This is a genomic window from Moritella viscosa (assembly GCF_900120065.1).
Lineage (GTDB): Bacteria > Pseudomonadota > Gammaproteobacteria > Enterobacterales > Moritellaceae > Moritella > Moritella viscosa.
Genome location: NZ_FPLG01000039.1, coordinates 115,343 through 173,013, shown reverse-complemented (window position 1 = coordinate 173,013; position 57,671 = coordinate 115,343). Strand labels below are relative to the sequence as shown.

The 57,671-nt window shown below is 40.0% G+C and carries 57 protein-coding genes (2 of these 57 running past the window's edge); 24 read left to right on the top strand and 33 right to left on the bottom strand.

Going from position 1 to position 57,671, the window contains the following annotated elements; genetic code table 11:
- The 5 genes in view from BT797_RS06910 to BT797_RS06890 are tightly spaced (at most 54 nt apart) and all read right to left on the bottom strand, a layout consistent with a single transcriptional unit that may run on beyond the window.
- On the bottom strand, positions 1–463 hold the 5' portion of the coding sequence (locus tag BT797_RS06910; protein WP_075471429.1) for a methylmalonyl-CoA mutase family protein. 3,056 nt of this gene lie to the left of the window's left edge; only the first 463 of its 3,519 coding nucleotides appear in the window; the start codon lies at positions 461–463; its stop codon lies off the left edge, out of view.
- Positions 464–517: 54 nt separating this feature from the next.
- Positions 518–1,672 (bottom strand): dihydrolipoamide acetyltransferase family protein, encoded by a 1,155-nt coding sequence (locus tag BT797_RS06905; RefSeq protein ID WP_075471427.1) that lies wholly within the window; start codon positions 1,670–1,672, stop codon positions 518–520.
- Positions 1,672–2,649 carry an alpha-ketoacid dehydrogenase subunit beta gene (locus BT797_RS06900; RefSeq protein ID WP_075471425.1) on the bottom strand — a complete coding sequence of 326 codons (978 nt, stop codon included), beginning with the start codon at positions 2,647–2,649 and terminating at the stop codon, positions 1,672–1,674. Before BT797_RS06900 ends, BT797_RS06905 begins: the two co-directional genes overlap by 1 nt.
- The gene (gene pdhA / locus BT797_RS06895) at positions 2,646–3,752 is read right to left on the bottom strand and encodes a pyruvate dehydrogenase (acetyl-transferring) E1 component subunit alpha (protein ID WP_075471423.1); all 1,107 of its coding nucleotides are present in this window, start codon (positions 3,750–3,752) and stop codon (positions 2,646–2,648) included. Before pdhA ends, BT797_RS06900 begins: the two co-directional genes overlap by 4 nt.
- Positions 3,745–4,818 carry a Leu/Phe/Val dehydrogenase gene (locus BT797_RS06890; RefSeq protein ID WP_075471421.1) on the bottom strand — a complete coding sequence of 358 codons (1,074 nt, stop codon included), beginning with the start codon at positions 4,816–4,818 and terminating at the stop codon, positions 3,745–3,747. Before BT797_RS06890 ends, pdhA begins: the two co-directional genes overlap by 8 nt.
- A 718-nt stretch (positions 4,819–5,536) precedes the next feature.
- On the opposite strand from BT797_RS06890, the gene BT797_RS06885 reads away from it, so the two are divergent.
- The 4 genes from BT797_RS06885 to BT797_RS06870 all read left to right on the top strand — a co-directional run bounded on the left by BT797_RS06885 (position 5,537) and on the right by BT797_RS06870 (position 8,153).
- Complete coding sequence (locus BT797_RS06885; protein ID WP_045110054.1) at positions 5,537–5,887, top strand: hypothetical protein; 351 nt, start codon at positions 5,537–5,539, stop codon at positions 5,885–5,887.
- Between the two features lie 161 nt (positions 5,888–6,048).
- On the top strand, positions 6,049–6,297 hold the full coding sequence (locus BT797_RS06880) for a hypothetical protein (protein WP_045110053.1): 249 nt from the start codon (positions 6,049–6,051) through the stop codon (positions 6,295–6,297).
- Between the two features lie 1,006 nt (positions 6,298–7,303).
- Entirely contained in the window at positions 7,304–7,861 is a 558-nt protein-coding gene (locus tag BT797_RS06875; protein WP_052678296.1) for a hypothetical protein, read from the top strand.
- A gap of 43 nt (positions 7,862–7,904) precedes the next feature.
- Entirely contained in the window at positions 7,905–8,153 is a 249-nt protein-coding gene (locus BT797_RS06870) for a hypothetical protein (RefSeq protein WP_075471419.1), read from the top strand.
- 156 nt (positions 8,154–8,309) lie between these two features.
- On the opposite strand, the gene BT797_RS24540 is transcribed toward BT797_RS06870, so the two are convergent.
- Positions 8,310–10,373 carry a leukocidin family pore-forming toxin gene (locus BT797_RS24540; RefSeq protein ID WP_075471417.1) on the bottom strand — a complete coding sequence of 688 codons (2,064 nt, stop codon included), beginning with the start codon at positions 10,371–10,373 and terminating at the stop codon, positions 8,310–8,312.
- Between the two features lie 249 nt (positions 10,374–10,622).
- The gene (locus BT797_RS06860; protein ID WP_339391039.1) at positions 10,623–10,982 is read right to left on the bottom strand and encodes a helix-turn-helix domain-containing protein; all 360 of its coding nucleotides are present in this window, start codon (positions 10,980–10,982) and stop codon (positions 10,623–10,625) included.
- A gap of 560 nt (positions 10,983–11,542) precedes the next feature.
- Here BT797_RS06860 and BT797_RS06855 point away from each other — a divergent pair.
- The 5 genes from BT797_RS06855 (at position 11,543) to BT797_RS06845 (ending at position 15,670) form a co-directional block, all read left to right on the top strand.
- Complete coding sequence (locus BT797_RS06855) at positions 11,543–12,118, top strand: HAD family hydrolase (protein ID WP_211705586.1); 576 nt, start codon at positions 11,543–11,545, stop codon at positions 12,116–12,118.
- On the top strand, positions 12,078–12,242 hold the full coding sequence (locus tag BT797_RS24085) for a hypothetical protein (RefSeq protein ID WP_211705588.1): 165 nt from the start codon (positions 12,078–12,080) through the stop codon (positions 12,240–12,242). The genes BT797_RS06855 and BT797_RS24085 overlap by 41 nt, the downstream gene beginning before the upstream one ends.
- Positions 12,243–12,898: 656 nt before the next feature.
- The gene (locus BT797_RS06850; protein ID WP_052678294.1) at positions 12,899–13,480 is read left to right on the top strand and encodes a hypothetical protein; all 582 of its coding nucleotides are present in this window, start codon (positions 12,899–12,901) and stop codon (positions 13,478–13,480) included.
- A gap of 150 nt (positions 13,481–13,630) precedes the next feature.
- Positions 13,631–13,831, top strand: coding sequence for a CPBP family glutamic-type intramembrane protease (locus BT797_RS23585; protein WP_217653253.1), 201 nt, complete (start codon positions 13,631–13,633; stop codon positions 13,829–13,831).
- A 504-nt stretch (positions 13,832–14,335) separates the two neighbouring features.
- Positions 14,336–15,670: a sodium-dependent transporter gene (locus tag BT797_RS06845; RefSeq protein WP_045110049.1), complete on the top strand. Its 1,335-nt coding sequence runs from the start codon at positions 14,336–14,338 to the stop codon at positions 15,668–15,670.
- A gap of 116 nt (positions 15,671–15,786) precedes the next feature.
- On the opposite strand, the gene BT797_RS06840 is transcribed toward BT797_RS06845, so the two are convergent.
- The 10 genes from BT797_RS06840 to BT797_RS06795 form a co-directional block, all read right to left on the bottom strand.
- Entirely contained in the window at positions 15,787–16,176 is a 390-nt protein-coding gene (locus BT797_RS06840; protein WP_045110048.1) for a CBS domain-containing protein, read from the bottom strand.
- Positions 16,173–16,523 carry a P-II family nitrogen regulator gene (locus BT797_RS06835; RefSeq protein ID WP_045110047.1) on the bottom strand — a complete coding sequence of 117 codons (351 nt, stop codon included), beginning with the start codon at positions 16,521–16,523 and terminating at the stop codon, positions 16,173–16,175. The genes BT797_RS06840 and BT797_RS06835 overlap by 4 nt, the downstream gene beginning before the upstream one ends.
- A gap of 56 nt (positions 16,524–16,579) precedes the next feature.
- Entirely contained in the window at positions 16,580–17,389 is an 810-nt protein-coding gene (locus BT797_RS06830) for a DUF1538 domain-containing protein (protein ID WP_045110046.1), read from the bottom strand.
- The gene (locus BT797_RS06825) at positions 17,386–18,126 is read right to left on the bottom strand and encodes a DUF1538 domain-containing protein (RefSeq protein ID WP_045110045.1); all 741 of its coding nucleotides are present in this window, start codon (positions 18,124–18,126) and stop codon (positions 17,386–17,388) included. The genes BT797_RS06830 and BT797_RS06825 overlap by 4 nt, the downstream gene beginning before the upstream one ends.
- A 170-nt stretch (positions 18,127–18,296) precedes the next feature.
- The gene (locus tag BT797_RS06820; RefSeq protein WP_045110044.1) at positions 18,297–19,970 is read right to left on the bottom strand and encodes an AMP-binding protein; all 1,674 of its coding nucleotides are present in this window, start codon (positions 19,968–19,970) and stop codon (positions 18,297–18,299) included.
- Between the two features lie 68 nt (positions 19,971–20,038).
- Positions 20,039–21,025: an acyltransferase family protein gene (locus BT797_RS06815; RefSeq protein WP_075471413.1), complete on the bottom strand. Its 987-nt coding sequence runs from the start codon at positions 21,023–21,025 to the stop codon at positions 20,039–20,041.
- A gap of 89 nt (positions 21,026–21,114) precedes the next feature.
- Positions 21,115–21,759 carry a LysE family translocator gene (locus BT797_RS06810; protein WP_045110042.1) on the bottom strand — a complete coding sequence of 215 codons (645 nt, stop codon included), beginning with the start codon at positions 21,757–21,759 and terminating at the stop codon, positions 21,115–21,117.
- A gap of 51 nt (positions 21,760–21,810) precedes the next feature.
- Positions 21,811–22,215 carry a DUF3568 domain-containing protein gene (locus BT797_RS06805; protein ID WP_075471411.1) on the bottom strand — a complete coding sequence of 135 codons (405 nt, stop codon included), beginning with the start codon at positions 22,213–22,215 and terminating at the stop codon, positions 21,811–21,813.
- Positions 22,216–22,368: 153 nt separating this feature from the next.
- On the bottom strand, positions 22,369–23,307 hold the full coding sequence (locus BT797_RS06800; protein ID WP_075471409.1) for a porin: 939 nt from the start codon (positions 23,305–23,307) through the stop codon (positions 22,369–22,371).
- A gap of 472 nt (positions 23,308–23,779) precedes the next feature.
- Positions 23,780–24,988, bottom strand: a complete 1,209-nt coding sequence (locus BT797_RS06795; protein ID WP_075471407.1) for a NupC/NupG family nucleoside CNT transporter — start codon at positions 24,986–24,988, stop codon at positions 23,780–23,782.
- 602 nt (positions 24,989–25,590) lie between these two features.
- Between BT797_RS06795 and BT797_RS06790 the strand changes: the two genes are divergently transcribed.
- The 6 genes from BT797_RS06790 to BT797_RS06765 all read left to right on the top strand — a co-directional run bounded on the left by BT797_RS06790 (position 25,591) and on the right by BT797_RS06765 (position 34,411).
- The gene (locus tag BT797_RS06790; protein ID WP_075471405.1) at positions 25,591–26,763 is read left to right on the top strand and encodes an isovaleryl-CoA dehydrogenase; all 1,173 of its coding nucleotides are present in this window, start codon (positions 25,591–25,593) and stop codon (positions 26,761–26,763) included.
- A gap of 4 nt (positions 26,764–26,767) precedes the next feature.
- Positions 26,768–28,375: a carboxyl transferase domain-containing protein gene (locus tag BT797_RS06785; RefSeq protein ID WP_075471403.1), complete on the top strand. Its 1,608-nt coding sequence runs from the start codon at positions 26,768–26,770 to the stop codon at positions 28,373–28,375.
- A gap of 61 nt (positions 28,376–28,436) precedes the next feature.
- A complete protein-coding gene (locus BT797_RS06780) occupies positions 28,437–29,252 on the top strand; it encodes an enoyl-CoA hydratase-related protein (protein WP_075471402.1) in 816 nt (271 codons plus the stop codon).
- Positions 29,253–29,257: 5 nt separating this feature from the next.
- Positions 29,258–31,357 carry an acetyl/propionyl/methylcrotonyl-CoA carboxylase subunit alpha gene (locus tag BT797_RS06775; RefSeq protein ID WP_075471401.1) on the top strand — a complete coding sequence of 700 codons (2,100 nt, stop codon included), beginning with the start codon at positions 29,258–29,260 and terminating at the stop codon, positions 31,355–31,357.
- Positions 31,357–32,325 (top strand): hydroxymethylglutaryl-CoA lyase, encoded by a 969-nt coding sequence (locus BT797_RS06770; RefSeq protein ID WP_075471400.1) that lies wholly within the window; start codon positions 31,357–31,359, stop codon positions 32,323–32,325. Before BT797_RS06775 ends, BT797_RS06770 begins: the two co-directional genes overlap by 1 nt.
- Before the next feature lie 7 nt (positions 32,326–32,332).
- Positions 32,333–34,411 (top strand): acetoacetate--CoA ligase, encoded by a 2,079-nt coding sequence (locus BT797_RS06765; RefSeq protein WP_075471399.1) that lies wholly within the window; start codon positions 32,333–32,335, stop codon positions 34,409–34,411.
- Positions 34,412–34,469: 58 nt separating this feature from the next.
- Here the strand turns inward: BT797_RS06765 and katE2 are convergent, their stop codons facing one another.
- On the bottom strand, positions 34,470–35,921 hold the full coding sequence (katE2, locus tag BT797_RS06760) for a catalase KatE2 (RefSeq protein ID WP_075471398.1): 1,452 nt from the start codon (positions 35,919–35,921) through the stop codon (positions 34,470–34,472).
- Between the two features lie 444 nt (positions 35,922–36,365).
- Here katE2 and glgC point away from each other — a divergent pair, with 444 nt between their 5' ends.
- On the top strand, positions 36,366–37,583 hold the full coding sequence (gene glgC, locus BT797_RS06755) for a glucose-1-phosphate adenylyltransferase (RefSeq protein ID WP_075471397.1): 1,218 nt from the start codon (positions 36,366–36,368) through the stop codon (positions 37,581–37,583).
- A 108-nt stretch (positions 37,584–37,691) separates the two neighbouring features.
- On the opposite strand, the gene BT797_RS06750 is transcribed toward glgC, so the two are convergent.
- On the bottom strand, positions 37,692–38,726 hold the full coding sequence (locus BT797_RS06750) for an electron transfer flavoprotein subunit alpha/FixB family protein (RefSeq protein ID WP_045110030.1): 1,035 nt from the start codon (positions 38,724–38,726) through the stop codon (positions 37,692–37,694).
- The gene (locus BT797_RS06745) at positions 38,727–39,479 is read right to left on the bottom strand and encodes an electron transfer flavoprotein subunit beta/FixA family protein (protein WP_045110029.1); all 753 of its coding nucleotides are present in this window, start codon (positions 39,477–39,479) and stop codon (positions 38,727–38,729) included.
- Between the two features lie 243 nt (positions 39,480–39,722).
- Here BT797_RS06745 and BT797_RS06740 point away from each other — a divergent pair, with 243 nt between their 5' ends.
- Positions 39,723–39,971, top strand: coding sequence for a hypothetical protein (locus tag BT797_RS06740; protein WP_045110028.1), 249 nt, complete (start codon positions 39,723–39,725; stop codon positions 39,969–39,971).
- A gap of 143 nt (positions 39,972–40,114) precedes the next feature.
- Here the strand turns inward: BT797_RS06740 and BT797_RS06735 are convergent, their stop codons facing one another.
- The 6 genes from BT797_RS06735 to BT797_RS06710 form a co-directional block, all read right to left on the bottom strand.
- Complete coding sequence (locus BT797_RS06735; RefSeq protein ID WP_045110027.1) at positions 40,115–40,684, bottom strand: NnrU family protein; 570 nt, start codon at positions 40,682–40,684, stop codon at positions 40,115–40,117.
- 346 nt (positions 40,685–41,030) lie between these two features.
- A complete protein-coding gene (locus tag BT797_RS06730; RefSeq protein WP_075471396.1) occupies positions 41,031–41,525 on the bottom strand; it encodes an anthrone oxygenase family protein in 495 nt (164 codons plus the stop codon).
- Positions 41,526–41,641: 116 nt separating this feature from the next.
- Positions 41,642–41,860: a hypothetical protein gene (locus BT797_RS06725; RefSeq protein ID WP_045110025.1), complete on the bottom strand. Its 219-nt coding sequence runs from the start codon at positions 41,858–41,860 to the stop codon at positions 41,642–41,644.
- A 294-nt stretch (positions 41,861–42,154) separates the two neighbouring features.
- Positions 42,155–45,268, bottom strand: a complete 3,114-nt coding sequence (locus tag BT797_RS06720) for a fibronectin type III domain-containing protein (RefSeq protein WP_139291744.1) — start codon at positions 45,266–45,268, stop codon at positions 42,155–42,157.
- A 534-nt stretch (positions 45,269–45,802) separates the two neighbouring features.
- Positions 45,803–46,243, bottom strand: a complete 441-nt coding sequence (locus BT797_RS06715; RefSeq protein ID WP_045110023.1) for a RidA family protein — start codon at positions 46,241–46,243, stop codon at positions 45,803–45,805.
- Positions 46,243–47,280: a quinone oxidoreductase family protein gene (locus tag BT797_RS06710; RefSeq protein WP_170860818.1), complete on the bottom strand. Its 1,038-nt coding sequence runs from the start codon at positions 47,278–47,280 to the stop codon at positions 46,243–46,245. The genes BT797_RS06715 and BT797_RS06710 overlap by 1 nt, the downstream gene beginning before the upstream one ends.
- Before the next feature lie 129 nt (positions 47,281–47,409).
- Here BT797_RS06710 and BT797_RS06705 point away from each other — a divergent pair, with 129 nt between their 5' ends.
- Positions 47,410–48,324: a LysR substrate-binding domain-containing protein gene (locus tag BT797_RS06705; protein ID WP_045110021.1), complete on the top strand. Its 915-nt coding sequence runs from the start codon at positions 47,410–47,412 to the stop codon at positions 48,322–48,324.
- A 10-nt stretch (positions 48,325–48,334) separates the two neighbouring features.
- Here BT797_RS06705 and BT797_RS06700 read toward each other — a convergent pair whose 3' ends face one another.
- From BT797_RS06700 to BT797_RS06690, 3 genes are all read right to left on the bottom strand, one after another.
- Entirely contained in the window at positions 48,335–49,363 is a 1,029-nt protein-coding gene (locus BT797_RS06700; protein WP_045110020.1) for a S66 family peptidase, read from the bottom strand.
- 261 nt (positions 49,364–49,624) lie between these two features.
- Positions 49,625–50,305 (bottom strand): DUF4336 domain-containing protein, encoded by a 681-nt coding sequence (locus BT797_RS06695; RefSeq protein WP_045110019.1) that lies wholly within the window; start codon positions 50,303–50,305, stop codon positions 49,625–49,627.
- A 140-nt stretch (positions 50,306–50,445) separates the two neighbouring features.
- Complete coding sequence (locus BT797_RS06690; protein ID WP_045110018.1) at positions 50,446–50,886, bottom strand: pseudoazurin; 441 nt, start codon at positions 50,884–50,886, stop codon at positions 50,446–50,448.
- A 245-nt stretch (positions 50,887–51,131) separates the two neighbouring features.
- On the opposite strand from BT797_RS06690, the gene BT797_RS06685 reads away from it, so the two are divergent.
- Complete coding sequence (locus BT797_RS06685; protein ID WP_045110017.1) at positions 51,132–51,644, top strand: methylated-DNA--[protein]-cysteine S-methyltransferase; 513 nt, start codon at positions 51,132–51,134, stop codon at positions 51,642–51,644.
- Positions 51,645–51,652: 8 nt separating this feature from the next.
- On the opposite strand, the gene BT797_RS06680 is transcribed toward BT797_RS06685, so the two are convergent.
- A complete protein-coding gene (locus BT797_RS06680; protein ID WP_075471394.1) occupies positions 51,653–52,255 on the bottom strand; it encodes a uracil-DNA glycosylase family protein in 603 nt (200 codons plus the stop codon).
- A 267-nt stretch (positions 52,256–52,522) separates the two neighbouring features.
- Between BT797_RS06680 and BT797_RS06675 the strand changes: the two genes are divergently transcribed.
- The 5 genes from BT797_RS06675 to BT797_RS06655 all read left to right on the top strand — a co-directional run bounded on the left by BT797_RS06675 (position 52,523) and on the right by BT797_RS06655 (position 55,153).
- Complete coding sequence (locus BT797_RS06675; protein ID WP_075471393.1) at positions 52,523–53,212, top strand: hypothetical protein; 690 nt, start codon at positions 52,523–52,525, stop codon at positions 53,210–53,212.
- 26 nt (positions 53,213–53,238) lie between these two features.
- Positions 53,239–53,703, top strand: a complete 465-nt coding sequence (locus tag BT797_RS06670) for a hypothetical protein (protein WP_075471392.1) — start codon at positions 53,239–53,241, stop codon at positions 53,701–53,703.
- A 77-nt stretch (positions 53,704–53,780) separates the two neighbouring features.
- Complete coding sequence (locus tag BT797_RS06665; RefSeq protein ID WP_045110014.1) at positions 53,781–54,074, top strand: immunity 53 family protein; 294 nt, start codon at positions 53,781–53,783, stop codon at positions 54,072–54,074.
- A gap of 137 nt (positions 54,075–54,211) precedes the next feature.
- Positions 54,212–54,679, top strand: a complete 468-nt coding sequence (locus BT797_RS06660) for a thioredoxin family protein (RefSeq protein ID WP_075471391.1) — start codon at positions 54,212–54,214, stop codon at positions 54,677–54,679.
- A gap of 141 nt (positions 54,680–54,820) precedes the next feature.
- Positions 54,821–55,153, top strand: a complete 333-nt coding sequence (locus BT797_RS06655; protein WP_045110013.1) for a YnfA family protein — start codon at positions 54,821–54,823, stop codon at positions 55,151–55,153.
- Here the strand turns inward: BT797_RS06655 and BT797_RS06650 are convergent.
- The 3 genes in view from BT797_RS06650 to BT797_RS06640 are tightly spaced (at most 56 nt apart) and all read right to left on the bottom strand, a layout consistent with a single transcriptional unit that may run on beyond the window.
- Positions 55,128–55,859: a glutamine amidotransferase-related protein gene (locus BT797_RS06650; protein WP_045110012.1), complete on the bottom strand. Its 732-nt coding sequence runs from the start codon at positions 55,857–55,859 to the stop codon at positions 55,128–55,130. The two genes, BT797_RS06655 and BT797_RS06650, sit on opposite strands and share 26 nt — an antisense overlap.
- A gap of 25 nt (positions 55,860–55,884) precedes the next feature.
- Complete coding sequence (locus BT797_RS06645) at positions 55,885–57,054, bottom strand: iron-containing alcohol dehydrogenase (protein WP_045110011.1); 1,170 nt, start codon at positions 57,052–57,054, stop codon at positions 55,885–55,887.
- A 56-nt stretch (positions 57,055–57,110) separates the two neighbouring features.
- Positions 57,111–57,671: the 3' portion of an aldehyde dehydrogenase family protein gene (locus BT797_RS06640; protein WP_045110010.1), read on the bottom strand. It continues 840 nt past the right edge of the window; 561 of the gene's 1,401 nt are visible here — the last part of the coding sequence; its start codon lies beyond the right edge, outside the window; its stop codon occupies positions 57,111–57,113.

The window sequence follows — 57,671 nt, the reverse complement described above, 5'->3', positions numbered from 1 at the left end:
CATCTAATTTTTTTACATTAAATTTTACTTGTTTTTTGGGTTCAACCGCGACTAAGTGTTGTAATAAATCGCTGATCATTTCGTCTAAACAAAGTACATCCGCACTGGTATAAACACGCGTAACGCCTTGTTCTTCTAATACCCTTGCTTCATCAGCTGTGATAGTCGCGCCACCACCAACAAATATAGCGGGCTTAGCCCCAGCGTCAGCAAGACTCGATAATAAGTAACTAAAATAAGCATTATGCCCCCCCTGATAAGAGCTCATTGCGATAGCATCAACATCTTCTTGTAATGCCGCGGTGACAACATCATGAACTGAGCGGTTTATGCCTAAGTGTATGACTTCAACTCCCCGCGCTTGCAGTAACCGCCGCACAATATTAATCGCAGCATCGTGGCCGTCAAATAAACAGGTCGCAGTTAAAATACGCAAAGGAAACTTGGTTGAAATCGTTTTCATTACTCTCCACTCCATTAAATACTGTCATAAAGGTGGCGTTACCTAGTTGCTGTATTAACTATCCAAGGCTAAATCAGTCATTAACACCGCTAAAAACCGCGCTGCTTCACCACCCGTAATAGAGCGATGATCAAAGGTTAAAGACAAAGGTAATAAGGTACGCTCAACAACTTGACGCTTCCCATCACCCACTTTCATATAGGCCAGCTGTTGAAATAATCGCCCGGTGCCTAAGATTGCAACAGTAGGAGGCATAACGATAGGATTGGCATATTTACCCGCCATACTGCCAAAGTTAGACAAGGTAATGGTATTGCCACGTAAATCATCGGCCGCAATTTTACGTTGTGATACCAATTCTTTGATGGTATTAATTTTGTCGCGCATCGCCTCAGCGCTATAGTTTTGTGCATCTCTGATCACTGGCACAAATAAACCATCTTGAGTATCAACAGCCAAACCTAGGTGCATCGATTTAATAATACGACGACCAATCGAATGACTGTCATACCAAGCATTCAATGTTGGTTCAGCTTCGCAGGCGAGCGCCATTGCACGAATCAGTCGGACTGTGATATCACCTTGAGTAAACCAAGTCGTAATATTTGCATCATCATGTATTGTCACTGGCACCACTTCAGCATGTGCTTGCGTCATCGCTTTTGCCATACTGCGACGCACACCTTTCAATGGCACTAACTCACCTACGTCCGCAAATATTTTGACTACACGCTCTACATCTGCGGCTGTAATAGTACAGTGTGCTCCAGACGGGGTCACAATCGCTAAATCAATATGATATCTATGCGCTAATGCCCGTACCGCAGGGGTTGCTTTTACCCCAATACTACTCCCCGATACCGATTGCGCTGTCTCTTTTAACTTAGTCTCAGATGTATGCAACTCTCCCACCACAGATGTCGACACTTTAGCCTGTTCGATTTTGTCTTCTGCTTTACTCGCTAATGTCACGCCCTTTTCTGAGAACTCAACAAGCGGATCACCTGTATGAATAATATCACCGCTTTGCCCATACAGTTTCACTACAGTAGCGGACTCTGGACACGGGATCTCAACAATTGCCTTTGCTGTTTCCATCGATACCATTAACTGGTCTGCCGCTACCACATCACCGGGTTTTATAAACCATTCAACAATTTCAGCTTCGGGTAGCCCTTCCCCTAAATCAGGTAATTTGAATATATGCATCAGAACTCCATGACTTTATTAACGGTGGAAATAACTCTCTCAACGCTCGGCATATAATATTTTTCCATTTTAGCCAGAGGCATAATGGTGTCATAACCACTTACTCTCATGACGGGTGCCAATAACGTCATCAACCCTTCCTCTGCAATAATGGCCGCAATCTCTGATGCGACACCACCACTGCGCGCTGCTTCTGATATGATCACACAGCGACCCGTTTTTTCAATTGAACTTAATATTGTGCTTTTATCAATCGGTTTAATCGTAGCAAGATCGATAACTTCAGCAGATATATTGCGTTCTGCTAACTGATCCGCAGCCTGCAATGTTTCATATAACATCGCCCCCCAACTAATTAAAGTCACGTCTGAGCCTTCACGCAGAGTAAAACACACATCTAACGGTAGTGCTTTACCATTATTTTCGACGGATTCAGTTTGTAATCGATAAATACGCTTTGGCTCTAAAAACACCACAGGGTCGGGATCGCGGATAGCTGCAAGCAATAAACCATAAGCACGTGCAGGAGAAGATGGGATTACTACACGTATACCAGGAAGATGCGCAAAGATAGCTTCAGTACTTTCACTGTGATGCTCTGGCGCATGGATCCCACCGCCATAAGGCGCACGCAATACCATAGGACAAGTTAAGCGACCACGCGTACGATTGCGCATTCGCCCTGCATGACATAAAAACTGATCGAACGCGGCATAAATAAAGCCCATAAATTGAATTTCAACCACGGGTTTCATGCCTTGTACCGCTAAACCGATTGCCATACCGCTAATGAGTGATTCCGCTAACGGGGTATCAATAACGCGTTCACGACCAAACTCAGACTGTAGTCCTTCCGTCGCGCGAAACACACCGCCATTAGCACCGATATCCTCACCCAATAAGATGACATTTTTATCTTCTGCCATTGCATCAAACAAGGCGTTATTGACAGCATCAATGAGAGTCATGTCTTTCATTCTTCACCTCCCTGCGAACTTGAGTTTCTGACTTGTTCTAATTGGTCTAAATAATGGTCGGGCAAGGTTTCATACAAGTATTCAAACATCGCAATTGGCGACGCGGGCGGGATGGCAAGATAACGCGCCACAGCAGCACCAATTTCGTCACTGCACTCTTTTTCTAGCTGCTCTATGCCTGTGTGATCAATAATAAATTCATCTAATAGTAAACTGCGTAGCCGTGTCATGGGTTCTTTCAGCCAAGCCTCCCCGACGTTATCCTCATCACGATATCGAGACGCATCATCAGCGGTAGTATGGTCGGATAAGCGATAAGAAATAGTTTCAATCAAGTAAGGGCCTTTGCCTTTCCTCGCTCTGTCGATAGCCTCCTTAATTTTGATATAACAAGCAATAACATCATTACCATCAACTTGCTCGCAACTGATACCGCCTGCAATGGCTTTTTGCGCTAGCGTTTCACAACTCGATTGTTCATCCCGCGGCAGAGAGATGGCCCATTGATTATTGTTGATAATAAAGACAACGGGGAGCTGCCACACGCCTGCTGCATTAATCGATTCATAAAAATCACCTTTGGATGTTGCTCCGTCACCACAAACAACGACAGCAACACGCGGCTCTTTCCGTAACTTCATCGCATAGCTGATACCAATGGCATGACAACATTGACTCGCAATCGGTATGGTACAAGGCATATCCTCTCGTGGTCCCTGAAAATCCATACCGCGTTCATCCCCTCCCCAATACATCAAAATTTCTTCCGGTTTTACGCCACGGATAAGTACCGCGGCCGTTTCTCGGTATGCTTGAATAAACACATCTTCTTCACGCATCGCTTTACCAATTGCGGCGCCGACCGCTTCTTGACCAAGGCATGAGGCATAAGTACCAAGGCGCCCAGTACGTTGCAGCGCAATTGCTTTGCAATCAAAAGTACGGGTAAATAACATCCAACGGTAAAACTCAACAAGCAGTTCACTGCTTACTCCCGTGATAGAAAGCTGCTGCAATGAGTCTGATAACCAGCCTGTTTCATCAAGGTATTGGGTATAACCGACGCGGAATGTATTTTCAGCTTGAACAGTATTTTTATTCATAATTAGCTCCTGCGAATGGTTCCGTTAGTATCTTTTCAGCTAAACCATTAGCCACATCAACCGTCGAGCTATTTTGTTGCTCTGCTTGGGTAAATATATCCAGTAATGTGCCATATAACGCCGCTAATTTACGCTGTAACACATCGGGGTTATTTAAGTAGGATATCTGTAATACCCCTCCAGAATTAATGACATAATCAGGGGCATATAAGATCCCTTTTGCAGTCAACGCATCAATCATGCTGCGACTTTGTAATTGATTGTTTGCAGAACCGGCAATGATAGAGGCATTTAATCTAGCGATAGAATTAGTGTTAATTACTTGACCTAATGCGCACGGTGAAAAGACATCGCAATGAACAGCATAAAGTTCATCACCAGCCACAACATCTACGTCAAACTCATTAATAAGCCGCTGCGTTGCCTCTTTATTTGGATCAGCTACTGTTAATCTAGCCCCGTCATTATGCAGTAGCTTAGCGAGGGCATATCCCACATTGCCCACCCCTTGAATCGCAATATGAAGGCCAACAAGCGATTCCAGTTGTAACTTAAACTTCACAGCCGCTTTGATGCCGTAATAAACGCCTTTCGCCGTATGTGGAGATGGGTCGCCCGAAGCTAATCCAGCGGTAGTAGTACACATCACATGCTTGGTTTGGCTGGCGATAATATCCATATCATCTATTGTCGTACCACTGTCCATCGCCGTAATATAACGACCATTTAGACTTTCGACAAAGCGACCAAACGACGTAAATAACGCCTTACGATCCGTTAAATGTGCAGGTTTTATAATAACCGCTTTCCCCCCACCAAAAGGCAGTCGATTGATTGCTGTTTTATAGCTCATACCCGCCGCTAAGCAGCATACATCTTTAACTGCAGCTTGCGTTGAAGGGTAATTAACCATTCGACAGCCACCAATAGCAGGGCCTAATTGAATACTATGAATGGCGATGATTGCTTGTAATTGTGTTTCAGGGTCTCGCCAGAAGTGCACATCGCTGAATGGATATTGTTCAGCCATGTCAAATAGATCTGTCGACTCTATAAAGCTTGTCATGAACGATTCTCCAACCTTGGGTTATAGATACCCTGAAGACGCACAGTTATTACATTTAAGTCATTGGGTATGCAGGAGGTTACTCTATGGATAACTATAGACACGATACGCAACACTGCCCATTCACAAACCTGTTATCGTGACTAACACCACGTCAGCAGTGAGAGTCTGAAAAATGAGCTAAGGACATCTCAAGCAGCTAACGTGAGAAGTAGCGAGCATTGTTGAATAACTAAGATTTCACTGTGTTTTAGTTGAGCGTAAATTTAGCAGCGGAAGGTTTATCTATTTTGTAACTCACTTATGCCCCAAAGTGTGTTAGAACTTTTACTCTCTCACAATATGTTCATATCGATTTGCCATACATTTTATCATGCAAAATTTACCAACTAAGTTAATCCTACTTATGTGTAATGAAAAAGACTAGATAGGCTGATTTTATACAGTGTTATTGGTATTTCGGTGAACGCAGTCTCAATTTGTCAAAAGGCAGTCAGGTTTATCTTGTAGCCTAGAATTAATGTCAATATACTCAATTACATAGCTAGCCTCGTATATAACTTACTAAGACTAAATAAATAATTTACAGGATGGCTCGTTTTCCCATAAACATGTAATTAATAAATTTGAAGTATAATCTTATTCTTCAATTGATTAATCTACTTTATTGAGGTGAATGAATTTGGGAAATCGAGAGTCCTGTTAAGGAAGGAAACCTATGCTAAATTTGTTTAAAGTGGTTGTTATTACTAATCTATTAGTAGCTTTAACTGTGTTTGTTCTTTCTCAATACATTACGATTTTCAACTCAACAAGTTTGATGGATTTCCTATTTTTCATCGTAATTATTATATGGGGAGTTGCTAGGTTAACTTGGGAGGGTAGTAGCCAAAGTCGTAATTGGTCACAAGATCTTGCTGCGAATAAAACCAATAAAATGGTTTCAGGTCATGATTTTGAGTCTGACTTTCATGAACAAAAAAGACAGAACTATCAATTTGGTTTAGTTATGTTTATATCAGGAATACCTGCATTTCTAGGTAGTATTTTATTATTAGTTACTTCCTAGTTTTGAGGACAGTTTTAGTTCGGGTATAAAAGCAATCAACACGATACTTATTACACTCATCGTTTTTGGTTTAAAGTATAATTGGTTTGGTCATTAAGGCGATCGCACGTGTTATTGCGGCGTTAGCTTAAATCCGTAAAATTGATTCTGGAGCGAATAACATGGAACCTGAAAAACGTTTTTGCAAAGAATGTAATGAAGAGGTCGATCATATTGGGGTTATAGTAAAGCCTCAGAATAATTCCAATATGGGAAGAAAGGCAAAGGTCAAAGAGTTTATATCTGCACTTGTTGCTGGCTGGGGTGCTGGAGGCACTGCTGGGTTTATGGAACTAAGAGATTTGCATTTAATATGTACAAACTGTGGTCATAAAATAACTGAAAGATACCGTGGTGATCTAGATTATTAAATATTAAGCTAACAAGCTGTTAAACAAGGATAAAAAACAGTTGACCTTGCTCCTTCGTCGCTAATTTTAACCAACTATTTTTCCTGTTAACAGGGCGTTAACCTCAAGTTAGCGATACTTTTCCTAATGCTAATAAGCGTTGTTGGAGTTATCGCTATAACAAGGTTTTGTCCACGAACGAGTTAGCTAGCCTAGTTAACTCAAAATTGCCCCTAAATGCCTTAAGTAACTGCTCACCCAAAATATATTCATATCGTTATTCCATACATTAAATCATGAAAAATTGATCGGCTGAGTTGATTATATTTATGTATTTATGGATAAAGAAAATTGTTAGATAGGATTATTTTATACAGTGTTATTGGCATTTTGGTAAACTGAGTCTCGATTTGTCAAAAGGCAGTCAGGTTCATCTTGAATCATGAAACTAATGTCAATATAATCAATTGCATAGATAGTTTTATATATAGCTTACAAGACTAAATAAATAATTTACAGGACGACTCGTTTTCCCATAAACATGTAATTAATAAATTTGAAGTATAATCTTACTTTTCAATTAATCACCTTTTATTGAGGAATGTATGAATCGGCTTATTCTCAACTGCTGGTGAAGGCTCAATACCTTGCCTAGTTATTGAAAGTTATGCGGAACATGACGATATTTCGGAGCGACTCGACTCCCCAAATTGGGGATGCTCAGAAGTTTGGTCTGATTATGCCCAACTTGGGTTTTATGTGTTTGACTGGAATTTACATGGTGGCCCCTATAAAAGGGAACGTGAACCTACGAGTAATATGGACACTGAGTTAAAGAGAAAATTAATGGCAATGGCTAGTATTCCTTCGTTACCAGTAAAGTTCACGGAACTAAAGGAAATGGCAAATGTGTAGCTCAGCATGTAACAAGTCAAAGCACTCTGACTTGGTAATGCTGTCCCCTTTTTATTCCAAAAAGCCGCCAACTTCACCAAACCGGTGTTTGGGCGTTGGTACCTAGGAAAGTATGAAGCAAATATTCAACGGAATTGATGTAACTTTGATAAACGAGCCTCATTATTCGGTCAATTCGACAGATAATATTCGTTCATATGAAGTTGAACTCTGTAGAAATAAAAAATACCGACATTCTTCAGCACATGGTTTATTCGTTGGTGATATCAATAGCCCTGAATCATCAGTTATATTTTTAGGTGTTGGCGGTGCGACAGGAGTGCACGAATACTCTTTCACCATTAACGACGATATTTGTTATGTTGCTTCAGGTGACTCTGTCTATTCTCTTAAGCTTCCCACACTAGAACTTATTTGGGTTAAAAAAGTTGATTTTGGTACTTGCTTTGGTATTTTTTGGGTAAGTGAGTACGATTGTTTAATTTCTTGGGGTGAATTAGATATACGCCGATTAAAATCCAATGGAGACAAAATCTGGACGGTATCAGGCCCAGAAATTTTCACAGAGGGTTTTGAGTTTGCTGACGACAGCGTATTAGTTACGGATTTCGACGGTATTGCTCATAGAATATCTATTGAAACAGGTCTGTCGGTGCAAGTCGGAACATAACAAGAATTTAAAGTGAGAGTGCTAACAGTTTGCTTGGAGAGTAATGAGTAAGGAAGTTAAAGTTAAAGTTGAAATTGCAATATATAAGTTTACTGCAGCAGACCATAGATACTCAGTTCAGAGTAAACTTGGTATGCCTGATGGTATCAGAGGTTGTTTTGGCAAAAGGAAACTATTTTTGATATCCCAATATGGCCAAGTAGAGTTTCACTTCTCTCCTCAAGGCGCCCTTTTACTCATTTATAGTGAAAATGAGTTGGGTGAATTGGTGTTGAGTGAAAAGTTTGAATAGCGAGCTTAAGCATTTAACAAACCAGTCCATCGGACTCGGTAAACGCAGAGAGTCGCAGCCAGCACTGAAATTCCAGTGCTAGAAAGGACTCTCTGCGAATGGCAAAACCTTCAACCAGTGAACTGACTGGTAAGGCAGCCTATTAATGAGTTCGGATTAGATTTCTATTATCTGATCACAGCTACTATTACCAATATATTCCCAGTCCTGACTGCTGCTTTGATCTGTTGGGAAGTACCCATACTTTTCTTTATTCAGGCGGAAGTAGTCATTGGTTTTCGTGTAAGGGTTGCGATAATAATAGACATCGCCAACATTGCCACTCTGGGAGTCACCATCCCACGAGTGGATATTACAGAACCCTGCTGCCTTGCCTGTATCATAGATGTTAGTGCTGAACGTGAACGTACGATTTTTACCTCCCCTCTCTGACGAATTTGAAGACAAGAACAACGTATTGCTCTTGGTCTTGGCTGATAATACCCGATCGTCGTACTCATTCTTCAACAGGTCATCGTTCCAATCCCACTGCTGCGTCAGAGATGGCGTACATTGGCTAACCCTGCTCAGGTCGTCGCCGTCCAGACACTGCGAAATATCATCGACTGACACATAGCGTCCCAGTTCATCGTAGATAAAGGACTGTTTAGTATCCTTACGATCACAGCCTACAAGCGCAATAGTGCCGTTATTACTGTGATCAACAGAGATACATTTATTTTTAAACGCACCCATTTGCAAATTCACCGGATTGCCACCTAGGAAGATTGCATGATCCCAATTCACTTTAAAGGTGCGCTCTACATTCACACGCTTCGGGGTAAAATCACTTCCCTGAAAAGTTCTCCAAGCACCAATACCAATGAAATGTCGATAAATACCCATACGGATTGGGCTAAAGTTGACTGACGTATCGATGGTGAAACTGGTTTTGCCTGTCTCATCAGAGTTAGCTGCATAGAACACCTCCATCTGAGGGGTGAAATTGCTGTAGCCAATTGGCTTGATCAGAGACTTGTTAATGATGTCACTAGGAACATTGGAGGTCAACTCCTGGGTGTGTTGGGTTCGAAGGTCGTTTGCTGATTTATATTCTTCTCTCTGCCATGTGGTGACAAATGTGCGATCATTGGGGGTGGATAATTTAATGGCGTAATCCGTTGTTTTATACGAGAACCATTTTTGTGAAGAGTAAGAAGCATTAGCTTCCAATTTGGCTTTCGGTCCATCTTTACTCACTTCAACACCAGTAGTTCCACCAATGGTGAAGCCTTCAACCTCTCGGTGTTCATAATTACTCTGAACATTGTCCGTTGGGTATTTATAAATAACCCTTGCCTTACCGTTCGACGAAGAGACACCGACCTTATAGTCAAGGGCAATAGCATCATAGGTGTACTGTCCTACCCAGCCATCAAAAGTACTACCGTTGCCAGGTTTAAACCGTAACGTTCGGTCAATGCTGTCATTCAGATGTATACCACTCCCCCGGGATTCCCCAGCCAGCGTCACACGTACCAGTTTTTTATCAGGCGCAGTCTGACTGCCGAATTTGACAGGGAGTGAACGCAAGAGATCCACTTTATAAATTAGAGATATGTTGGGAGTATCGCAATAAACCGATTTTTCTGATGAACCCCATAATTGCCCCGAACTAAAACTGCACTCCCCATCAGATATAGGACGGTTAGCTGACACATAGAAAGAAAGCGCCGGTGAGCCTTGTGACTTTTGAATGGCCTGCGGTGAGCCTTGTCGCTTTTGAATGGTCAGCGGTGCAGGTAAGGTTGTGATATTTGCTGTTTCCAGGGCACTGACATTAGGGTCTTCTGGGCTGCTGACTGGAGTATAGAGGAGTGAACCTTTGAATGCGGAAATAACAAGGAAGTCTTGCTCAAAGGAAATACCAGTAATTTTACTGACTTTATCGAGCGCACGTTGTTTCTGTTCAGGGCTGGTTAACGATGAAAAATCTAACAGGTACTTATTTTTATTACCGACAACCTCCTGTTCAATCTCCTGTAAGGTCAGTTTTTGTAACTCACCGCCTTCCTTTAAAAGCGAAGCTGCATTGAAATATACAACATTCTGGCTGTTAGTTAACTGTTTAACAATATTGACTGCACCATCCGTCATATTGTTTGTGACTTCAAAGGGTTGGCTTAATACAGCCGAAGATGCCAGCAGCAGTGTACTGAGCATAAATATGTTTTTTTTCATTTTATTTTTTCCTACTTATTGACCTAATATCAGATAATTAACAACCCTTGCAGATCAAATACTGGATGATTACAGCATTTATCAAGCAAATATCGGATGATTAACAACCAAGGGTATATATCCTGCAGAGCTTTCACCCTAAATACAAGTGATTATCATTATCGTTACACTTAGATACAAATAGTTGAAAGATATTACAAGTCGGACTGACCTTACCCGATTTTCGTAAATCAACGGCCTACTTCATACCTAATGTCCGACGAACTTTGGGCAAAGAGCGAGGTTGATATACCTGATGTTTGCGTTTGGCATGTGATCGCCACAGTCCATCCATTGACGTAGTGTTTCAATGCCCACAGAAATAACATGTAGCTCTGTGAGTTTTTCGTGTGCGAGAGTTGGACCAAAATCGAGATAATGGATTTGCACTAGCTCTAGAACGTGTTGCTTGAATTTATAAGAATGGTGATGGTTACTGAGCTTGCCACGTCTATGTGAAATCAAACCTTCAGTACCATGTTTTAAATATTGCTTCGTCAGTCGATATACTTGTCGTGGACTGAAGTTAAGAAGCGCGGCAGCATCGACGCCAGAGATACGTTTATCAATAACATTTTTGATGGTGTTAATTCAGTATATTTCAATATCAGCCATAGTGAGTAACATGGCACAACTCGATACTTGGATTAGTAACGACCAAGTATACCAAAATGTGACATTACTATATTGCACTTACAATTTAAAAACCGATCACTCCGTATAACACACGTTAAGGTTAATTGGTTATAGTATCAGTTAGATACCATCACTTACCCTACAAAAGCTAATGACTATCGGCTAGTAAAATAACTCTGACGCAGTTATGCCCACAAACAGGCCGGCTCACCTAGCTAACTCAAAATTGCCCCAAAGTGAGTTAGTGCAACTACTCATGGATATTTTATTATGCATCAGTTTTGTGAATGAATTGAAAACAAGTCCTGTGTTAGTTAGCCAAACTAAGGCTTTAATCGACTGGTTCGTATGTTTGTCCTTACGTTAAAACAGGGTTTGTATACAGGAGTAATACAATGTAGTTTTTTAACATGGGTAATAAACTGTTATGCATATGCACTACTTGTTACAAGGTGTATGATTTAACCCAGTTTGTTTGATAACGAGATAATGAAATGAAATTAGATGCAATACTGTGGGATTATGACGGAACTCTAGTTAATTCAGTACCCAAGAATATGGATATCACAAAAGCTATTCTATCTATCGTTGTTCCACATTTAACGGGTGACAATTTACCGAAGTATTTGCTGAGCGAAGATCTTTACCATGAAGCTAATCACGGTGCTAAAAACTGGCAAGATCTCTATGTAGATTACTATGGTTTATCTCATGATGAAATGATTCGAGCTGGGAGTATGTGGGCAGAGCATCAAGATAAAAATCAAACTGAGGTTACGCTTTTTGATGGTATTAAAGATGTTGTAGAGCGGTTTTCACAACTTCATCATGGTATTTGCTCTCAGAATTCACAAAATAATATTCGTCGTGTACTTAGACATAATGGAATAGATACTCCATTTAAAGCGATTGTTGGTTACGGTGACGTATCAAATGGTAAGCAAAAGCCTCATCCATTTGGAGGCATAAAATGCGTTGAATCAATTTTTGGTAATACAAATAGCCAATTGTTGATGTACAATGGTGACCATGAAGCAGACACTAAATTTGCAGTCAGCGCTTGGAGATAATGCCAAGGTAATTTCTATAGCTGCGGCATATAGTCGTTCAGAGCCTGAACGTTGGGAAGTTAAGCCTGATTACATTGCAAACAATGTTGAAGACCTCCTTTCTATCATCGGAAAATATGCATAGTATTTAAATAAAATACATCGAAACGATTTTTACACTCGGTATTTTCAGCTTTCCTTGCCGAGTGTTTATTATTCTAAGCGTTCAAATTCAGGCATGGTCTGCATAGTAACAAATGTTATCTGAGTACTAATTGCAACTTAACCTGACTTTTCTGTAATGCGAACAGTATGCTTTGAAGCTTAAGCCCTAAGCCATTTTTGTCCACGAACGAGTTAGCTAGCCTAGCTAACTCAAAAATTGCCCCTTTTTGGCTCAGAGTAACTGCTCACCCACAATATACTCATATCGACTTTCTATACATTTTATCATGCAAAATTTACCAACTGAGTTGATCATATTTATGCATAGTGAAAACGGTTAGATTGGATGATTTTATACAGTGTTATTGGCATTTTTCTGAAAGCAGTCTCGAATTGCCAAAAGGCCGTCAAGTTTATCTTGCAGCCTAAAATTAATATTAATATACTCAATTACATAGCAATTTTTGTATATAACTTATAAGACTAAATAATTTACAGGTTGACTCGTTTTCCAATAAAAATGTAATTAATAAAATTGAAATATAATCTAATTTTTCAATTGATTAATCTACTTTCATTGAGGTGAATTAATTTGGTAAGTCGAGGATCCAGTTATACAAACACCAAGAGGAAATTGTGCATAAATCGACGAAAATCACGCTAGTCTTATTGACTTTGACTGTTCCAAGCATGGCATATGCTAATGCAGGTGTGCCAATGTTATTTTTAGCAATGCCAGCATTTTTGCTTTCGCTAGTACCAATCATCACTATTGAATCATTGTATATATCAAAGAGTTTGGAGCTGTCGATTGGTCAATCTTTGAAAACGGTAAGCATCTCTAATTTGGCTTCAACCATTATAGGTATTCCTATTACTTGGTTACTACTCGTCATAGTCCAAATGGTGACAGGCGGTGGTAGTGCCTACGGCATTGATTCAGTCATGGGTAAAGTGTTAGCCGTTACTTGGCAAGCACCTTGGCTGATACCATACGAGAAAGACTTAAGTTGGATGATACCTGTCGCGGGATTAGTATTGTTGCTTCCCTTCTTCTTTGTTTCATGGTGGTCAGAGTATTTTGTGTCAAAGAGCATCAATAAATCGCTACCTCCTCTCAGTATTAAGAATAAAGTACGTAACGCAAACCTAATTACTTATTCTTTGCTCGCAGCTTGGCCCATAGGCTTCTGGGTACTCGGCAATGCAGCGAAATAGGCATTTAACAAACGCGCTAATTAGGACGCCGCACCAATTACGCGAGCATTATGCAACGGTCGACCAAATATAGAATTCTAACTATAACACTTCCTCTTTTACTTTCTCTCTTACCTATTGCTGCATACTTTGGGGCGATTAAGACTGAGTTTGATTTGTCGTTTTGAATGGCGAATTGGCTTAGCTCATTTTTCTGGGGGTACATTATTGGTGATATTCGCCACTTTAGCCGATTTAGGTTATGCCTTGGTATTTCACTTTACTAACCGCTTATGGTGCGCAGTACTTGCTCATTTACTCTTTAATTTCGTGCATCTTATCTTCTTTACTTATCCTGTTTTAGCAAGATAATTAGGCGCATATCTATATATCATCTATAAAAATACGATTTTTTAAATCGTATGGAACTGTACATACAAGGGCTGTAATGCAAATAAACAAGAAGCGAGTATTGAAACTATTAATCCCTTTTTGTGATCGGAAAAATGGAGCGTTTTACTATTAAGTTTGGAGAAAATCATAGGTTATCAAATTCAGCTGGTTAGAGAATGAGAGTAAGATCTAGGATAATACCAGGGCATGCCGCTGAAGTTTTATATATTAAATAAAAAGATTCAGATGAGTCAGATAAGCTTAATATTAATGAATTGATTAAATTATAAACTGATTAAGCACGAATAAATGAAACATACGCCCTTCGGGCTTTTAATGATACGATAAAACTGTTCTACTTGTCACCAATCTAATTAAAATCTAATTTTGACAATGTGTACACAAAGGTTTACATTACGATAAACCATGCGTACGACTCGCAAAATTAACCACTAACTCGGCAAGAAATACGTTGGAATAAAAATGGCAACAGGTTCAAGAGCACAATTTTCGTCTCGATTCGGCTTCATCATGGCAGCAGCAGGTTCTGCAGTCGGTGTCGGTAATATTTGGGGTTTCCCTACACAAGCTGCGAGTAACGGCGGGGCTGTATTTTTACTTGTTTACTTATTGATGGTGTTTATTCTAGCTTACCCATTACTAGTGGCCGAACTAACAATCGGTCGTCACGGTCAAGCGAATCCAATTAAATCAATTCAATCTATTTGGCCAAAACAAAAAATGGCTGCTGCAGGTTTAGGTATTGCAGGTATGGTTGCCGTATCGATGATTTTAAGCTTTTACGCAATTGTTGCGGGTTGGTTATTAGGTTCGTTATTGTCTCCACTGTTTACACTTATCGGTCTTGATGCAGCAGCTGAATGGGTAGATTCGTTTGGTACAGAACGTAACTTGGTGATGATGGTTATCTTTATGCTCATGACGATCAATGTTGTTAAAAGCGGCGTTACTGATGGTATCGAACGCTGGTCTTCACGTTTAATGCCATTACTCTTCATCTTATTTGGTTTGCTGACGGCTTATATCTTAACACTCGATGGCGCGAGTGAAGGTCTTGAAATGTACCTTGTTCCTGACTTCTCACACCTAAGTTCAGACTTAGTGATCAGTGCGATGGGTCAAGCGTTCTTCTCATTATCGTTAGGCGTATGTGCAATGATGGTATATGGCTCATATTTAAGTAAAGATACCAATATTCCAAAAACAGCCGTGCAAGTCGCACTACTCGATACTGGTGTTGCATTTGGTGCGGGTCTACTGATTTTACCAGCAATGTTCGTGGCACAGAAAAATGGCGTTGAAATTTATGACGCTGCTGGCGCCTTACTTAGCTCAGATACGTTAGTGTTTAATGTATTACCTGCTATGTTTGATACCATGGGCACCATGGGTATTGTCATCAGCATTTTGTTCTTTGTATTAATGCTTATTGCCGCCCTAACTTCATCTATCGCAATGTTAGAAGTACCAGTATCTTGTGCTACCGAAGAATTAAATAAAGAACGCTCTACAGTTGTTTGGTGGATTGGCGGTATTATTACGTTGATTTCAACAGTGATCATCTTTAACTTTGGCGATTTGTTTGGCTTAGTTATCACAGCAACAACCGTTTATGCGCAACCTATTCTTTCGCTAATTTTCGCATTATTAGTGGGTTGGATATGGCGTCGTGATCAATTACTTACCGAAATTAAACAAGGTAATACAGAGATCGAAGATGGTTTATTTTGGAAAATATGGCCTTGGTACGTACGTGTAGTTTGCCCTGCACTCATCGTTCTCGTACTAGCGTCTTAATCATTATTAACTTCTGACTTAATACGTAAAAAGACACTAAAAAGGCGGCGACTTCCTATTGTAATAATAGTGACATGGCCGCCTTTTTTATATCATTTATTGACTCGATTAACACATTATAGCTCGTGTAGAACCAACTCTTTATAACCAATCAAACCTAGAATATCTTCATTTTCAATCACAGGTACGTGAGATAAACCAAAACGCTCAAATAACCGAGCACAGTAACGAATATCCATTTGCGGCGGTACAGATACGATCGGTTTTGCCATCACTTCATAAATATTAACACGATCGGGTGAACGGTCTTTGGCTAATACTTGCTTGGCTATGTCTGATAATACCAAGATACCGTAAGCATCATGTTGGTCACGTTTGTTCACAATGATCACCTTGATATCATTATTTTTCATCGCATCAATCGCTTCACGAATTGTCTGCATACCGTCCATACAAATATAATCTTGCGTCATCACAGCATTGGCTTTAATTAAATTTTTGGTCACAGTTCACTCTCCACAACTTTAGTTAATTGACTAATTTGATGATTAACACCAACCGCATCTTCCACGTCAATTTGTACCGCAATACCCGAACCCGGCTTTTCATCAAACTGGCCGACTTTATTAATTTCTTCTAAGATATGTCGACTTAAATGCTCTTCAACAATAAACAATAAAACATCACGCTGCGTTTCTAGCGTCAAACCAAAGAAAGTTTTTGATTGCTTTAAGCCTTCACCTCTCGCGTTATTAATAATAGTGGCACCTGTTGCACCAGCACTGCGCGCAGCATCCATGATCCCATCCGTAAGACCGGCCTCGACAAAGGCGACAATTAATTTAAAATGCATTTTTTTCTCCAACAATTCATAATTTTTAACTGTATTGACTCATCAACATTCACTAATTAGTTAGTAGCAGCTTTTTTGTCACGAGTACTGATCCACTGCGATATTTGTGCATACGCCATCACCGACATGATCGGAAATAGACTTGCAAAGGCAATAAGACCAAAACCATCAATGATAGGATTACGTCCTGGTACTGTTTCTGCTAATCCTAATCCGAGTGCTGCAACGAGTGGCACGGTTACCGTCGACGTTGTTACACCACCTGAATCGTAAGCTAGTGGGATAATTAACTTTGGCGCGACAAGAGTTTGTGAAACAACCACCACATAACCCGCCATGATGTACCAATGAATCGGGTCACCAACAACAATACGATAGCAACCAAGCGAGATACCAATCGCGACACCTAGCGCAACGGATAAACGTAACCCCCAAATGCCGATCGCACCACCCGATACTTCATTGGCTTTGATCGCCACAGCAATCAAAGACGGTTCCGCGATCGTCGTTGCAAAACCGATTAAAAATGCGAACAGGTATACCCAATAATAATCAGTCCAAACCAGTTCACGTATATTTTCAGTCACGACTTCTATATTGTTAACACTGGCAAGAAACGTAGGGTCTGTTAATTGTTGTGCCATCAAACGACCAAGTGGGAACAATGCCCACTCTAAGCCAATCAAAAACAGTGACAAACCAAGTAATACCCACAAAAAACCCATTAATACTCGGCCTAAATTAGGTAAAGGTTTACGAATAACGGCAAACTGGAAACCAAATAATATCGCAGCAATAGGCAAAACATCATGGAACGTTGTCATGATTGTCAAGCCGATTTGATTTAACATATCAATAAAGGTCATAGCATCACCATTCCATAAGCCATTACAAAAATCATCGGATTAAGCGACGCTAACGCGATAAGACCAAAGCCATCAATCATCGGGTTCCGGCCTTTAATAGAAGAAGCAAGTCCCACGCCGAGCGCAGTTACGAGCGGTACCGTAATCGTTGACGTCGTTACACCGCCCGAATCATAAGCAATACCAATGATTTCAGCTGGCGCAAACATGGTCATGATCACCACCAGTATATAACCACCAATAATGAACCACTGTAATGGCCAGCCTTTGATAATACGCAACACACCAATTGCAATCGCAATACCGACACTCAAGGCCACACTCATTCTTAAACCTTGTGCATATTCATCCATTGCGGCTTGTGTTGACCCGATTAGATCACCACTCGCGGCCACCCTCGCCGCCTCTGCTGCAACAGCAATTAATGCAGGTTCTGCCACAGTCGTACCAAAACCAAGGCAAAATGCAAAAATTAACAACCAACCGACACTGCCCTTACGCGCAAACGCGTGAGCCATAGATTCGCCAATGGGAAATAAGCCTTGTTCAAGGCCATGGATAAAGAAGGTTAATCCTAATAATACGAACAGAACACCAATAAGCAGTTGGCCGACATTCGGTAAAGGTTGCTGAATAACAACTAACTGGAAAAATAGGATGACAAGAATGATAGGAGCAAGATCCCTGATACTCCCTAACATAAATTTAAACAGGGTTTTAAACGTGTTAACCAACATAGCCTCCTTGATTAGATTAATTAATCGGGATACTAACGTACTGGAAAACTAAAAAACTGATCTAAATCAACAAGTTCAAAAATAACCCTATAGTGGTGGTTTTAACGTTAGCGAAACCTTTCGGCAACCAAGTGTTAACAGTAAAAATGGGGGGGAGTTTATTCATATATTTAATCATCAAACCGTACCGCTGTATAAATTAATTCAAGCTCTTCGATACTACACATTTGCCAGTTATCAGGTAGTTCGTTACCCAAACAGTGCTCTAGCTCTACAGATAAATATACAAATGACAGAGAGTCTGCATTTAAATCATTAAAATTATCACTTAACGCTAATTCTTTTAATCCTAAAGCAACCCGAAATAAACAAGAGATACTGTCCCATTCTTTTGTATCCAATTCTAGAATCGCCGCGATGGTATTAAGCGAGCGTTGTAGAAAACCGACTGTGTACTTCTTGTAAGCCTGCTGCTTGATCGTGCGTAAATCATATTTACCACTTTCGAGTAGTGGAAGCGATTGAAACGTAGAAATCATAAATTTATCACGCGGCAATGCATAAGTATCACTTAAGCGAGTAATCAGCGCTTGACTCTCAGCACCATTCAGAACTTTATCTTGCCCACTTTGAGCGTTTTCTAACGCAATAATTATTTTTTCATCATTCCCGGTCACTGCACTGTGCGGATACCGCTTTTTAACAAAGCTTTGGACATCATCAAGATTAATACGTAGCCCAAACAACTTAACAAAGCGCTTAGTCCGACCAATAAGATAAAAAAGGCCGTGCTGTGTTCGACAAGCAATATCTCCCGTAAACAGCATCGGCGGGGTTGCATCAATAGCTAAATCATCAATCGACCTAGCATAACCCATCATCACATTTTCACCCCGATAAACCAGCTCCCCTGGTGTATCTAGCGCATTGATATTTTGCCCATCATCATCAACAATAAACAATTCCCCCTGCGGAATAGAACGGCCAATAGAACCAGGGAAATCCACCGTTAAATCGGGGGGAAGATACGATATTCTTGGTGACGCTTCTGTTTGCCCATACATGACAAAAAATTCAATACCATTTGCCTGCGCTTGCAAAGCATATTCCTTAACTAAAAAATCCTCTAACTTACCACCAGCCTGAGTAACATAACGTAAACTTGGATAACAACTAAAATCAAAATTGGTTTTTAATAAAACTTCAAATGTATAGGGAACGCCCGCAAAACTAGTCGCAGAATAAGCGACTAAATCATCCCAAAACTCCGTATCCAATACACCTTTCTGACTAAACACAGTGCATGCGCCAACTTGTAGATGTGTATGTAGAATTGATAAACCATAAGAGTAATGTAACTTTAAGTGCGCTAACGCAATATCCGCTTCATTTAAATGAAGATATTCGACAATAGATTCGGCATTTGACTGCAAATTTTTCGAACTTAACTTAACAAACTTAGGCGTACCTGTGGTACCAGAAGTAGATAACAACAAGGTTAAATCAGTATGTAAAAGATAAACAAGGTGTGAATGATGATGGATATGCCCAGAGGCATCAATAAGTAGGTTCGGTTGGTAATAATTGATGAGTTGCGCAGACTTTTCACTTTCAAAATCATCTGCGAGATAGATAACTTTATTACTCCTTAAACATGCTAAATAACAAATCACCGATTTAATCGTATTTCTTGATTCTATAAACACCAACTCTTTATGGAAACCAAGTTTCTTCGCTAAAATATCAACTTGCTCATCAATCTCGCAATAAGTAATTTGTTCACCACTTTTAGCATCAATCAACGCAATGTTATTTTTGAATCGTCGTAAATCATTAAAAAACATAGCGCCCCCTTTCGATTTACGTACATGACAACGAATAAACGACATCAGTATTAGTCATAACCGCAGGGCTACAAACCAACAAATATTTTTGATTTTTCCTTTAAAATCAGTTTAATAATAACAAAAGACAATAACGACAATATGATTGTGATTGAGAAACTGACCGATGCTGCAATGATTCCGCTCACCTCGGTATTAAAGTAGTGTTTATACAAAATTCTAATCACACCAATAAAATAGCCATGCACAAAAAACAGGTAAAAACTTAAGTGAGCAAACATATTTAACCACCTATTCTTTTTCGATAGATGGCGCTTAGAGCAAGCAATCAAAATGACAGACAAGCTCATCTTCCACAGTAAATCAACCGACGAACTAAACGCAGATAACCATGAACTAGAAAGATAAATAACGATATAACCGACTAAAATATATCCGCTATATTCTACCAGTACTTCATAAATACGCGGTCGCTGCCAAAGCACCATACCCAGTAAATAAGCAGGTAAAAAATACACGCTCCATATCATGTTATTCTCACTAAAATACGGTCGACCAAACCATAAAGCTGGTACTAATGAAACAATAAAAAACGCCTCTAACAAACACTTACTTTTAATATAAATAATAACCGGACTCAGAAGGTAAAATGGAATAATCATCGGGATAAACCATAACGTAACAAGGTGTGAGCCCGAAGCCATCAAATACAAATATTGGTAGACTAAACTTAAGCTATGAAACCAGTCCATATCAATCCAAAAATGAGTATTTTTCAGACCAGTCATATAAATTAAGATAGCGGGAAGTGAGACGAAAAAATAAGGGACAATGATTACCTTAAATTTATGTTTTAGGAATTTAAGATAATCAAAGTTGGCTGATAAAGCTGAAAATAAATAGCCTGCAACAACAACAAATAATATTGTCGAGTTTTCGAGTAACAAACCAATGCCGAACAATATCGCAGAGTCATCATTATTGATCGTGCCAATTGCATGAATCAAAATAATGAGTAGAATAGCAATTCCTCTGTAATTATTGATAAATTGCATTATTGGCCCTTATTCCACCAGCAAGTAACTTACTGGTTTTTAATTATAGCCAATATGGTATAAACAGCAAAAGTGGAAATTGTACGAATTTAACCTTGTTTACTCATCGCTAATTTAACACCGAAAAACAGAAACAAGCCGCCAGTGAACTTCGTTAAATAAGTTGTTAAGCGCTGGTTATGTTTAACTTTACCGCTAATCGACGATGATGACCAAGCTAAAATATGACACCAGATCATCGCGTTAATATTAAAAATAACGCCAAGAAAAATAAATGACAGGGCTTTGTTTGGGTAATCCATAGCAATAAATTGTGGGACAAAAGCTAAGAAAAACAAGGCAACTTTAGGATTTAACACATTGGTCAAAAAACCTTGAAAGAAGATATTTGATAATGATGTATTTCTATTTTCAGCACTAGCTTCAATATCAACATTAGCCGCTTTACTCTTTGATAACAGCATACTGAAACCAATATATAGTAAATAAATACAACCAATTACTTTAACAACCGTAAATGCCATCGCCGATGTGGCTAAAATAGCCGACAGACCAAACGCAGCTGCAAGAATATGTACCAAGGTGCCAGCACCAATACCGAACGCACCGACAGAACCTGCACGAAAACCTTGACCTGCACTACGGCCAATAACATATAAAGAATCAGGACCGGGGATCAAGTTTAACATGATGCCTGATACTACAAATAACCACAGTTCTGTTACTCCGAACATACTACAACTCCCTCTTTATTATCGACTATCAATTGTAGCACGTGACGAGATTTACTGGTTACTCAATTCGCATTTCACATTAAGCTCCTTACAAATTCTAAATGCACCCTCTAGAACACTACTGACGCCATTATTATCACTCGCATCGGCACTGATTGTCAGCTGAGAAATATGACTATTAATTTTCGCGATTTTAATAGTAGCAGCGGTATCAGCCTGGCGAATATCTAACAGCATTGCAGAATCGTCCTGATTCTCAATTTCTACGTCAGGGTTACTATTCAAAATATTAAGAGCAGCATTATAAACGTTATTCGCAGATGCTTTAATATCGACAGTTGCGACTTCATGGTTTTGACTCTTGTAATACATAACAGCACCTACAGTCGCTACACCAAGACCCGCACAACCAGAGAGTAATGTCATAAAAAATAAAATAATGAGATTTTTTCTCATAGTAAAGACCTTTTAATTTGCTTGTATTAATTTGAATGTATTAATAAAACGCTCCATTCCCTCAAAAAGTCAACGATACTTATAAGTGTCGTCAACTGCTTGAAGAAACAGAGCTATGTTACCTAAGTTTAGACTTAAATGAATGAGTCCGTATTAGAAAGAGTAACGAGCACCCAACATAAATTCATCAGCATTCGTGCCACCTGAAGCTGAAGTGTCCTTGCTTAATGCAACTTTGTAGCCAGTATATAGCGCTAAATCACCAATATAACGACCATACTCAAATGCGATAAAGTTAACATCTAATAAATGGCGTTTATCGTCAGCACTTAAATAGTTATATGAAACACTTACCTTGTTTTGACCGAAGTCATAAGATGCAAATGCATCAACGGCATCGAAGTCAGCATCATATATAGTACCTTGTTGTACTAAGCCTGAAAGTAAAAAACTATCTTTAGTATAACGAGCACCAAGCATGTATACATCTGATGAGGATTTGTTATACCACATCGTTTCTGTTTTCGCATAGCCTGCGCTAACTTCAATGTCCTGGCGTAATTGATAAGCAAGCATCACGCCACCACCACTTGCACTTCCTTTTAGGTTAGCTGATGCATTAAATTTAAAATCACCTTTGGTCAGACTATAAAGAATTGTATCTTCAGCCCTATCATCACTTGCTACAATGCCAGTATTTGTATAACCACTAAAGATTTCAGCCATGTCGGTAAAATCTGTTAGATATGTAACAGCATTATCTTGCGTACCGTATGTTAGAGTTCCAAAAGCAGTCTCTGCACCAACGTATGCATAACGTGTATAATCGCGAATATTATCAGATGAAGACTGTGTTCCTGTAGCCTCAAATTCCAATTTACCAACCGCCTTGATAGCGCCATTAATTTGGTATTTACCTTGAGCATTTAAACGAACACGTAAATTATCTTCATAAGAACTATCAACAAGCCCTCCCCAGCCTTCAACACGGCCACCAAAAGAAAAATCATCGGTGCCTATCGTGTCAGCAAGAGCTGACGTAGATACAAGTGTTGCCAATGTGAAAGATAGTGCTTTATTTATGTTGTTCATGAACAATCCCATTATTAGTTAAGTCGATACTTAAATTGATAGTAAAGTGATAAATAGTTAAGACGGTAGTGAGGCTGATGGCTAAATATTTTTTAAATAGCGTATCAACCAAGCACTATATGCCTTTGAAAACGTGAAGATAATCAATATGAGCTATCGATTCAAGAGTGTTTACTCTTCATGACCATAATTTACTCTGTTTACCATTTGTACATAAACCCATCAAACAAAAATCGACATTTTCGGTTCAGAAAACTACAACACCAGCGTTTATGTAATACATGATCAGTTTGAAGCAATGTCACGAGCAGACCGCATCATAGTATTGAGTTAATTAGCGCAAACAAGCCAAGAATTCGTTAATTAAACCTGCAATAAAAAAAAAGGCACACTTCAACAAAACGTTAAAATGTGCCTTTCTATTTTTGATATTTTTACTTACTGAATGATTACAGCATCCAGTAATACAATCTTACAAGCTAATGAAGATACCCGCTAATGCAGCACTCATTAAGTTAGCAAGTGTTGCAGCTAATACCGCTTTAAAACCTAAGCTTGCAACGTCTGAACGACGCTCAGGCGCCATCACACCGATAGAACCGATTTGAATTGCGATAGAACCAATGTTAGCAAAACCACACAATGCAAACGTAATAATAACTTGGCTGTGCTCAGAAATAGTCTCTTTAACGGCAGCGAAGTCCATGAAAGCAACAAACTCATTTAGAATCATTTTTTGACCAATGAATGAACCTGCTACAAGCATTTCATGTTCAGGTACACCAATCATAAATGCGAGTGGAGCGAAGATATAACCCAGCACACTTTGTAACGTTAGGTTTTCAATATTGACCCAGTTACCTACCATTTCTAAACCAGCATTGACCATTGCAATCACACTCACAAATGCAATTAACATAGTACCGATTGCCACAGCAACCTTCATACCATTCATCGCACCCGCTGCTAATGCATCAATCGCATTACTGTGTTCGCTTTTTGCCATTACAACATCAGCGTCTTCCGTTACAGTTTCTTGCTCTGGCACTAATAACTTAGCCATCAATAAACTGCCCGGTGCCGCCATAAAGCTTGCTGCGATAAGGTATTTAAGCTCAACACCTAAACCTGCATAACCACCAAGTACACTACCCGCAACCGATGCCATCCCACCCGTCATTACAGCGAATAATTCTGAACGTGTCATTTTTGGTAAAAACGGTTTTACCAGTAATGGAGACTCACCTTGAGAAAGGAAAATGTTACCCGTGGCAGCTAATGATTCAACACGACTTGTACCAAGAAACTTCTGGATACCACCGCCAATCACTTTAATTACCCACTGCATTACACCAATGTAATAAAGTAATGAAATAAGCGCACTAATAAAAATAACTAAAGGCAATACGCGGATCGCAAAGATAAAACCTTCCGTCGCTAAATCACCGAATAGGAATTGGATGCCGACATCAGCAAAACCAAGGACACTCGCCACACCACTGCTCATTGCACCAAGCATTGACTGGCCAATAGAAGAGTAAAGTACAAGTGCAGCAAAACCAGCTTGTAGAAATAATGCTCCACCAACGGTACGCCATTTGATCGCTTTGCGATTTTCAGAAAGTGCACAAGCACATAAAATAAGTACTACTATACCGACTAAGCTAATTAACAACTGCATAATTTCATTCTGCTCATAAAAATAGATGTATAAAAAATGAAGGTGTTGTACCGATTGTAATAAAATTTAGATGGCAGTAAACGCAGGAAAAATTAACACCCAGTGGGATTAACTTAGACCTGATTAATAATCAGTATTTTATTGCAATAGGTATTACGTGCATTGGTATATGAGGTGAGGAAAAATAGTATTTTCTAAAAAATAATCTAGTCAGTCCGCCCAATAACAACATACGAGTCACCTTGATAGCAAGCTACAGTCACGCTGGTCCAAATTCCTTGGGTCGCTCACATTTCCTTGATGACGGCTTGTAACTAAGGTGGCTAAACTCGATGGTTCTGGCCGGAACGGAATTATATAGAGATTGAAGTCACATTAACAATCTTATTTAACATTAATTCAAAAATACAAATTAGCGCTCAAAATTCAAACTAACAACATAAATTTTAAACTTTAATTACATCCCACCGAGCAGTATACAAATTGGCAACCCCACTCGTTAACTACCATACTCAAATTAATGAAAGACAAGATTAATTACCGAAACCTTAATGACGTGAGTGGACATAATCCTTCACTTAATCATCTAAATAGGGACGCAGATGGCCAACTCCTACACATCTCTCAACTTTGCGCTTGGCGAAACCATCGAACTGCTGCGTGAAAGCGTAACAGCGTTTGCAAATGATGAAATAGCCCCACGCGCTGCACAAATAGATCAAGATAACCTGTTTCCAGCGGATATGTGGCAAAAGCTTGGTGACATGGGATTATTGGGTATCACTATTAGCGAAGAATACGGTGGTGTCGATATGAGTTATCTTGCTCATGTCATCGCGATGCAGGAAATAAGCCGTGCATCAGCGTCGGTAGGATTGAGCTATGGCGCACATTCGAACCTTTGTGTTAATCAAATATTTCGGCATGGTAATGCCCAACAAAAACAGAAGTACCTACCTAAACTTATTAGCGGTGAACACGTCGGCGCATTAGCCATGACGGAACCCAATGCAGGATCTGATGTTGTTTCAATGAAATTAAGTGCAGTATTGGAAGGTGACAACTACATACTAAACGGCAACAAAATGTGGATCACCAACGGACCTGAAGCCAGTACTTATATCGTTTACGCAAAAACAGCCCCCGAGTTAAACAGCCATGGTATTACTGCTTTTATCATTGAACGAGATTTTACTGGATTCAGCCAAGCACAAAAGCTCGATAAGCTTGGAATGCGCGGATCGAATACCTGTGAATTAGTCTTTCAGCATTGTTGCGTACCCAAAGACAACATACTGGGCGAGATCAATCGAGGCGTACACGTATTAATGAGTGGCCTTGATTACGAACGTCTTGTACTCACTGGCGGGCCACTCGGGATCATGGATGCCTGTATGGATTTGGTCATCCCTTATATCCACCAACGTAAACAGTTCGGTAAAGCCATTGGTGAATTCCAACTTGTGCAAGCCAAAATAGCCGATATGTATAGCCAAATGAACGCGGCCAAATGTTATACCTATACAGTTGCCCGCGCTTGTGACAACGGCGAAGCCAGCCGTAAAGACTGCGCAGGTGTGATTTTATATTGTGCCGAACTGGCTACAAAAATGGCACTCGATACAATTCAATTGTTAGGTGGGAATGGTTACAGCAACGAATACTCCGCTGGCCGTTTACTCCGTGATGCGAAGCTCTATGAAATTGGTGCGGGGACATCAGAAATGCGTCGAATGTTGATTGGACGAGAGCTGTTTAATGAGTCAGGAGTCTAGATATATGGCGGAAATAGGCTCAAAAATCAACATAACACACCCTGCTTTTTTAGCAAAACAGCAGGCTATGCTCAACCTTGTCAAACAGCTAGAAAGCAACCTTGAACAAGTCAAACAAGGTGGTGGAGAAATAGCACAGCAGCGCCATTTAGCCCGAGGTAAAATGCTTGCCAGAGAGCGTATTGATGCTTTATTAGACCCCGGTTCCCCCTTATTAGAGCTAGGTCAATTTGCTGCTTGGCAGTATTATCACGAAGCAGTTCCCGCTGCAGGTGTGGTGGCTGGTATTGGGCGCGTTAATGGTATCGAATGTATGATCATTGCCAACGATGCTACCGTCAAAGGTGGCACTTATTACCCGTTAACCGTTAAAAAGCACCTGCGAGCCCAAGAAATAGCAGAATGTTGCTGTCTACCTTGCATCTACTTAGTCGACTCTGGTGGTGCATTTTTACCCCAGCAAGATGAAGTTTTCCCCGACCGTGACCATTTTGGCCGTATCTTCTTTAACCAAGCTAATATGTCAGCCAAAGGCATTCCACAAATCGCCTCAGTCATGGGGTTATGCACCGCAGGTGGTGCTTACGTTCCCGCAATGGCAGATGAATCTATCATTGTAAAACAGCAAGGTACCATTTTCCTTGCTGGCCCTCCATTAGTCAAAGCGGCAACAGGCGAAGAAGTCAGTGCAGAAGAATTAGGTGGTGCAGATGTGCACTGTAAAACATCGGGGGTTGCTGACCATTACGCCCAAGACGATACCCACGCATTACAGCTGGTACGCCAAGCTATCGCCAATATCAACCATGTAAAACGCCCTGATTTAACCATTTTCCCCAGTGCCCCACCGCTATACGATAGCCACGAACTGTACGGTATTGTTGGCACCGATTTAAAAAAACAATTCGATGTTAAAGAGGTCATCGCCCGTATTGTTGATAACTCCGAACTCGATGAGTTTAAAGCGTACTACGGCACAACACTGGTATGTGGTTTTGCCCGTATTCAGGGTTACCCTGTTGGTATCATCGCCAACAACGGTATCTTATTTTCTGAATCTGCCCAAAAAGGCGCACATTTTATTCAACTTTGCTGCAAACGTAAGATCCCATTAGTGTTCCTGCAAAATATCACTGGTTTTATGGTCGGAAAAAAGTACGAAGCAGAAGGCATAGCAAAGCACGGAGCAAAAATGGTTGCCGCCGTAGCTTGCGCACAGGTACCGAAGTTTACCGTCATCATTGGCGGCAGTTATGGCGCGGGAAATTATGGCATGTGCGGCCGCGCTTACGACCCCACCTTGTTATGGATTTGGCCGAATGCCCGAATTTCAGTGATGGGCGGGGAACAAGCCGCCAGCGTACTCAGCCAAGTCAAAAAAGACGGACTAGCACGTAATAATAAAAGTATGACAGATGACGAAGAAGCTAAATTTAAAGCCCCTATAATTAAACAATATGAAACTCAGGGTGACCCTTATTATGCCAGCGCACGACTGTGGGATGACGGTATTATCGACCCGTTGCAAACGAGGCAAGTACTCGGATTGGCGATATCCGCCGCGCTTAATGCCCCGATTAAAGATACCCAGTTTGGCATTTTTAGAATGTAATTTTGTTATACACATCAAACAAGCGTAATCAGAAATCAAATATCACCGCTAGGATTATTGAATGACAAAAAATTCAGACCAACTAAATATCATCAATGCAGAGCACTTACATACGGCGGTTGATAATCTGGGTGTCGCAACAATTACCCTCACTCGAACCAAGGTACGCAACGCATTTAGTGCCGACACAATCAACCACCTGCTTACCACCTTGGCGGTGTTAAAACATGATCCAACTGTAAAAATATTAATATTACGCGCTCAAGGCGAACACTTTTCTGCAGGGGCGGATATAAAGTGGATGAAAGATATTGCCACTCTCGGCTATCAAGACAACCTAGCTGACGCAGTACAATTAGCTAAGTTAATGGACAAGCTGAATCAATTCCCCAAACCAACCATAGCACTCGTACAAGGCGCTTGTTTTGGAGGCGCGATCGGACTTGTCGCCTGTTGTGATATAGCCCTCGCGACAACCACCGCCAAATTTTGCTTAAGTGAAGTTAAAATTGGTCTTATCCCAGCGGTAATCAGCCCTTACGTAGTTGCCGCTATTGGACTAAGGCAAGCACGACGATATTGTTTAACAGGTGAAGTATTTAGCGCATTTCAAGGACTCGATTATGGCCTAATTCATCACATAGATGATGATTTAGACGCACTGTCCACGACCTTTATCAATGCTTTTCTCAGCAATAGTCCCGCTGCAATGCAGGCAGCTAAAGCACTCATTCATGACATTACCAACCATGTTATTAATGACACCTTAATTGCCGACACAAGCCAGCGAATTGCCGCAATTCGGGTATCAACCGAAGCTCAAGAAGGACTCGATGCATTTATGAATAAACGTAAGCCCGACTGGATCAAGGAATAACGTCTATGCCGCAGTATGTTTTCGCGAAACAATCCAAGCCATTTACTAAGATCCTCATCGCTAACCGCGGTGAAATAGCCTGCCGAATAATAAAAACAGCGCAACGACTGGGTATTAAGTGTATCGCGATTTATTCTGCAGCTGACACAAATTCACGTCACGTTAACATGGCTGATGAAGCATTTTATTTAGGGCCTGCACCAGCGACAGAATCTTACCTCAATTGTTCGCGTATTTTAGAAATTGCAGCAGAATCCGATGTTCAAGCCATTCACCCTGGTTATGGTTTCTTATCCGAAAATGCAAACTTTGCCCAAGCATGTACACAGCAAGGATTAATCTTCATTGGACCAAGTGTAGATGCAATAACCACAATGGGCAGTAAAAGTGCGGCTAAAACCATCATGGAAACAGCCCATGTACCACTGATTCCAGGCTATCATGGTCATTGCCAAGCTGAGCTAACATTAAGACATCACTCACAAAAAATTGGCTACCCGCAACTGCTCAAAGCTGTCTACGGCGGGGGTGGTAAAGGCATGCGTATCATCCATCACGCCAGTGAGTTTACGCATGCTATCGCCGCAACAAAACGAGAATCGATGGCCAGTTTTGGCAATGATGATATGCTGATAGAGCGTTATTTAACCAAGACTCGCCATGTTGAGATCCAAATATTCAGTGACCATCATGGTAACTGTATTTACCTATCTCAACGTGATTGTTCGATTCAACGCCGCCATCAAAAAATATTAGAAGAAGCCCCCGCCCCCGCATTACCATTCGCCACTCAAATCGCCATGGGGGAAGCTGCCGTGGCCGCTGCAAAAGCCATCAATTATCATGGGGCCGGTACGGTGGAATTTCTATATGATGAACAAGATCACTTCTATTTCATGGAAATGAATACCCGTTTACAAGTTGAACATCCCGTTACCGAAATGATCACAGGACTTGATTTAGTCGAATGGCAGTTGCATATTGCTAACGGTGCACCATTGCCCTTAAACCAAAACCAAGTACACATTAATGGCCATGCGATTGAAGTACGTATTTACGCGGAAGATCCCGATAAGGATTTTATGCCCGCTAGTGGAAATATTGAATTTTTGAGTCAACCAGTCGCATCCAAACACGTGCGTATTGATACTGGTGTTATCCAAGGCGATGAAATCAGCCCGTATTATGACCCCATGATCGCCAAATTAATTGTTTGGGATCATAACCGTGACCTTGCCCTTCAGCGACTACAAGCCGCATTAGCCGATTATAAAATTGCCGGCATTAAAACCAACATCGGCTTTTTAACTCAGTTAATACAAGTACCCGCTCTGCAAACTGCAAACCTCAATACTGACTTTATTGTCACCCATGCGGAAGCCTTAAAGCCTACCACTGTTAACCTTAATTATGCCTTAATCTTAGCTGGACTCGCGTTACAGTTAAATCAAGGATCACAACACGTTATAACTCATACCGTAAGCAATGACACACACTCACCTTGGTCTCAAACGACGAACTGGCGTTTAAATCAACCCGCAATCAAAAAGTTTACACTGACAACAACTAATAACGGCGACCATCATTATACACTCACGTTGACAACGTTAGCGCAAAGTTTTCAGGTAACGGTTAGTGACCAAAACCAAGTTAGCTCAGATAACCTTGTTAGTGGTCAGCTTAATCGTAATGAACTCACTGCTTGTATTGATGGTCATCGAATTAAAGCGACGATAGCTATATCGCCATTACACATCACTGTGTTTTATGTCGGTAGTAGCATTGTGCTGTTACGCCAATCTCCGATTGAATCCACAGTGCAAAACAAAGCCTTTCGATCTAGTATTGAAGAAGGACTCGAAACAAAAATAACCGCACCAATGAATGGCGTTATTGTCAGCGTACTTTGCCAACCGGACCAAGTCGTTGAGGCTGGTGAACCTTTAGTCGTGATGGAAGCGATGAAGATGGAATGCAACATTAATGCACCCGTAGCAGGCACAGTAACAACCGTGTTTTATCAAAATGGCGACATGGTCGAAGATGGTGCTCAATTAATACAGTTAACACCGTCTCTGACACTTGATAACAAGGAACATGCGTAATGACGTCTCGACTATCGGATAACCTTAACCAAGCCTCCAACAAAGAGTATCAACTGCCCGAAACCGTGAAAATTGTCGAAGTAGGTCCCCGTGACGGACTTCAAAATGAAATCGAAATAAGCCTAAATGATAAGATCTCACTGATTAATATTCTTAGCCATACGGGTTTGAGCATGATCGAATCAGGTAGTTTTGTCTCACCCAAGTGGGTACCTCAGATGGCAAATAGTGGCGAGTTATTTAAACGAATAAAGCGCACGAAGGGTGTCACCTACTCTGCGTTAACACCCAATTTAATTGGTTTAAATGCTGCTACCGATGCAAACGTCGATGAAGTAGCAATATTTGGTTCAGCATCTGAAAGCTTCAGCCGAAAAAATATTAACTGCTCTATAAACGAATCGCTGCGTCAATTTGAACCGGTAGTAAAACAAGCGCTAGCGACAGGTTTACCCGTACGAGGTTACATATCTTGCACGCTTGGCTGCCCCTATGAAGGTTACATCAGCATTAATAAAGTAGCAAAAGTGGCGCAACAGTTACACGATATGGGCTGTTATCAAATTAGCCTTGGAGATACAGTTGGCGTTGGCACCCCCGAAGCGGTAAAAACCATGATTAACACCGTCGCTCAACACGTTCCCATCAGTAAATTAGCTGTACATTTCCATGATACTTACGGCCAAGCGTTAGCAAATATTTATGCCGCATTACAGTTAGGCATTCGTGTTATCGACAGTGCAGTCGCAGGCTTAGGTGGTTGCCCTTATGCCCGAGGCGCGTCAGGTAATGTCGCCACCGAAGATGTAGTTTATATGCTCAATGGCTTAGGGATTGAATCTGGTGTTAATTTAAATGAATTAATTATTGCGGGTAACTTTATTTGCCAATGTTTAAATCGTCCCAATAGATCTAAGGTCGCCTTAGCTTACCCAACCGCACAAGCACGATTTCAATCATTAATATGAGGTTGTAATGACAGCAGAGTCCGCAGTACCAATCTGGACGCCGAGCCAAGCACGTATTGATGATAGTAACATCCGCCATTACTTACAATTTTTGCGTGATGAATACAGCCTTACTTTTGCACATTATCAGCAATTGCATCAGTGGAGTATTAACAATACAGCTATATTTTGGGGCTCACTCGTTACTTTTTTTAAATTCAAAGGTAACTTTAACCTTGACCGTATCTTTGTTTACGATGACTGCTTTTACCGCTGCCAATGGTTTCCTGATTCAACATTAAACTTTGCAGAAAACCTGCTATTTCCAAATAATATTTCAGCCAATAAAAACGAAAAATATAATGAAGACAAATTAGCAATAATTAGTCACGGTGAAGATGGCCGACGCACCCAACTTAGCTTTAAACAGCTACGTAATGAAGTCACTCGTATTGCTGCCGCTATGCGTGAATTAGGCATTGTAAAAGGCGATCGTGTGGCCGGTTTATTACCCAACAGCAGCGAAGCGATTATTGCTATGTTAGCAACAACGAGTATTGGTGCGATCTGGTCATCTTGCTCGCCTGATTTTGGTTACCAAGGCGTAATGGACCGATTTAATCAGATCCAACCCAAGTTATTATTCGCTTGTAACGGCTATTGTTATGCCGGCAAACAAATTAATATCATGGATAAAGTGTCTGCCATTGCAAATGCGTTACCCGAATTAAATGAACTCGTCATCGTCCCCTATTTAAAGACTACGCCAATACAACGCTCGTATTCAAGCAACCTCCCTGATAAGTCCGCACAATGTGACTGGCGACATTTTAGTGCGGTAATTCCACGGTCTTTAACATTCGAATCCGTTAATTTTTCAGACCCGCTATATATCTTGTACTCTTCAGGCACGACAGGCATGCCAAAATGCATTGTGCACAGTGTTGGCGGCACATTACTACAGCATGTAAAAGAGCTCGTCTTACATACGGATGTCAAAGTCGATGATCGCATTTTTTATTACACCACATGTGGTTGGATGATGTGGAATTGGCTAGTAAGCAGTTTATCTCAGGGCGCAACATTAGTTTTATTTGACGGTTCGCCATTTTACCCTCATCAGCAGGTACTTTTTGAACTGGCTGACACCGAAAAAGTATCCATTTTTGGTGCCAGCGCCAAGTATTATTCAGCCTGTTATAAAGCCTTATTACGTCCCGCAAAAAACTATAATCTCAGTCATTTAAAAACCTTATTATCAACAGGTTCCCCCCTATCACACGAAAGCTTTGATTATATTTATCAATATATTAAACAGGATATTTGTGTTTCAAGTATCAGTGGTGGCACCGATATTATTTCTTGTTTCACACTCGGTATGCCAACTTTGCCCGTCTATCGTGGTGAACTGCAGTGTTTAGGGTTAGGCATGGACGTGACCTTTATGCATCATGAAGGATCAACACACAGTATTGAAGGAAAAGGAGAACTTGTTTGTCGCCACCCCTTCCCTTCGATGCCAACTGGTTTTTGGCAAGACCCTTATGATCGTAAATATCATAACGCTTACTTTACCCGATTTGATAACATTTGGGCTCAGGGGGATTATGGCGAATTAGTGAAACATCACATCGACACTGGTAATACTGATAATGACATGCATCAGGATATCCATATTAACCAGATTGGCGTAATTATCCATGGTCGTTCCGATGCAGTATTAAACCCAGGTGGTGTACGTATTGGCACCGCAGAAATATACCGTCAAGTAGAAAAGCTAGCGGCGATACAAGAGTCCATTGCAATTGGTCAACAATGGCATGATGACGTACGCGTGATCTTGTTTGTGCGTTTATCAGAAAATGTCGAGTTAGATACACTGTTAACCATGCAAATTAAAAATATCATTCGCACTAACACCACTCCAAGACATGTCCCAGCTAAAATTATCGCAGTAGCAGATATTCCCAAAACCATCAGTGGTAAGATTGTCGAACTGGCCGTGCGTAATGTCATACACGGTATTGCAGTGACGAATAAAAATACCCTCGCCAATCCTGAAGCATTAACCTTGTTTGCAGATTTGCCCGAATTACAAAACGAATAGGGTACAAACTAATGTACCCTATATATTACATACTATTTCCTATCAATTAATTTTGTGCCTAGTTTTGATATTTACTCACATCAATCCCGAGTAATTTGGCAATACCATGACCATAATCAGGGTCGGCTTTAAAACAATGTCTTAAATGTCTGATTTGAATCTCTTCTGGTACGCCACCTAAGTTACGCGCTGTATTATCAAACAAAATAGCTTGTTTCTCTGGCGTCATAAGTCGGAACAAATCACCAGGTTGACTGAAATAATCATCATCTTCGCGATGATCCCAGTGCGCTGCGGCACCATCTAAGCTTAACGGCGGCTCAGAGAAGTCAGGTTGTTCAGCCCATTCCCCTTGATCGTTTGGCTCATAACCCAGCGTACCGCCATAGTTACCATCAACACGCATAGCGCCATCTCGGTGATAACTGTGCACAGGACAGCGCGGCGCATTCACAGGAATACTGTGGTGATTAACCCCTAAACGATAACGTTGTGCATCGCCATACGAGAACAGACGACCTTGCAACATTTTATCTGGTGAAAAACTGATACCCGGTACTACGCTTGCTGGATTAAAAGCTGATTGCTCTACTTCAGCAAAGAAGTTTTCAGGATTACGGTTTAGCTCGAACTCACCCACTTCAATCAGTGGATAGTCGCTATGTGGCCAGATTTTAGTCAGATCAAACGGATTATAAGGCACTTTAGATGCGTCGTCTTCTGGCATAATTTGTATTTGCAACGTCCACTTAGGGAAGTCGCGATTATCAATGCTTTCTAACAAATCACGGTGATGACTTTCTCGGTCTTTACCGATCAATATTTCCGACTCAGCATCTGATAGATTCTTGATACCTTGCTGAGATTTGAAGTGAAACTTCACCCAGAAACGTTCGTTATCACTGTTGATAAAGCTATAGGTATGACTACCAAATCCGTGCATATGTCGATACGTTGCCGGAATACCACGATCGCTCATCACTATGGTGATTTGATGCAACGCTTCAGGCAATGATGTCCAGAAATCCCAGTTGTTTTTTGCACTGCGCATATTCGTTCTAGGGTCACGTTTTACCGCATGGTTTAGATCTGGAAATTTAAGCGGATCACGTAAGAAGAATACTGGCGTATTGTTACCAACGAGATCCCAGTTACCTTCTTCTGTATAGAACTTCATTGCAAAACCACGAATATCACGCTCGGCATCGGCGGCGCCACGCTCACCAGCAACCGTAGTAAACCGTGTAAACATCTCTGTTTTTTTACCAATCGCCGAGAAAATCTTTGCTTTGGTAAATCGAGTAATATCATGAGTAACGGTAAATGTGCCATAAGCGCCAGAGCCTTTGGCATGCATACGACGCTCAGGGATCACTTCTCGATCAAAGTGTGCCAATTTTTCCAAAAACCACACATCTTGTAGCAGTTGAGGGCCTCTTTTACCCGCCGTTTGGACGTTCTGATTATGCGCAACAGGACAACCTGCTGCAGTCGTTAATTTCTTACTCATCACTAATTCCTTCTATTACTTATTATTTTATAAATAGACTTCTATTGCTTCTATTACTTCTATTGATTTAATGTAAATGACCTTTTATATGTTATTTACTTGTTATGTCCTATTGCAAACCTAGTGCTCATTCCACTAACGTCAACAATTAATAACATTTTTTAATTTTAGTCACTTAGACCTAAAACAATAAAACCAGATTACAACTATTTTTATATAAAGAAAAAAGGGTTTAATCTTAAAATTTAATAGTTAAAAACTATCAAAAATACGCATTCATTTGGTGCAGCGAGCATTTAACAATGCTGTAAAATGGTGAAACAAAATCTACCCATTTAGAATTGCTTTTATATATCAAATATTTAACTTTTGGCTCGGTTTTTGATATAAATAGGACATACAACCCGTAACTACTTGAATAAGAAGAATTAGGGAGTGATTGAAATGAAAGATACATTAACGGTAGTCCTCGCAGGGGGAATGGGGGCACGCCTTGCTCCACTCACCGATAACAGAGCAAAACCCGCTGTGCCTTTCGGTGGAAAATATCGAATCATTGACTTTACCTTAACCAATTGCCTTCACTCTGGTCTAAGACGAATTCTGGTATTGACCCAATATAAGTCCCATTCATTGCAGAAACATTTACGTGATGGCTGGTCTATCTTCAACCCAGAGTTGGGTGAATACATTACCGTTGTTCCACCGCAAATGCGTAAAGGCGACAAGTGGTATAGCGGCACGGCAGATGCCATCTATCAAAACTTATGGTTGTTATCACGTAGCGAAGCTAAGTATGTCGTTGTTCTCTCTGGCGATCATATCTACCGAATGGATTATGCACCCATGCTGCAACGCCATAAGGAAATAGGCGCTGATTTAAGCATAGCCTGCATGGAAGTACCCGTTACAGAAGCGAAAAAATTCGGTGTAATGACGATCGACGAAAACCAAAAAATTATCAAATTTTCAGATAAATCCGAACATCCAGTTCCACTTCCCAATGACCCAGAGAATAGCTTAGCGTCGATGGGCATCTATATTTTCACTACTGATGCGTTAATTGATGCGTTAGAAAAAGACGCAGATAACCTCAATTCTAACCACGATTTTGGTAAAGATATTATTCCAAGACTAATTGATAAAGAAAAAGTCTACGCGCACCAATTTGGCGGTTCGACTGGGCGTGTTACCGAGGATGCTTACTGGCGTGATGTAGGCACCATCGATTCGTTATATCAAGCCAATATGGACTTGCTACAACCCGTTTCACCCATCGATTTGTACCAACGCGACTGGGGAATTAGAACCTACGAACCACAATTACCACCAGCAAGAACGACAGCATCGGAAACCGGTAATGAAGGGATATTTATCAATTCACTTATTTCTAACGGTGTACTTATCACAGGTGGTTCAGTACAAAATTCGGTACTATCGTCGAATGTCAAAATCAAAGACGGAGCAACCGTGTCTGCCAGTATCTTGTTTGATGATGTTGAAGTCGGCGAATACAGTCAGCTACAGAATTGTATTATCGACAAACATGTAAAAATCCCACCGAGAACAAAAATAGGGGTGAACAAAGCAGAAGACGCCGCGCGATTCACCATTTCAGAACGGGGTATTGTTGTCGTACCTGAATCTTATAAATTTGAGTGATCGTATTACATAAGTAACAAGTGTTATTCTTATTGGCTACAATACTTGTTCATATTTAACCACCATTATTGTTCATCAAAATCTTAGCTATCGTTTATAAAATGGTAGCTAATTCTTCGCCTTTAACACAGCGGTTAATTCAGGCAGTACTTCGAACAAGTCAGCAACTAAGCAATAGTCTGCCACATCAAAGATCGGGGCATCTGGATCGTTATTGATGGCGACAATTACCTTGCTACCTGTGATACCCGCAACATGTTGGATCGCACCTGATATGCCCACGGCTATGTACAGATCGGGGGCAACAATTTTACCTGTTTGCCCTATCTGTAAATCATTCGCCACAAACCCAGCATCGACCGCCGCACGACTAGCGCCTATTGCCGCATTTAATTGCTCTGCTAGTGTGTAAAGTAGTTCAAAGTTATCGGCATTTTGCATCCCTCTCCCACCCGAAATAACAACCTTAGCAGTCGTTAATTCTGGTCGAGAAGACTGCGTTAATTCCGCTTTAATAAACGCCGATTTTCCACTATCCGCTTGCGCAGCTAACTCGACAACAGGCACTTGGTTCTCAATTTCTAACGACGCCTTTACTAACGAATCTACAGTTAATAACGCTGCTGAAAACGCACTACTACGCACAGTTAAAACCTTGATTATATCGCTCGATTTTACCGTTACAATGGCTTTACCCGCATAGATAAGTCGTTCAAAGGTATCTGCGGATTCAACCCTGATGATATCTGAAATCTGCGCAACATCTAGCAAGGCCGCAACTCTGGGCTGATAGTCTTTACCTGTGGTTCCAGCAGATGTCATTATATGGCTATATTGTGTCTTAACATTATCTTTATTTTCATCGTGGCAGTTCCCTTGCTCTCGCACTAACGAAACAATTAACGGCGCAATATTCTCAGCTAAGGGATATTGATAAACCTGATGATCAGCGACCAATATTTTACTCAACCCCGTGATGCCCTGCGCGATAGCAACTACAGACTGACATTCATACCCGATAATAAGCAAGTGCAACTCCGTATCATTGGTATGCGCTACTATCTCAGATGCCGCAGTCAATACACTGAGCGTCGTGGCTTGCAGTGTATGGTTGTCATGTTCTGCTATTATCAATATCGCCATTTAAATCACCTTCGCTTGCTGTTGTAATTTGTCCACCAGCTCTGCGACATCAGCTACTTTAATCCCGGCTTGACGTACTGGAGGCGATTCGACTTTAAGCGTAACCAGCCGTGGGGATAAGCCAACCCCCAAAGACTCAGGAGATGTCATCTTGATGACTTTCCGTTTCGCTTTCATGATATTAGGTAGCGAGGCGTACCGGGGTGTATTTAAACGTAAATCGACAGTAATAACAGCAGGTAAAATCAAGGCTAATGTGACTAAACCACCATCAACTTCTCGGGTTACTTTAACTGTATTCGGGACGGTAAAAACGATATCAGAAGCAAAGGTGCCTTGTGGCATATTGGTTAGTGCCGCTAACATTTGTCCAGTTTGGTTATTGTCGGTATCAATGGCTTGTTTACCCAGTAGGACGAGATCAGGTAACTCTTCTTGCACTACTTTATGCAGTAGTTTTGCGACATCAAGGGATTGAACTTCTTCATCGGTTCGAACCAGTATTGCACGATCTGCGCCCAAGGCTAATCCAGCCCGTAATTGCACATCCGCAGATTTGGGACCGATGCAAACCAAGACAACTTCGTCAGCTGAGCCCTGCTCTTTAAAACGTACCGCTTGTTCTATCGCAATTTCACAAAATGGGTTGATTGCCATTTTTACATTCGCGTCTTCAATACCCGTTTCATCCGCTTTAACCCTGACGTTGACCTTATGATCGACAACCCGCTTCACCGCGACCAGTATCTTCATAACTTCCCCACGACGTACTTATGTTTATTGAATCACCTGTTTGTGTTTAATAAATCAAACAATTATGCATTAAGAATAGTGGTGTTATGGGGTATGGCAAATTACTCAATTACAGCTTAAGCATCAAAGATTAAAAATACAGCAAGGGTTTAAATCATCGGTTATAATCTGTAAAGTACGCAACATATTATAACGAGTGGCTTTGCTCCCTGTGAGCAGGTAGAAACAAAGAGTATTAAACAGATGAATAACGAACATGATGTCATTGATAATTTAGAAGAACTAGAGCGTTTTTTACTAAGTATTGAAAACGGTGGCTTGGGTCTACAAGGTGTTGCAGGCATAGGCATGGCAACAAATACTAAAGATGGCCGCCATTTTGTTGCTGTATTTGATGATAACCAAGGTCTACTTTTAGCTCGCTATGTGACAGAAGACGTTTATGAACACGGTAAAGAAATGGTACGTAACGGTGTGCAAACGAAACACTAAGACCTTGCCATTCAAAGCATAGCGATTTCCCGCACAGATCGTAACAGGGTTTTAACTGATAGTTTAGACCCTGTTATTCTTCCTCTCGTACGCATATAAAACAACTAAGCCCTGATAAGATCCGGTTTTCATCGGTTTATATCTCAAGTTGCCAATGGCATGCCAATCAATAACTCGTGCAGATAAAATATAAACAAACCTGTTAAAACCACACCAAGAATGATAGCAATAATGTCATTTATTCCGTTTACTTTAAGTCCAGGGACCACGCGTGGTGTTCTTTTCTTCATCGATACTCTGGCAGCACCAGCCCAGATTAAAAATGCTCCGAAAAGTATTACATCGGCCAGCATGCCATTTACCAGTAGATGACTGATTGCCCATAGTTTCACAGCAATTAGCTGGGGATGCTTGGTTATTTGCTTTATTTTCCCTGGTAGGTAGGGAGCTAAAAAAAGTACCATAGCTGGCAGCATCAACGAGTAAGTCAGATGTTTTAACCAGTAAGGTGGTACGTACAGAAGTACAGGCTCTAACCGAAGTGCAGTATACCCCTTAGCGATAAATACGATACCAACAACGGATATAAGGGAGTAGATAGCTTTCCATCCATTCTCGCTCTTTGCTGCCATACTGTTTCTGAAGTCTTCAGCAATGATAGATATTGAATGAATTCCGAGAAATAGGAATAAGCCTAAGATTAAACTCAACATATAAATATTTCCTTTTTAAGTCTACAAATTAACGCTCACAATAACCTTGTTCAACGATACAAATGTTGTGCAAAATCAAATTGCACACAATTAAACGTATAATAAGATCAAGGTTCGCATAATTGAGTGATAGATCTAAGTAACTTTGGGACAGACTAAGTTGGGCTTATCAGCTAACTCAATGTTGGATAGAATAAGCTTAGGTCTTGAGGTTTAAAGGGCAAAATTTGTATTACAGAAAATATAGTGGATAGAAGCCCAATGACGCTCATAATCACGGACAATATCACTCGATTTAAGAGGTTATGTCTACATTTTTGTGCGTCCAACAGGCTTAACTGTTATATTATTTAGTGCTGCACCTTACACATAAAGCACACACTCCCAACACAAACGCTGTAAATGAAGTAGCAACACGTATCGTGTTCGCCTGATTCCATGAGTCCCTTACCATTTCCCAATCGACTGGTAAATCAGATGGATTCCATGACTCAGTATAATAATTTAAAGGCAAGTTTACTTTTGCCGTAAACACTATAATACCCAAAATATAGATAAGCGCAGCTATAGAGATTAGCCAGAAACTAATATGCCCTATATGTCTATAATTAATAGCGGCAGCTAAAAATGAAATGGCCCCCGCACCAAAGAAAAAGGCAAAGAACATAAAATGTCGGACATTTTCATTAAATAGAGATTGCACCTCAGCATACGTTTTACCATCTACATTCAACATTGCTAGGTTTACATTAAATGTATATGTCCAAAAGAAACCAGCCATAATGCCGAGGGCAATAGTAGCTGTTGCGATGCTTATATTTTCAATTAAATTAAATTTCACAAAACCTCCAACTTTTTAAACATAACACAGTAAAACCGCCAAATGTAACGTGGCATATATTCTTATTTATTATGTTTCTAAGGTTCAACTACGTACAAAATTACAACTAAATTCAGCTATTTTCTTTGTCGCCTTTTTTTGTATTTCTGTGTATCTGAAAGTACAGAAATATTTCTCTCTTCATAAAACTCTTGTATCATTTTCCTTATTACTTTTCCGTCTTGATATAATTCACACTCTACAACAAAACGAGCTTTCATCTTCATAGGAGTTGCACCAAAAGACAATGTTCCAACAACAAATTCAGCATAACCCCTACCAGTTCCAACTAACAACGTCTGTCCATTTATTGGGTAAATATGGAAGGTGCATCATGGTCGTCGAGCTATTTTTCGGGTTCTTGCGGTGATGCTCAATCACACAGCGCATGATTGAGCTAACAAAATATTTTTAAGGGAGAATCGACTCAGTGATTGTACGATATGCAATAGTAGATATTGGCGCAAGGCGCATTGGTGGAGAAAATCACATATATTGCTCATTTTTAGGCCACAGATATATGCCGATAAAATGGCGATGGACAATACCTATTTCGCCATTTACTCTAAGCATTTCACTAACGTTTGAATCTAAATGCCCATACAAACATTATTTTTAATATCAGGTATTTGTTCACTAAGGTTTCTGATACACTTTTTCTTTTCAGGATGGATAACAAGGTTATCGTGTAATTTAATCTGCTCATTTCCCTCTTCAATCTGAAGACCAATACGAGTTTTTGTCTCTACCCTATTGCCAATTAATTGAATATTATCTGAAGTATACATTATAAAGCCAATATTGCTAAAATTATTCTCATTAAAATAAACATTACGTGACCTACTTACAGACGCTGCTTTATTGTACCCAGACGAAGTAAAGCGATTGTTATTTAAGTACATACTAAAATTTTCATGTCCAAGTTTCTCATTAATACTAATGAATCTTATAGCAAGACCCTCAATATTAAAATCATTATCATAAACATTCACATTATTTATACTGTCACGTGCAGAAAGACCAATTGAGTTTTCTACATTTGAATGAACGGTATTATTATATATTTCGGCATTTTTTGCTTTTTGTATCGTAATTCCAGTAAGTGAATTAGAAATACTATTATTAAAAATAGAATTACCTGACCCAGAAATGTACATTCTAGCCCCTATTAACTTATTATTATAAACTTCATTATTACCGACCACTTCCTCTGTAGGATAAAACATTTTTTCTCCGTCATAAGCGACCGATAGACCATTTGGATTAAGGTACTCTTTGTTTAGATCTCTTGTGATCGTATTATTGAATGCTTTTGAATTAAATACTGAACCAAGAGCGATGGTATTTTCCGTATTGTTATTTTCGATGGTAATCCCATCTCCAATCGCCCCAATAAAAGCTCCACGGTAACTATTACGCTCTATATTATTACGAATAGTTATGTTGTAAGGACGCTCCAAATATTCATGATCCTTATATCCACCTTCAATATCAATTGCCCAAGCAGGAGAAACGCTCTCAGATGCCTCAGATGGCTGCCCTGAATTTAGATATGTATTATGTTCAACAATAATTTCACTACCTGATGTAATCGCAGTTCCTAGTCTTCGGTTATTATCAAATAAACAATCAGTAACCAAAATATTTTTAGTCTCAATGCTCCCCGTACGTTTATAAGTTCCAAGGGAATGAATAGAAAGACCGTCAGCAGTTGCATTTTTAAATGTGACCCCTTTAATAGTAACATTTCGACTACCACCAATTTTCATTAAATGTCCCCAATACGGCTTTGGAGACTGAGGGTCCTTGTAATCATGTGTATCACGATCACCAATTAGCACACCACCTTCTATGGTAACATTATCTGCATTATAGAGACCCAGTAATGCATAACGCGCATAACCATTCGCTTGTGTTCTTAAAATAGTGTCATGTCTCATTGATAGTTTGATATTCGATGGCAGTGTAATTCCAGACAGCTCAGTACTATTAAATTTTTTGTAATTACCAACCCAGAACGAAGCATCAAATTTATTGATACGAAATACATTTGCGTGAACATTGTGTGCCTGATTAAGGGCATATTGAAATAAACGTGTATTTTCCTTTGCCTGTTCATTATTAACAATACCTTCAACAACCCCCCAACGCTGGTTATCAAAAACAAAATTAGCATTAGATAAGTGGACGTCCCCACCAATATGAATAGATGAATTCAATAACTTACCATCAATTTTACCTCCAGCAAAAATTAATGTTCCATTAATGATATCACCGCCATAAGATAGCAGGTTTACATTAGGAGGTAATTGATAGCTTAATCCATTCAGGTCAAGTAAACAATTAAGTCTTACTTTACTGTTAGCTCTTATTGATCCAATATCAAATTTTTTACATAATCTTATTTCTTCTGCTGGGTTACTGTTGATTGTATGCCCCTTCAGGGTGGTAATAACCGCATCAGAAATGACAGTTACTTCATCATACTTAATAGACCTTCTCTTGCTTCTAAAAATATTCCCATCAGCATCTTCAATATTAATATTATAGTGATAAGTTCGCTCCGCCCTAAAATATGGTAATGCAATACCATGTGTTGAGTTAAAATCGGAAATGGCTGACTGGTAAGTCCTCTCATGATTAAACCCATAATCAATCCATACTTTTGTATCTTCACTGGTAGTTATTTTTACAAACCCTGTTAAACCATCTTCAGTAAGGTATCCATTGTCAACTTCGATAATAGTTGGTTCACCTTCTTGTGAATCTAATGTATCAAATGACTGCATTTTTGATTGAATAGTATCCTTAGGATCAACATTGGCTTCTACTCTATAAAAATAGTGTGTATCGTTATTTAAGTTATTAATAGTAACTTGGTGTTCTTTAGCTAATGGTAATGTAATACTATCTTCTTCCAAGTCTTCTGTTAATCCATATTTGACCATCCCAGTAGTTGGTTTATTGGTTCGCCAGCTTAGTGTTGCAGACTCGTCGCCACGTTCGATAACACTAAGATGAGTAATTTGTACTCTTGTTTTATAAGTTTTCGAGGATAAGCGTAATAAACGGTCCCTATCTTTTATGATTTGCCCATTTTCACCTTCGGCAACAACATGGAAGTGGTAAACTTTACCTGCTGCCAGTTGATCGAGGTTAAATTCATAACTATATGTGAAATCAGTTGTTTCTGTAACGTACCGAGAACCATGTCTGTAACGAATAAACAGCCTGCTGGGACGGTCAACATTGACCTTGATGGTAGCACTAGTTGCGGTCACATCATTAATGCTAACTGATTCAATTACAGGTATAGGAATACTATTACTCGTTTTCTTTAAGCGCAGTAAATTATCTCCACTACTAATCTGTTCGTCGTGTTCGGTTTTTACTATCACGCTATAATGATAAACCGCCGCCCACTTTAGATCCCTCAATGAGATAATATGTTCTTTTCCAGACTCAGACCATTGGCTGGTTGTCATATTGGCACTATTTAATCCGTACTGGATAGAAACACGAGAAGTATTATCTGTTACAACACGAATATCAGCTTTATCTACATCCAGGTTTTCATTAGAAATACTTATAATATCTAGGGCATAGGATAAATTTCCAAAGACCATGAATAAAATATAGGTTAAGAGTAGTAATGCTCTCTTCCTTCGTGTTTGAACCTTTTTTTCAAAAACTGTATGCGCCACTTTAATTACTCCATTTATATTAATGAGACCATAAATCTAATAACTAAGTGTGTATATTACACTTCGATATACAAATATGCTCTTAAATTAAAACTAATAATAACGTTATTTAAAATAATAATGCACTATTTTGTACTGTTAAGTACTTATACATACCGCTATGTATTTTTATGTATTTTTATGTATCACAGTGCTCTGTAATATAAAATCACGTCACACGATTGAACCATTAAAGTACTTTTTAAACATAAAGATGTAAGTTAGGTTATAGGCTAATCCAATATTGGATAGAATAGCTCTGATTCTGAGATTAAAGGACAAGTTTCATTACAAAATATAACTACAACAGCAAACGAAGGGACGCTAGGTTGGTTTAATAGTAAAAAGGAAATTCTAACAAAAATTTAATCAAAGAAATATAATCGGTATTTTACTCTTGAGATAAGCTCATCGATATGGCCTATTAGACATGAGTAAATATGGCTACAATGATCTATTTACGGGCTAAAGGTGGAGCGAATCGAAAAATTAAGCTTACTTTGAACCTGCTACGAAAGTAACAACAAGTTCAACACTTGAATTAAGTGGCAACTGCGATACAGCTATCGCACTTCTAGCATGTTTTCCTTTCTCACCTAATACGTGTATAAGTAAATTAGAGGCTGTGTTTATAATTTCAGCTTGCTGGTAAAAACCATCCACGCTCGCGATATAAGCATCCATTCTTAAAATACCATCAAGCGTAGCAAAATTATCAGTGGCATTTTTTAGTTGCGACAATACATTTAATGTCGCAATTTCAATTGCTATTTTTGCGTCGGTTAGCGATAACTCAGCCCCTACTTTCCCTGTATAAATTAACTTATTGTCACTAATTGGAAACTGGCCTGAAATAGCCCCTATCCCATTACGTATAATGTAGGGTTCGTAAGAGCCGATTGGTTTAGGCGCATCAGGAAGCGGAAAATTCACCATCAAAATTTAAATACCGTTAAACCTAGCGCTTTACCATCGGCTAAGTATTGGTGTGCTTCGGTTGCCTGTTCTGGCGTAAATACGGTGTCTATTTGGGGTTTTATATTACCGTTTTTGACTTGTTCAAGCCCCCATTCGAGATCGCTTACATTGCCCATCAGCGTGCCTCTTATTTGTTTTTGTGGGAAAAACAGACTTCTGACAGGGATCGTTGACTCTAATCCAAGAACATTACCCATTAAAACAACAATACCTAAAGGTTTAACCCATTCAACTGATTGTCTAAGGCTATCTCCACCTAATTGATCAATGACAACATCTAAACCAGCGCTGTTAGTCCATTCATTAATTAACTCAACAGTGTTATCAGGATTACCGCTAATCACTAAATCGGCACCAATGGATTTTAGGAATTCAACTTTATCATCGGTGCGTGTAGTAGTCGCAACTTTTGCACCCAGTGTTTTAGCAACTTGGATCATCATTGAACCAGTACTTGATGCGCCAGCATGTACAAGTACATATTGACCCGCTTTAACTTCCCCTACTTCTTTTACTGCCCTAACCCCAGTCACTAATGGCATAGGTAACCCTGCTAATAATTCTGCTGGTAGTCCCGTGGTTTCTTTTAATAGACAATTTTCAGGCACAACCATGTATTGCGCATAAGCACCGTGCTCAATTAATCCACGAATAGCGTACGACTTTGATGTCCCTAATACTTCAGCATCATGATCGTTCGGATCTACAGGGTAACCAGGCATAGGTATAACGCGCTCTCCAAGGGTAAATTGAGTCACTTGACTGCCGAGTTCAGCAACATGACCGACGGCATCTGAGCCCAAAATAAAAGGAAAGTTTATATTTGGGTTTACACCGCCTTCGCGAATATAGTGATCTAGACGATTAATACCAGCCGCTTCAACTTTGATTAATACTTCATTGTTTTTAGGGCGAGGCATAGCAATAGTAGCAACAGATAAAACTTCAGGTGTACCAAATGCTGACATCACGATCGCTTTCATTGTTTTAGACATGATTTTTCTCCAAAAAAGAACATTAGTTAATAATGACATCGCAGCCATTACCAAAGTCATAAACTAATTATCCGTTGCGAGTCGGTAATAAACAAACTAGACTTTATCATCAGTACACAAAGGAAATCTTTGGATAAAACAGTAACTCATTTAAATTCACTTAGAGCAATCGAAGCCACAACAAGGCTTGGCAGCTATGCAAGTGCAGCAAAAGAAATTGGCGTCACCCCGGAAGCGATTGGGCAATTAGTTCGTAGCTATGAAGCCTATTTAGGTTATAAATTATTTCGGAGAAAAGTATCAGGAGTAAAAAGGCTGACGATTAACCAAGATTTTTCTGATATTATCTTAGATGTTCGTGATGCTTTCGAAATGCTTTCCCAAAGTGCACAATCACTTAAAAATATTACAGAAAAAGGAACGTTAACAGTATCTGTTCCTCCTTCTTTTGCAAGCCATGTGTTGATACCTAACATGTATTTTTTTAGAGAAATGTACCCAGATATAAACCTAAAACTGGATATTTCAGATGATATTATTGATATATTTAATAACCAGTCTGAAATCGCTGTGCGATATGCTAAATCAGGATGGAAAAATGAAAGTGACATTTTATTTAGTAACGAAAAGGTATTTCCGGTCTGTACTCCTGAATATTTTAAGAATCATCCCTATTTATCTCATCCTACGGGTTTAATAAATACAACCTTAATTCATGACCTTACGATTGCAGGCTCGGACTTTCCTAATTGGCAACAATGGATTGAAACATTCAATATCGATTATAAAGAGATCCCATCTATATCATTTAATACTTCAATATCAGCCATAGATGCTGTGTTATTAAATCATGGCGTGGCGCTTGGTCGTGAAGAAATGGTAAAAAAACAGATTGCAGCTGGAACCTTGATTAATCTCTATCCTGAACTGTACTTGAACACAGGCCGGTCATATTTTGTTGTTCATGCAAACAACCCCACCCCAAAACTAGTCGCTTTTATCAAATGGTTGAAATCTATTTATGAACTTGAATGTGATGGATAAAAAGGAAGTATTACTTTAAGTATTGATGCAAGATCCCAATCTCATTTAGTTCAACCTTTACGATTGCGCCATTGATTAACGTTAAGTTTGGTGGAACATGACCTATATCCAGATCTATCATGACTGGGACCCCTATATCCATCAGGTATTTTTCCAATATCTCATAATAGCTAAGGCTCTGATCACTTTTTGGTTCAGCAGCTGCACTTCGGCCGAGAAGCAACCCGCTGATACATGAGAATACGCCCCGGAACTTCATGCTTAAAATTGTTCTGGCAAGCTCAGTGGGTGGCATTTCAGCATTTTCTAGATATAAGACGACGCCCTCAGAGTAACACTGAGATAGTCTTTTTATATCTAAATACTCAGTTTCAAATAGATGAGATAGCGTATCCCAACACCCGCCAATTAACCGACCTTCTATTGATGAACCAGATTCAGGTTTTACCAACCACTTCCAGTTAGTTGGTGTATCAGGCATGATTCCAGAGGTTGGCTCAGTAACAATATCTGGCCAGCTACTCGCATATAATTTCGATTCGGTTTGCGAAAAATAACCTCCAGTAGCAGTACTTAAATGCGTCAGTGTATTAGCTGTTAATGGATCATTAGCTTCGCTGGTTAAATCCATCAAATTTGAGCAGTGTGCAGTTGCCCACTCCAGTTTACTCGCAAACACGGCAGCTATCGTACTCACGTCGGAAAACCCTAAGATCCATTTTGGCCTTACAGTTTGAAGTTTGGTAAAATCTATAAGCGGAAGGAGTTCAATCGCCAACTGTCCGCCCCAAGGAGGATAGATAGCGTCAATCTCGTCATCCATAAGAAATGACATAAGCTCATCCGCACGTTTCTGTGCTGGTGCACTTACGTGTTTATTTTGCCCGTATAGGCACTTTCCAACAACGACATTGAAGCCTCTAGATTCAAGGTTATCTCGCACGACTCTAAACCTAGCGTCATGTTTTTTTTCAATTCCTGACGAAAACGCAGTAATAGCGATAGTGCTACCTTGTTGCAGTGGTTTGGGATATTTCATTAGCTCTCTCCGTAAATCTAGTCTGTAACAACAATAAGCATTAACAGTCTAGAATACAATGCCTTATCACTATCTTCGAGAATAATCTCGTTATGCTCATTAGCAGATAGAATAAATATTCCGACCCTATCACCAATTTTATAATCTGAGCTTAATTTACTTGGCTCAATTTCGGCTAAGTGCCCTATAGATCTTTAAGACCAAACTTAGATACAACCTTGTTACGCAGTAAGGTTTATGACGTAATACTTTGTATATACTTTAATCCAGCCATGAAAATGATTTTTCTAAAAAATCCCCCCCATTAACATCTACAATATCACCATGAGCCATTACAATTATTTCTGGATTCCATGATTTAATTTTGATTAAATGTTCCCTTAATCGTCTTTTGTTAAAACTGATTCGCCAATCCAATGGTGTTTTGCCATTGGGAGCGACAATCCCTACAATGCTAGCCAATATACACTGCCACCAATTAAAATTAGACTTTGGAAAGTTCTCTATAAAGTCGGTTAGAATCAACACTTTTGAAGATTTATGAAAAAAAACGGCTTCTTCCATTAGCTTTGAACCTGAAACCAATACTTGAATTATTTCTGAGCTCCAAGGCCAATCATGTTCGTCATTTAAAGAAAAATGAAATGCAATATCTTGTCGCTTTTTTATAACTTCGGTTGTGCCGAACAAGCTAGACTTCGGAAATGCGTTATGCCAGTCAGCGATAAACAAATGATGAAGATGATTTGGAGCAACAATATACTTAACAGAACCAATAGATTGAATTGTTTGCTGTAATTCGGTTGTTAATTTAATTGGACTGTGAATCCATAAATCACCGCTAAATAGCCTGACAACGGTCATTCTTGTCGTAAACGGACATGCTAAAAATGAAACCGGTTCGCCATCGAAAATCCAAATGTTATCTGCTATTTTTTGCATACGCCCCTCTTTTAACCTAACATTTTGATAGTCAGACGTCTCAACATCTACCCTTCAGGATCATATCACCTTGCGGCTTAGATTCAGCGAGGTCGAAGTAACTTCCCCCTCCCCCGTTAACGCCTCATTAAATATTTTGGTTATTTAATCTGTGCAATATAGCCAGGTAAGCGCTCTTTATTCATCATGATTTTTGTTGATAGCTGAGCTACTGCGGTATTAGTTTGTTCGATATTAACAGCTGAACCAACCTGAATAACCCCAACCATCCCAAGAGCCAAATGAGGATTACATTTATAAATATAGACACCTTCATTTTTAAAATTAACGGTTTCTGTTTTACCCATTGCCGTATTAAATTTTGCAGCACCAGTTGGAATCGAATAAGCACTCGCATTATGGCTTGCATCCGAAGGCACAAATTTAACGCTGTCACCTGAAGCTATTTTAAGATAGCCAGGTTCCATTACCATCATGCCATTAGCAGATGAAGTTAGCAGTTTTACAGTATGCTCAGCAGCTTGTAATGCGGTACTACATGCCATTAATGCTACTACAGCAAGAATTTTTCGGTTAATCATATTAAATAAACTCCAGTAATTAAATGTGATGAAAGATTGAAAATCTAGATATAAAAACGCTTAAACATTGTAAATGCGAATATGACCAATATATTACGAATGATAATCATTATCAATGATGGTGTAGTAAAAATAACTTCGTGTCTTTATCTTAACGCATTAATAATTTAGACATAAGAATGCTAATATATATGCAGCTTTAGACTCCAGAACTATTTTATAACGTATCTAAACAAGGACATGTGATGACGAATATCAACATTCAATACTTTAAACACCCTTATGCCGAATTTGTACTTGGCTCGTATGAAGGCAAACTGTGTTTGTGTGATTTTCGTTATCGTAAAATGAGAACGTCAGTTGATAACCGTATTCAGCGGGGCCTTAATGCTACCTTTGTCGAACAAAATGACGACGTTTTAGAACAAACAAAAGCCCAGCTTGAGGAGTATTTCCTTGGTGAACGCAGCGTATTTGATATTCCGCTGCTATTGGTCGGCACAGATTTTCAAAAATCGATATGGCATGCACTAGAAGGTATAAAGTACGGTGAAACGGCGACATATTTAGATTTGGCATTATCCATTGGCAATGAAAAAGCAGTCAGAGCCGTTGGTAATGCGAATGGTGCTAATGGATTAGCGATTATCATTCCTTGCCATCGTATTATTGGTAGCCAAGGTGAGCTAGTCGGTTACGGCGGTGGCTTGTCATTAAAGAAACGCCTATTAGAATTAGAACAAAATCTATTTATCTAATACGCTTACTATTCGCTAACCAACAGTGCCACCCGTGCTTGTAGATGCGGGAGTACATCTAGTTCGAACCAAGGATTTTTCTTAAGCCAAATATTATTACGTGGACTAGGATGCGGCAGTGGTAATCGTTCTGGCCAATTTTTTTGCCAATAGTCTCGCCAGTTTTTCACTGTTTCGGTGAGATTTCTCTGCTTTACGTCACCCATATGCCATTTCTGCGCATAAATACCGATAACCAATATCAACTCAATATTCGGCATTGCAGCTAATATTTCAGCTCTCCATGTTCGAGCGCATTCGGGTCTTGGTGGCAGGTCGCCTGACTTACCTTTTCCCGGATAACAAAAGCCCATCGGTAAAATAGCTATTTTAGTCGCATCATAAAATGTGTCTTTATCAATGCCCATCCATTGACGTAAACGATCACCACTTGGATCTGTAAATGGGATACCCGATTCATGCACGCGAATACCTGGCGCCTGCCCTGCTATCAGTATTTTGGCTTGAGTATCGATTTGCAATACAGGTCTTGCTCCCAGTGGAAGGTCAGGTTCGCACAAGGTACATTTTTTAACATCGGAAACAATGACATCGAGTTCATGTTTGTTCATACAGTCATTCCAGAAGAGTCTGTTTAAACGGAAAAATAGGCTTTATTTTCCCGTAATCAAATTTATAATCATCTGAAGTATAACGAGTATATTGATTGTTCGTCTGCTTATATGGGTCCGTATAAATAAAATTCTTGTTTTTGTCTCTCGTTTGTTTGATTAAAACTCAGCAATTACCAATTATCTACTTGTTAAGTATAATAAATTTGATATTATTTAAGTTAAATATTAATTCACGTTATACAGAATTCCGTATAGAAAGCAGTTATGTTGCAAAAGAAGTTTCCAGCATTGGATGCCATATCAACTAGACATTTAAACTCAATGCCAGAAGTATTGGAGTTAAAAAAGCTACTCCAATCACTTGCAATGCTAGATGCAATTATGTCTCCTGAATGGGATGAGCGTTTTTATTCGTTCAACTCAAAATGGGATGATAACGAGAAAATGGGCTCGATGAAAAATGGTTGCGGTGATGACTTCTCTGTTCTGTTCAATAAAGCTGGCTTCTTTGTTAAAGGTTTTGATCATAAGTCTGTAATTTCATCTTGGAGTACTGATGGCCAGTTACCATGGCCAGGTTTATTAAAAGGGTTGCCACCAGAATTCTTACCTGCATCTAAAGAACCAGCTTTTTCTATGGATAGTATTTCATTTTGCATCTGGAAATTGCATTCTGCAGACTCATGGGATAGAGGAGACTTCGAATTTGTTGATGACGAAGATCCTGATGGTTCAGAATACCTTTTAGAAATTTTTGATAGAAATCCTGATACCTATAGGGTTTTCGCTCAAGAATATTATGAAGTGGATTTAGAGGTTGCTGTAATTGAGAAGATCTACAATAACTTACCTTTAACTGATGAATTAGTTAAAGAAATAAACCCTGAAGTATCTTTAAAACAACTAGAAAAAGACATTTCAGAAATAGGTTACCCTTGTGTTAATGCAACATAAAACGGCGTTAGCTGCTTTAAGAGAGGTTGAAAATTAATATTGCATATGAGATCACAGTTACGAACTTTGATGATGCAGTTTCATCTTTAGCTTTATTCGGGGTTATAGGGTTAGTCATTTTTTTTGTGGCTTGGAAGTTCAAGAAGCTGAAGCATCGTATTTTTTTGCTGTTATGGGGTGTTTGCGCGGGAATAGGCGGCTTTCTTTTGGTGAGCTTTAAAGTTGTTGAGCATTTGCATACTTATATGCAATATTCAAATGGTAATTATGAAACCTTTGAGGGGACAGTTCTTGTTTTAAGACAGCAGCCCCAGCATGGCCATGCACCCGGTGATTTGATCGAAATTGATGGGCACAAATTTGAGTTAGACTACTTCACATCTTTTCCGGGGTATCACGTATCTATAGCCAATAAAGGCGTACTCCGAGAAGGCGTTTATGCTCGAGTTCTTGTGCATGACAGGTTGCTACTCAAAGTAGAGTACAGGTGAGATACAATTCTCTGTTTAAGCCAAGCAGCTAACAATCGCATCAAGTCGCCCACTGAAAAGCGCGGGCTAGGAAAACTATGAGTAATTTTACAAATCTTCAAGAGTGGTACTTATCTCAATGTGACGACGGTTGGGAACATTCTTTCGGTATTAAAATCGATACTCTAGATAACCCGGGCTGGAATATTGAAATAGATCTAGAAGGTACATCTCTAGAAAACATCCCATTTAACCAAACTGAAATTGGCTACAATTCAGATAATAACTGGGTAATATGTAAAGTAGAAGATAATAAATTTAAAGGTGCTAGCGGACCTATGATGTTAGAACAAATGATTACCATTTTTCTAGACTGGGCTAATGGCACTTAGCACGCTCGTGCACAGGACTAAATTTCTGCAACACCTTTTGCCATTGCTTCGCAATTATATGCTAAAAGTCTTCGCTACAATTTAGCCAGTGACAAGGGCGTTAGCTTCATCGAATATAACTGAACTTAGGGAAGTAAATGAAAAATTTAATTATAGCTTTAACCTTGATAGTAAGTTTAGATGCTTTTGCCTTCAATGGTAAGCCATATAATCAGAATTATGATCCCCAAAGAGATCCATTTTCAGATTTTAAACTTGCCCTGCAGGATGCATCTCCAGACAATAAACTAATCTTAATCGTCCTCGGTGGAGATTGGTGTAGCTGGTGTCATCGTTTAGGCTCTTTCATCAAGAAAAATGTGTCAATTAAAAAGAATTTGGAAGATACATTTGTTGTAATGAAGCTAAATGTTAGTGAAGAAAATAGTAATCAAAAGTTTCTAAGTTATCTCCCAGAACCAAAAGGTTATCCATATTTCGTTATTATCGATTCAGAAGGTAAAGTCGTAGGGGATCAAAATACGGGCGGTTTAGAGCAAGGTGGATCTTATTCGTCTACAGAGTTTGCAGGATTTATCTCAAAATGGAGCAAAGCTAACAAGTAGCAGCAACGGATTTGTAAACCTGTCGTTTTACATAAAACCCGCAAAACAAGCGCCTGTTTCACAAGGCCGCTGTGCAGCGTTAACTCATAATTATTGCCTCTAACTGAGGTCTTTCGCTTTACTTAGAAATAAACGGATACCATGTTTGAATTAAAAACGATCGCACTTTTCTTTATTACAGCTATTGCTGAAATCATTGGCTGTTATTTACCTTATCTTTGGCTTAAACAAGATAAGAGTGTATTACTGCTAATCCCTGCAGCAGCAAGTCTGGCACTGTTTGCATGGTTGCTATCTCTTCACCCAGAAGCCGCAGGCCGTGTGTATGCCGCATATGGTGGTGTCTACATTTTCGTCGACATGCTATGGCTCTGGGGCGTAGATGGTATTAAACCAACTATGTGGGATATGATTGGCGCTTCAGTCGCGCTTGTTGGTATGGCTATTATTATGTTCGCACCAAGAGCCTCGTAACCATAGTCTGCCTTAAAAACGCTAAGATCCACTTGGTGATGAGCTTATCATCTGCTTGATAGCTGAGTGACGCCATCGCTGACTCGATAGTATCGGCTGGAATAATATCGCGACGCTGATCCATCAGTGCTTCGGAATATAGCGAGGTAAACTCTGGATGTCCTTGCAAACCAAGAAAGTGAGAGTCCACTTGAAACATGCTATAAGGACAGAAATCATTGCTCATCAATACGGTTGCACGACGGGGTAACTTACAGACTTGGTCTTGGTGGCAAACAACGAGCGCGATATTAGCTTGCTTCGGCTGCATCCAGCTTGGCTCAGCTAACACATTCGCATGCGCAATACCGACACCCCAACCCAGTGGGCTTTTTTCAACTTCCCCGCCGAGTGCTTTTGCCATGAGCTGATGACCAAAACAAATGCCGACCAAGCCTTTACGAGCTACATAAAGCGAACGAATAAAGTCCTCCAGTTGGCGGATCCAAAAATCCTCATCGTTAACCCCCCATTTACTACCACTACAAACATACACATCACATTCATCAATATGTTGTGGAAGCTGACCATCTATCACCAGATAAAAACTAAGTTCTAATGCTTCATCGACTTGATGAAATAAGGCCTCAAACATAGCGGCATAATCACCGAAATCAGATTGTAAGCTCTGCCGTACATCATCACATTGAAGAATACCGACTTTCATTCCCTCACCTCCATACTGGTCACACCTACAAGTCGCCATGTATCGCTGACAAGTAAATATCGTCGTATTGCTGCGCATCAAGTTTAATAGGATTGCTACCTGCCGATGGGTCTTTCGCAGCCATAATTCCGATTTCAACTACACGCTCAGCATCAATACCAATCTCTCCCAGAGAATGAGGAATATCAAGTTGTTTACGCAACGTTAATACCCAGTCTAAAAAGCTATCAAAGTCCGTCTCCTCCAACGCTAGGTAACGACTTAAACGCGTTAGCTTAACTTCAATGGCAGTGCGATTCGCCTTTAAAACGTAAGGCATTAAGATAGCGTTTACTAAACCATGGTGACTATCGTAAAGCGCACCGATAGGATGAGCGAGTGCATGCATACCACCAAGGCCTCGTTGGAAAGCGGTAGCCCCCATCGTTGAGGCAGTCATCATTTGCGCCCTCGCTTCAAGATCGCTTCCATCTTCTACAGCGCGCGGTAGGTATTCTTTAATTAGACGAATAGCTTCTAGCGCAATACCTTCCGCCATAGGGTGATAATTATTAGCACAATACGCTTCTAAGGCATGGGACAATGCGTCCATACCGGTTGCTGCGGTTAACGTAGCAGGTAACCCTACACTCAATTGAGGGTCTAAAATCACGATAGCAGGTAACATATTCGGATGAAAAATAATGCGTTTAATATGATGTTCTCTATCCGTGATCACCGAGGCGCGCCCTACTTCTGAACCAGTGCCTGATGTAGTTGGTACTGCGACAACAGGTGCCATACTTTCAGTATGCACGTTTAACCAGTTATCACCCACATCTTCAAAGTCCCAGAGAGGACGATCTTGGCCTACCATCAAGGCCACAGCTTTAGCAGCATCAAGTGCAGAACCGCCACCAAATGCGATTACACCATCATGCTCGCCACGCCAGTATGCACTCACACCATCGGTGACATTTTCACCTGTTGGATTACCCTTAATTTGTGAAAAAAGACCACACTTTAAGCCTGCTTGTTGGCAGTTGGCTAACGCAGCTTGCACTATAGGTAAGTCAACTAGACCTGGATCGGTAATTAATAACGGTGATTTCATGCCTAATTCTTGGCAAGTGACCGGAAGTTCTTTAATGCGCCCAATACCTGTGCGAATAGCAGTGGGATAATGCCAATTAGCAGTAAATTGATTAAGTTCCATAACTTCTCCTTACAGCGAAATATTGCCAAACTCTGTTTTGAACACGGGTGTTAAAACTATTGTAAAATTTTAATGTGGAATGATTTCGGGCGTGTTAACGACTCATAACCTAATGTTGATAAAGTACAGCCCCGCCCCGAGTTCTTCACCCCCGTCCACGCCAATGCAGGATCGAGGTAGTCACAGCGATTAACAAAAAAAGTGCCAGTTTCAAGCTGCTCGCCAATCGCGATAGCGGTGTCGATATCTTGAGTAAATACCGATGCAGTGAGACCAAACTCAGAATCATTCATTAGTGATATGGCTTCTTCATCACTTTCTACCTTCATAATACCAACGACAGGGCCAAAGCTTTCTTCGATCATGACCCGCATTTGATGATTCACATTGGTTAATAGTTGCGGAGCCAGATAAGGTGTACCGACTTCATCCAGCGGAAAGTCATCTGTATTTATATGCGCAACAGCCCCTTTAGAAAGTGCATCTTGTACTTGTGAACGCACAAAGTCAGCCGCTGACGTTTTTACTACAGGCCCTAATGTGGTATTAGCATCATCAGGTCGTCCAAGCTGATAATCTTTAACTAAATCGACAGACTTGCGGACAAATTCGTCAAA

Bases quoted from the DNA above. Each gene is read 5' to 3' on its own strand.
- BT797_RS06905 (WP_075471427.1), bottom strand. From the start codon at position 1,672: ATGCATATATTCAAATTACCTGATTTAGGGGAAGGGCTACCCGAAGCT.
- BT797_RS06900 (WP_075471425.1), bottom strand. From the start codon at position 2,649: ATGAAAGACATGACTCTCATTGATGCTGTCAATAACGCCTTGTTTGAT.
- pdhA (WP_075471423.1), bottom strand. From the start codon at position 3,752: ATGAATAAAAATACTGTTCAAGCTGAAAATACATTCCGCGTCGGTTAT.
- BT797_RS06890 (WP_075471421.1), bottom strand. From the start codon at position 4,818: ATGACAAGCTTTATAGAGTCGACAGATCTATTTGACATGGCTGAACAA.
- BT797_RS06885 (WP_045110054.1), top strand. From the start codon at position 5,537: ATGCTAAATTTGTTTAAAGTGGTTGTTATTACTAATCTATTAGTAGCT.
- BT797_RS06880 (WP_045110053.1), top strand. From the start codon at position 6,049: ATGGAACCTGAAAAACGTTTTTGCAAAGAATGTAATGAAGAGGTCGAT.
- BT797_RS06875 (WP_052678296.1), top strand. From the start codon at position 7,304: ATGAAGCAAATATTCAACGGAATTGATGTAACTTTGATAAACGAGCCT.
- BT797_RS06870 (WP_075471419.1), top strand. From the start codon at position 7,905: ATGAGTAAGGAAGTTAAAGTTAAAGTTGAAATTGCAATATATAAGTTT.
- BT797_RS24540 (WP_075471417.1), bottom strand. From the start codon at position 10,373: ATGAAAAAAAACATATTTATGCTCAGTACACTGCTGCTGGCATCTTCG.
- BT797_RS06855 (WP_211705586.1), top strand. From the start codon at position 11,543: ATGAAATTAGATGCAATACTGTGGGATTATGACGGAACTCTAGTTAAT.
- BT797_RS24085 (WP_211705588.1), top strand. From the start codon at position 12,078: ATGAAGCAGACACTAAATTTGCAGTCAGCGCTTGGAGATAATGCCAAG.
- BT797_RS06845 (WP_045110049.1), top strand. From the start codon at position 14,336: ATGGCAACAGGTTCAAGAGCACAATTTTCGTCTCGATTCGGCTTCATC.
- BT797_RS06835 (WP_045110047.1), bottom strand. From the start codon at position 16,523: ATGCATTTTAAATTAATTGTCGCCTTTGTCGAGGCCGGTCTTACGGAT.
- BT797_RS06830 (WP_045110046.1), bottom strand. From the start codon at position 17,389: ATGACCTTTATTGATATGTTAAATCAAATCGGCTTGACAATCATGACA.
- BT797_RS06825 (WP_045110045.1), bottom strand. From the start codon at position 18,126: ATGTTGGTTAACACGTTTAAAACCCTGTTTAAATTTATGTTAGGGAGT.
- BT797_RS06820 (WP_045110044.1), bottom strand. From the start codon at position 19,970: ATGTTTTTTAATGATTTACGACGATTCAAAAATAACATTGCGTTGATT.
- BT797_RS06815 (WP_075471413.1), bottom strand. From the start codon at position 21,025: ATGCAATTTATCAATAATTACAGAGGAATTGCTATTCTACTCATTATT.
- BT797_RS06810 (WP_045110042.1), bottom strand. From the start codon at position 21,759: ATGTTCGGAGTAACAGAACTGTGGTTATTTGTAGTATCAGGCATCATG.
- BT797_RS06805 (WP_075471411.1), bottom strand. From the start codon at position 22,215: ATGAGAAAAAATCTCATTATTTTATTTTTTATGACATTACTCTCTGGT.
- BT797_RS06800 (WP_075471409.1), bottom strand. From the start codon at position 23,307: ATGAACAACATAAATAAAGCACTATCTTTCACATTGGCAACACTTGTA.
- BT797_RS06795 (WP_075471407.1), bottom strand. From the start codon at position 24,988: ATGCAGTTGTTAATTAGCTTAGTCGGTATAGTAGTACTTATTTTATGT.
- BT797_RS06790 (WP_075471405.1), top strand. From the start codon at position 25,591: ATGGCCAACTCCTACACATCTCTCAACTTTGCGCTTGGCGAAACCATC.
- BT797_RS06785 (WP_075471403.1), top strand. From the start codon at position 26,768: ATGGCGGAAATAGGCTCAAAAATCAACATAACACACCCTGCTTTTTTA.
- BT797_RS06780 (WP_075471402.1), top strand. From the start codon at position 28,437: ATGACAAAAAATTCAGACCAACTAAATATCATCAATGCAGAGCACTTA.
- BT797_RS06775 (WP_075471401.1), top strand. From the start codon at position 29,258: ATGCCGCAGTATGTTTTCGCGAAACAATCCAAGCCATTTACTAAGATC.
- BT797_RS06770 (WP_075471400.1), top strand. From the start codon at position 31,357: ATGACGTCTCGACTATCGGATAACCTTAACCAAGCCTCCAACAAAGAG.
- BT797_RS06765 (WP_075471399.1), top strand. From the start codon at position 32,333: ATGACAGCAGAGTCCGCAGTACCAATCTGGACGCCGAGCCAAGCACGT.
- katE2 (WP_075471398.1), bottom strand. From the start codon at position 35,921: ATGAGTAAGAAATTAACGACTGCAGCAGGTTGTCCTGTTGCGCATAAT.
- glgC (WP_075471397.1), top strand. From the start codon at position 36,366: ATGAAAGATACATTAACGGTAGTCCTCGCAGGGGGAATGGGGGCACGC.
- BT797_RS06750 (WP_045110030.1), bottom strand. From the start codon at position 38,726: ATGGCGATATTGATAATAGCAGAACATGACAACCATACACTGCAAGCC.
- BT797_RS06745 (WP_045110029.1), bottom strand. From the start codon at position 39,479: ATGAAGATACTGGTCGCGGTGAAGCGGGTTGTCGATCATAAGGTCAAC.
- BT797_RS06740 (WP_045110028.1), top strand. From the start codon at position 39,723: ATGAATAACGAACATGATGTCATTGATAATTTAGAAGAACTAGAGCGT.
- BT797_RS06735 (WP_045110027.1), bottom strand. From the start codon at position 40,684: ATGTTGAGTTTAATCTTAGGCTTATTCCTATTTCTCGGAATTCATTCA.
- BT797_RS06715 (WP_045110023.1), bottom strand. From the start codon at position 46,243: ATGGTGAATTTTCCGCTTCCTGATGCGCCTAAACCAATCGGCTCTTAC.
- BT797_RS06710 (WP_170860818.1), bottom strand. From the start codon at position 47,280: ATGTCTAAAACAATGAAAGCGATCGTGATGTCAGCATTTGGTACACCT.
- BT797_RS06700 (WP_045110020.1), bottom strand. From the start codon at position 49,363: ATGAAATATCCCAAACCACTGCAACAAGGTAGCACTATCGCTATTACT.
- BT797_RS06695 (WP_045110019.1), bottom strand. From the start codon at position 50,305: ATGCAAAAAATAGCAGATAACATTTGGATTTTCGATGGCGAACCGGTT.
- BT797_RS06690 (WP_045110018.1), bottom strand. From the start codon at position 50,886: ATGATTAACCGAAAAATTCTTGCTGTAGTAGCATTAATGGCATGTAGT.
- BT797_RS06685 (WP_045110017.1), top strand. From the start codon at position 51,132: ATGACGAATATCAACATTCAATACTTTAAACACCCTTATGCCGAATTT.
- BT797_RS06680 (WP_075471394.1), bottom strand. From the start codon at position 52,255: ATGAACAAACATGAACTCGATGTCATTGTTTCCGATGTTAAAAAATGT.
- BT797_RS06675 (WP_075471393.1), top strand. From the start codon at position 52,523: ATGTTGCAAAAGAAGTTTCCAGCATTGGATGCCATATCAACTAGACAT.
- BT797_RS06665 (WP_045110014.1), top strand. From the start codon at position 53,781: ATGAGTAATTTTACAAATCTTCAAGAGTGGTACTTATCTCAATGTGAC.
- BT797_RS06660 (WP_075471391.1), top strand. From the start codon at position 54,212: ATGAAAAATTTAATTATAGCTTTAACCTTGATAGTAAGTTTAGATGCT.
- BT797_RS06655 (WP_045110013.1), top strand. From the start codon at position 54,821: ATGTTTGAATTAAAAACGATCGCACTTTTCTTTATTACAGCTATTGCT.
- BT797_RS06650 (WP_045110012.1), bottom strand. From the start codon at position 55,859: ATGAAAGTCGGTATTCTTCAATGTGATGATGTACGGCAGAGCTTACAA.
- BT797_RS06645 (WP_045110011.1), bottom strand. From the start codon at position 57,054: ATGGAACTTAATCAATTTACTGCTAATTGGCATTATCCCACTGCTATT.